This is a genomic window from Klebsiella sp. 2019SCSN059 (genome assembly GCF_021739525.1).
In the GTDB taxonomy this organism is placed as follows: Bacteria; Pseudomonadota; Gammaproteobacteria; order Enterobacterales; family Enterobacteriaceae; genus Klebsiella; species Klebsiella quasipneumoniae.
In genome coordinates, this window is sequence record NZ_JAKKOM010000021.1 from 1 (window position 1) to 57,029 (window position 57,029).

56 protein-coding genes (1 of these 56 running past the window's edge) are annotated in these 57,029 nt (G+C 57.0%); 30 read left to right on the forward strand and 26 right to left on the reverse strand.

What is annotated here, in order from left to right; all coding sequences use genetic code 11:
- Positions 1-230 precede the first annotated feature (230 nt).
- The gene (gene mobB, locus L2I46_RS19295) at positions 231-737 is read right to left on the reverse strand and encodes a molybdopterin-guanine dinucleotide biosynthesis protein MobB (RefSeq protein ID WP_236948150.1); all 507 of its coding nucleotides are present in this window, start codon (positions 735-737) and stop codon (positions 231-233) included.
- Positions 734-1,315, reverse strand: coding sequence for a molybdenum cofactor guanylyltransferase MobA (mobA, locus tag L2I46_RS19300; protein ID WP_236948151.1), 582 nt, complete (start codon positions 1,313-1,315; stop codon positions 734-736). Before mobA ends, mobB begins: the two co-directional genes overlap by 4 nt.
- A 71-nt stretch (positions 1,316-1,386) precedes the next feature.
- Between mobA and L2I46_RS19305 the strand changes: the two genes are divergently transcribed.
- The 3 genes from L2I46_RS19305 (at position 1,387) to dsbA (ending at position 3,369) form a co-directional block, all read left to right on the forward strand.
- Positions 1,387-1,656: a YihD family protein gene (locus tag L2I46_RS19305; RefSeq protein WP_002882612.1), complete on the forward strand. Its 270-nt coding sequence runs from the start codon at positions 1,387-1,389 to the stop codon at positions 1,654-1,656.
- 75 nt (positions 1,657-1,731) lie between these two features.
- Positions 1,732-2,718, forward strand: coding sequence for a serine/threonine protein kinase (locus tag L2I46_RS19310; RefSeq protein WP_236948152.1), 987 nt, complete (start codon positions 1,732-1,734; stop codon positions 2,716-2,718).
- 27 nt (positions 2,719-2,745) lie between these two features.
- Positions 2,746-3,369, forward strand: coding sequence for a thiol:disulfide interchange protein DsbA (gene dsbA / locus L2I46_RS19315; protein WP_004203613.1), 624 nt, complete (start codon positions 2,746-2,748; stop codon positions 3,367-3,369).
- Positions 3,370-3,408: 39 nt separating this feature from the next.
- On the opposite strand, the gene L2I46_RS19320 is transcribed toward dsbA, so the two are convergent.
- Complete coding sequence (locus L2I46_RS19320) at positions 3,409-4,317, reverse strand: acyltransferase (protein WP_032454450.1); 909 nt, start codon at positions 4,315-4,317, stop codon at positions 3,409-3,411.
- A gap of 396 nt (positions 4,318-4,713) precedes the next feature.
- Between L2I46_RS19320 and polA the strand changes: the two genes are divergently transcribed.
- Positions 4,714-7,506, forward strand: a complete 2,793-nt coding sequence (gene polA, locus L2I46_RS19325) for a DNA polymerase I (RefSeq protein ID WP_085551812.1) — start codon at positions 4,714-4,716, stop codon at positions 7,504-7,506.
- A 165-nt stretch (positions 7,507-7,671) separates the two neighbouring features.
- The gene (locus L2I46_RS29800; protein WP_071892919.1) at positions 7,672-7,719 is read left to right on the forward strand and encodes a spot 42 RNA, inhibition of DNA synthesis; all 48 of its coding nucleotides are present in this window, start codon (positions 7,672-7,674) and stop codon (positions 7,717-7,719) included.
- Between the two features lie 147 nt (positions 7,720-7,866).
- On the opposite strand, the gene yihA is transcribed toward L2I46_RS29800, so the two are convergent.
- The gene (gene yihA, locus L2I46_RS19330; RefSeq protein ID WP_048296381.1) at positions 7,867-8,502 is read right to left on the reverse strand and encodes a ribosome biogenesis GTP-binding protein YihA/YsxC; all 636 of its coding nucleotides are present in this window, start codon (positions 8,500-8,502) and stop codon (positions 7,867-7,869) included.
- A gap of 584 nt (positions 8,503-9,086) precedes the next feature.
- Between yihA and yihI the strand changes: the two genes are divergently transcribed.
- Entirely contained in the window at positions 9,087-9,593 is a 507-nt protein-coding gene (gene yihI / locus L2I46_RS19335; protein WP_085551814.1) for a Der GTPase-activating protein YihI, read from the forward strand.
- 188 nt (positions 9,594-9,781) lie between these two features.
- Positions 9,782-11,155, forward strand: coding sequence for an oxygen-independent coproporphyrinogen III oxidase (gene hemN, locus L2I46_RS19340; protein WP_050534191.1), 1,374 nt, complete (start codon positions 9,782-9,784; stop codon positions 11,153-11,155).
- Between the two features lie 35 nt (positions 11,156-11,190).
- Here hemN and L2I46_RS19345 read toward each other — a convergent pair whose 3' ends face one another.
- From L2I46_RS19345 to glnA, 4 genes are all read right to left on the reverse strand, one after another.
- Positions 11,191-11,301 carry a YshB family small membrane protein gene (locus L2I46_RS19345; RefSeq protein WP_004152951.1) on the reverse strand — a complete coding sequence of 37 codons (111 nt, stop codon included), beginning with the start codon at positions 11,299-11,301 and terminating at the stop codon, positions 11,191-11,193.
- A gap of 110 nt (positions 11,302-11,411) precedes the next feature.
- Positions 11,412-12,821: a nitrogen regulation protein NR(I) gene (gene glnG / locus L2I46_RS19350; protein WP_002882749.1), complete on the reverse strand. Its 1,410-nt coding sequence runs from the start codon at positions 12,819-12,821 to the stop codon at positions 11,412-11,414.
- A gap of 8 nt (positions 12,822-12,829) precedes the next feature.
- On the reverse strand, positions 12,830-13,879 hold the full coding sequence (gene glnL / locus L2I46_RS19355; RefSeq protein WP_004203621.1) for a nitrogen regulation protein NR(II): 1,050 nt from the start codon (positions 13,877-13,879) through the stop codon (positions 12,830-12,832).
- A 188-nt stretch (positions 13,880-14,067) separates the two neighbouring features.
- Positions 14,068-15,477, reverse strand: a complete 1,410-nt coding sequence (gene glnA / locus L2I46_RS19360; protein WP_004203622.1) for a glutamate--ammonia ligase — start codon at positions 15,475-15,477, stop codon at positions 14,068-14,070.
- A gap of 378 nt (positions 15,478-15,855) precedes the next feature.
- On the opposite strand from glnA, the gene typA reads away from it, so the two are divergent.
- The 5 genes from typA to fabY all read left to right on the forward strand — a co-directional run bounded on the left by typA (position 15,856) and on the right by fabY (position 20,688).
- Complete coding sequence (gene typA / locus L2I46_RS19365; protein WP_023291496.1) at positions 15,856-17,679, forward strand: ribosome-dependent GTPase TypA; 1,824 nt, start codon at positions 15,856-15,858, stop codon at positions 17,677-17,679.
- 135 nt (positions 17,680-17,814) lie between these two features.
- The gene (gene yihX / locus L2I46_RS19370) at positions 17,815-18,414 is read left to right on the forward strand and encodes a glucose-1-phosphatase (protein ID WP_017899838.1); all 600 of its coding nucleotides are present in this window, start codon (positions 17,815-17,817) and stop codon (positions 18,412-18,414) included.
- Positions 18,408-19,268: a virulence factor BrkB family protein gene (locus L2I46_RS19375; protein WP_004203625.1), complete on the forward strand. Its 861-nt coding sequence runs from the start codon at positions 18,408-18,410 to the stop codon at positions 19,266-19,268. Before yihX ends, L2I46_RS19375 begins: the two co-directional genes overlap by 7 nt.
- Complete coding sequence (gene dtd / locus L2I46_RS19380) at positions 19,265-19,702, forward strand: D-aminoacyl-tRNA deacylase (RefSeq protein WP_060657109.1); 438 nt, start codon at positions 19,265-19,267, stop codon at positions 19,700-19,702. The genes L2I46_RS19375 and dtd overlap by 4 nt, the downstream gene beginning before the upstream one ends.
- Positions 19,703-19,746: 44 nt before the next feature.
- Entirely contained in the window at positions 19,747-20,688 is a 942-nt protein-coding gene (gene fabY, locus L2I46_RS19385; protein ID WP_004178031.1) for a fatty acid biosynthesis protein FabY, read from the forward strand.
- A gap of 10 nt (positions 20,689-20,698) precedes the next feature.
- Here fabY and L2I46_RS19390 read toward each other — a convergent pair whose 3' ends face one another.
- From L2I46_RS19390 to fdnG, 5 genes are all read right to left on the reverse strand, one after another.
- Positions 20,699-21,616, reverse strand: a complete 918-nt coding sequence (locus tag L2I46_RS19390) for an alpha/beta hydrolase (protein ID WP_236948153.1) — start codon at positions 21,614-21,616, stop codon at positions 20,699-20,701.
- A 277-nt stretch (positions 21,617-21,893) separates the two neighbouring features.
- The gene (gene fdhE, locus L2I46_RS19395; protein WP_004203631.1) at positions 21,894-22,823 is read right to left on the reverse strand and encodes a formate dehydrogenase accessory protein FdhE; all 930 of its coding nucleotides are present in this window, start codon (positions 22,821-22,823) and stop codon (positions 21,894-21,896) included.
- Entirely contained in the window at positions 22,820-23,455 is a 636-nt protein-coding gene (fdoI, locus tag L2I46_RS19400) for a formate dehydrogenase cytochrome b556 subunit (RefSeq protein ID WP_004203632.1), read from the reverse strand. Before fdoI ends, fdhE begins: the two co-directional genes overlap by 4 nt.
- The gene (gene fdxH / locus L2I46_RS19405) at positions 23,452-24,354 is read right to left on the reverse strand and encodes a formate dehydrogenase subunit beta (RefSeq protein ID WP_002882822.1); all 903 of its coding nucleotides are present in this window, start codon (positions 24,352-24,354) and stop codon (positions 23,452-23,454) included. The genes fdoI and fdxH overlap by 4 nt, the downstream gene beginning before the upstream one ends.
- Before the next feature lie 12 nt (positions 24,355-24,366).
- Positions 24,367-27,417, reverse strand: a complete 3,051-nt coding sequence (gene fdnG / locus L2I46_RS19410; RefSeq protein ID WP_089849836.1) for a formate dehydrogenase-N subunit alpha — start codon at positions 27,415-27,417, stop codon at positions 24,367-24,369.
- A 156-nt stretch (positions 27,418-27,573) separates the two neighbouring features.
- Between fdnG and fdhD the strand changes: the two genes are divergently transcribed.
- The 9 genes from fdhD (at position 27,574) to L2I46_RS19455 (ending at position 34,002) form a co-directional block, all read left to right on the forward strand.
- On the forward strand, positions 27,574-28,410 hold the full coding sequence (gene fdhD / locus L2I46_RS19415) for a formate dehydrogenase accessory sulfurtransferase FdhD (RefSeq protein WP_121936489.1): 837 nt from the start codon (positions 27,574-27,576) through the stop codon (positions 28,408-28,410).
- A gap of 128 nt (positions 28,411-28,538) precedes the next feature.
- Positions 28,539-28,751, forward strand: a complete 213-nt coding sequence (locus L2I46_RS19420) for a YdgH/BhsA/McbA-like domain containing protein (RefSeq protein ID WP_023291501.1) — start codon at positions 28,539-28,541, stop codon at positions 28,749-28,751.
- A 389-nt stretch (positions 28,752-29,140) separates the two neighbouring features.
- Positions 29,141-30,121 carry a 6-phosphofructokinase gene (locus tag L2I46_RS19425; protein ID WP_032454459.1) on the forward strand — a complete coding sequence of 327 codons (981 nt, stop codon included), beginning with the start codon at positions 29,141-29,143 and terminating at the stop codon, positions 30,119-30,121.
- An 11-nt stretch (positions 30,122-30,132) separates the two neighbouring features.
- Entirely contained in the window at positions 30,133-30,447 is a 315-nt protein-coding gene (locus L2I46_RS19430; protein ID WP_004203640.1) for a PTS sugar transporter subunit IIB, read from the forward strand.
- Complete coding sequence (locus L2I46_RS19435; protein ID WP_004203642.1) at positions 30,440-31,807, forward strand: PTS sugar transporter subunit IIC; 1,368 nt, start codon at positions 30,440-30,442, stop codon at positions 31,805-31,807. Before L2I46_RS19430 ends, L2I46_RS19435 begins: the two co-directional genes overlap by 8 nt.
- Positions 31,794-32,636: a class II fructose-bisphosphate aldolase gene (locus tag L2I46_RS19440; RefSeq protein WP_032429032.1), complete on the forward strand. Its 843-nt coding sequence runs from the start codon at positions 31,794-31,796 to the stop codon at positions 32,634-32,636. Before L2I46_RS19435 ends, L2I46_RS19440 begins: the two co-directional genes overlap by 14 nt.
- Before the next feature lie 59 nt (positions 32,637-32,695).
- Positions 32,696-32,965: a hypothetical protein gene (locus tag L2I46_RS19445; protein ID WP_017899833.1), complete on the forward strand. Its 270-nt coding sequence runs from the start codon at positions 32,696-32,698 to the stop codon at positions 32,963-32,965.
- 9 nt (positions 32,966-32,974) lie between these two features.
- A complete protein-coding gene (locus tag L2I46_RS19450) occupies positions 32,975-33,412 on the forward strand; it encodes a PTS sugar transporter subunit IIA (protein ID WP_004203645.1) in 438 nt (145 codons plus the stop codon).
- Positions 33,409-34,002: an AAA family ATPase gene (locus L2I46_RS19455; RefSeq protein ID WP_032454460.1), complete on the forward strand. Its 594-nt coding sequence runs from the start codon at positions 33,409-33,411 to the stop codon at positions 34,000-34,002. The genes L2I46_RS19450 and L2I46_RS19455 overlap by 4 nt, the downstream gene beginning before the upstream one ends.
- On the opposite strand, the gene L2I46_RS19460 is transcribed toward L2I46_RS19455, so the two are convergent.
- A complete protein-coding gene (locus L2I46_RS19460; RefSeq protein ID WP_008807893.1) occupies positions 33,999-34,322 on the reverse strand; it encodes an AzlD domain-containing protein in 324 nt (107 codons plus the stop codon). The genes L2I46_RS19455 and L2I46_RS19460 overlap by 4 nt on opposite strands.
- Positions 34,322-34,981: an AzlC family ABC transporter permease gene (locus L2I46_RS19465; RefSeq protein ID WP_065806158.1), complete on the reverse strand. Its 660-nt coding sequence runs from the start codon at positions 34,979-34,981 to the stop codon at positions 34,322-34,324. Before L2I46_RS19465 ends, L2I46_RS19460 begins: the two co-directional genes overlap by 1 nt.
- A gap of 100 nt (positions 34,982-35,081) precedes the next feature.
- Here L2I46_RS19465 and L2I46_RS19470 point away from each other — a divergent pair, with 100 nt between their 5' ends.
- The 5 genes from L2I46_RS19470 (at position 35,082) to L2I46_RS19490 (ending at position 40,906) form a co-directional block, all read left to right on the forward strand.
- Positions 35,082-35,630: a helix-turn-helix domain-containing protein gene (locus L2I46_RS19470; protein WP_102003198.1), complete on the forward strand. Its 549-nt coding sequence runs from the start codon at positions 35,082-35,084 to the stop codon at positions 35,628-35,630.
- A gap of 90 nt (positions 35,631-35,720) precedes the next feature.
- A complete protein-coding gene (locus tag L2I46_RS19475; protein WP_032454463.1) occupies positions 35,721-36,716 on the forward strand; it encodes a substrate-binding domain-containing protein in 996 nt (331 codons plus the stop codon).
- Between the two features lie 114 nt (positions 36,717-36,830).
- The gene (locus tag L2I46_RS19480) at positions 36,831-38,954 is read left to right on the forward strand and encodes an alpha-galactosidase (RefSeq protein ID WP_105491364.1); all 2,124 of its coding nucleotides are present in this window, start codon (positions 36,831-36,833) and stop codon (positions 38,952-38,954) included.
- 41 nt (positions 38,955-38,995) lie between these two features.
- On the forward strand, positions 38,996-40,261 hold the full coding sequence (locus tag L2I46_RS19485) for an MFS transporter (protein WP_023291509.1): 1,266 nt from the start codon (positions 38,996-38,998) through the stop codon (positions 40,259-40,261).
- Positions 40,262-40,312: 51 nt separating this feature from the next.
- Positions 40,313-40,906: a maltose acetyltransferase domain-containing protein gene (locus L2I46_RS19490; RefSeq protein WP_236948154.1), complete on the forward strand. Its 594-nt coding sequence runs from the start codon at positions 40,313-40,315 to the stop codon at positions 40,904-40,906.
- Between the two features lie 122 nt (positions 40,907-41,028).
- On the opposite strand, the gene rhaM is transcribed toward L2I46_RS19490, so the two are convergent.
- The 9 genes from rhaM to rhaB form a co-directional block, all read right to left on the reverse strand.
- The gene (gene rhaM, locus L2I46_RS19495; protein WP_205425092.1) at positions 41,029-41,343 is read right to left on the reverse strand and encodes an L-rhamnose mutarotase; all 315 of its coding nucleotides are present in this window, start codon (positions 41,341-41,343) and stop codon (positions 41,029-41,031) included.
- Positions 41,340-42,488: a lactaldehyde reductase gene (gene fucO, locus L2I46_RS19500; RefSeq protein WP_102002000.1), complete on the reverse strand. Its 1,149-nt coding sequence runs from the start codon at positions 42,486-42,488 to the stop codon at positions 41,340-41,342. Before fucO ends, rhaM begins: the two co-directional genes overlap by 4 nt.
- Positions 42,489-42,648: 160 nt before the next feature.
- Positions 42,649-43,653, reverse strand: coding sequence for an ABC transporter permease (locus tag L2I46_RS19505; protein WP_032454468.1), 1,005 nt, complete (start codon positions 43,651-43,653; stop codon positions 42,649-42,651).
- Entirely contained in the window at positions 43,650-44,657 is a 1,008-nt protein-coding gene (locus tag L2I46_RS19510; RefSeq protein WP_236948155.1) for an ABC transporter permease, read from the reverse strand. The genes L2I46_RS19505 and L2I46_RS19510 overlap by 4 nt, the downstream gene beginning before the upstream one ends.
- Entirely contained in the window at positions 44,654-46,165 is a 1,512-nt protein-coding gene (locus L2I46_RS19515; RefSeq protein WP_236948156.1) for a sugar ABC transporter ATP-binding protein, read from the reverse strand. The genes L2I46_RS19510 and L2I46_RS19515 overlap by 4 nt, the downstream gene beginning before the upstream one ends.
- Positions 46,166-46,311: 146 nt before the next feature.
- Complete coding sequence (gene rhaS / locus L2I46_RS19520; protein WP_023291520.1) at positions 46,312-47,298, reverse strand: rhamnose ABC transporter substrate-binding protein; 987 nt, start codon at positions 47,296-47,298, stop codon at positions 46,312-46,314.
- A gap of 81 nt (positions 47,299-47,379) precedes the next feature.
- Complete coding sequence (rhaD, locus tag L2I46_RS19525; RefSeq protein ID WP_050534179.1) at positions 47,380-48,210, reverse strand: rhamnulose-1-phosphate aldolase; 831 nt, start codon at positions 48,208-48,210, stop codon at positions 47,380-47,382.
- 149 nt (positions 48,211-48,359) lie between these two features.
- Positions 48,360-49,619, reverse strand: coding sequence for an L-rhamnose isomerase (locus tag L2I46_RS19530; protein ID WP_032454470.1), 1,260 nt, complete (start codon positions 49,617-49,619; stop codon positions 48,360-48,362).
- Positions 49,616-51,082, reverse strand: coding sequence for a rhamnulokinase (gene rhaB / locus L2I46_RS19535; protein ID WP_117134273.1), 1,467 nt, complete (start codon positions 51,080-51,082; stop codon positions 49,616-49,618). The genes L2I46_RS19530 and rhaB overlap by 4 nt, the downstream gene beginning before the upstream one ends.
- 310 nt (positions 51,083-51,392) lie before the next feature.
- Between rhaB and rhaS (L2I46_RS19540) the strand changes: the two genes are divergently transcribed.
- On the forward strand, positions 51,393-52,229 hold the full coding sequence (gene rhaS / locus L2I46_RS19540) for an HTH-type transcriptional activator RhaS (RefSeq protein ID WP_004203665.1): 837 nt from the start codon (positions 51,393-51,395) through the stop codon (positions 52,227-52,229).
- Positions 52,230-52,302: 73 nt separating this feature from the next.
- On the forward strand, positions 52,303-53,148 hold the full coding sequence (gene rhaR / locus L2I46_RS19545) for an HTH-type transcriptional activator RhaR (protein WP_004203666.1): 846 nt from the start codon (positions 52,303-52,305) through the stop codon (positions 53,146-53,148).
- Between the two features lie 32 nt (positions 53,149-53,180).
- Here rhaR and rhaT read toward each other — a convergent pair whose 3' ends face one another.
- Positions 53,181-54,215, reverse strand: a complete 1,035-nt coding sequence (gene rhaT / locus L2I46_RS19550) for an L-rhamnose/proton symporter RhaT (protein ID WP_236948157.1) — start codon at positions 54,213-54,215, stop codon at positions 53,181-53,183.
- Between the two features lie 288 nt (positions 54,216-54,503).
- Between rhaT and sodA the strand changes: the two genes are divergently transcribed.
- Positions 54,504-55,124, forward strand: coding sequence for a superoxide dismutase [Mn] (gene sodA, locus L2I46_RS19555; RefSeq protein ID WP_004203668.1), 621 nt, complete (start codon positions 54,504-54,506; stop codon positions 55,122-55,124).
- A gap of 72 nt (positions 55,125-55,196) precedes the next feature.
- On the forward strand, positions 55,197-55,871 hold the full coding sequence (gene yiiM / locus L2I46_RS19560; protein WP_064158482.1) for a 6-hydroxyaminopurine reductase: 675 nt from the start codon (positions 55,197-55,199) through the stop codon (positions 55,869-55,871).
- Between the two features lie 113 nt (positions 55,872-55,984).
- Here the strand turns inward: yiiM and cpxA are convergent, their stop codons facing one another.
- Positions 55,985-57,029, reverse strand: the 3' portion of a protein-coding gene (gene cpxA, locus L2I46_RS19565; RefSeq protein WP_008807874.1) for an envelope stress sensor histidine kinase CpxA. 329 nt of this gene lie beyond the right edge of the window; 1,045 of the gene's 1,374 nt are visible here — the last part of the coding sequence; its start codon lies beyond the right edge, outside the window; its stop codon occupies positions 55,985-55,987.

Consider the following 57,029-nt stretch of genomic DNA (forward strand, 5'->3'; position numbering starts at 1 on the left):
GGGTCTCCCCATGTGAGAGTAGGGAACTGCCAGGCATCAAATAAAGCAGAAAGCTCAGTCGAAAGACTGAGCTTTTTTGCGTTTTTGTCCTCCGGCGAGGGTGCCGACATGCTTCCCCCGGTGGCGCTGCGCTTACCGGGGCTACGGATCCAACATGGAGCTACGCCCCTCCTGTGGCGCGGACAAGATATGCAGCACTGACTCAGGGAAAAATATCGCCTGAAGTCCTGCTACTGCTTCGCTAACCAGCCGACAATAAATGTCGCAATCTGCGGAATATTATTTAAATCCGACAGCGGAAGTGAGGTCGCGATCGATACATCGCTGGCCACGGCGATCGTATGATCATCCATCGTTAACTCTTCCACACGATGGCCGCTGTTTTGCCGAAAAAGCAGGATCTTAGGCACTGCTTCATGCTTGAAACCCTCGACCAAAACAAGGTCCAGTCTGCTGGCATCCATTCGACTGACCAGCCATGTGAGATCTAATTCCGGCTTCTCGGGTGTTTCGGTCATCAGCGCCCACCGCTGTTCGCTGGCGACAATGGTTTGCGCAGCGCCCGCCTTGCGCAATTCATAGCTATCTTTGCCCGGCTTATCCACGTCCATATCATGATGGGTATGCTTGATCAGACCAGGGCGTAATCCTTGAGCGCACAGCTCAGGAATGAGACGCTTTAATAATGTCGTTTTCCCTGTACCGCTCCAGGCGGCAATCGCTAATAGCGGGATCATGATGGCTCCTGCATACGTTGCAAATCCTCGAGCGTATTCACATTCATAAAAGCCGATTTTACCTCGCTGAAGCTAACCGGATGGCCGCCCATCTGGAGCATGAACACCATTACCCGGCGTTCGCCGCTGGCAAGATAGGCCTCCAGATGCGGAATAATTTGACGATGCGCCAGCGCAACGGCGGGATGATCCCGTTCGCCGTCATGGGCCCAAACCACCGGCGCAGCGCTTTTTTGCTGGATAAAGCGCTCAACTAAAAATGACGGAATGAAGGGCGTGTCGCAGGGGCAAAAAACAAACCATGGACTCGCGACCTGCTGCATCACGGCAAGCATACCGGCTAAAGGACCCGGGTACCCCGCCTGCGTATCACGAAACACCGGATATCCACTGGCTTGCCACTGCGTAAGGTGACGGTTGGCGCTAATCACTAACTCATCTACCTGCGGAGCTAATGCCTCCGCGACGTGTCGCCAGAGAGGACGTCCATTGAGCAACTGTAATCCTTTATCAATGCCGCCCATTCGCGTGGCCCTGCCGCCCGCCAGCACGACGCCGGTTATCGCCTCGCTTTGCATATGAATATCGCCTCTTTCATTGTGGGATTGACCCTGTTAACTTGTCCCTATCAAGAGTAAGGAGCATGACCATGAAATGTAAACGTCTGAATGAAGTAATTGAACTCCTCCAGCCCGCCTGGCAGAAAGAGCCTGAACTGAACCTGATGCAATTTTTGCAGAAGCTGGCGAAAGAGGCCGGCTATGATGGCGAACTGAGCGATCTTTCCGATGATATTCTGATTTATCACCTGAAGATGCGTGATTCTTCAAAAGATGCTGTCATCCCGGGTATTCAGAAGGATTATGAAGAGGACTTTAAAACCGCGCTGTTGCGCGCCCGCGGCGTAATAAAAGAGTAAAAGGTTGTAAGCGCTGCCGCGTAAAGCGCAATGAGATGATATCCTGAACTATTCGTACGATTATCGGATGTCAGGATGCACGATAAGGCTTTTACTTTTCAGACGCTTCGCCCGGATACCATTATCGATGGATTATTCGATCAGGGTATGCGGGTGGACTCCGGTCTTACCCCGCTGAACAGCTATGAGAACCGCGTTTATCAGTTCCAGGACGAAGAGCGTCATCGCTATGTGGTGAAGTTCTATCGTCCTGAGCGCTGGTCGGCAGCGCAGATCCTTGAAGAACACCAGTTTGCGCTTCAGCTTGTAGAAGATGAAGTGCCCGTTGCTGCGCCGCTGTTATTTAACGACAGTACGCTTCATCAGCATCAGGGATTTTATTTTGCCGTTTTCCCAAGCCTTGGCGGCCGACAGTTCGAGGCGGATAACCTTGATCAGATGGAGTGGGTTGGCCGTTATCTTGGGCGCCTGCACCAGACCGGGCGCAAACAGCGCTTTTCTGCGCGTCCGGAGATTGGCGTGCAGGAGTATCTGCTGGAACCGCGCCAGGTATTTGAACAGTCGACGCTTATCCCGTCAGGCCTGAAGGCCGATTTCCTGAAGGCGACCGATAAACTCATCGCTGCCGTCATGACCCAATGGCACGGCGGTGGGACTACTTTGCGCCTGCATGGTGACTGCCATGCAGGCAATATCCTCTGGCGCGATGGGCCGCTGTTTGTTGACTTAGACGATGCGCGAACCGGCCCGGCGATTCAGGATCTGTGGATGCTGCTCAACGGCGATAAGGCTGAACAGCGTATGCAGCTGGAGACCATCGTCGAGGCCTATGAGGAATTCAGCCCCTTTAACAGCGATGAAATCGCGCTTATTGAACCTTTACGCGCCATGCGACTGGTTTATTATCTGGCGTGGTTGCTCAGACGCTGGGACGATCCGGCTTTCCCGGTTAATTTCCCCTGGTTAACCGGGGAGGATTACTGGCGAGGGCAGACGTCTACTTTTCTCGAGCAGGTGAAGGTTCTACAGGAACCCCCGCTTCAGTTAACGCCAATGTATTAATGTGATATATCCAGGAGAGAGTAAATCATGAAAAAAGTTTGGCTGGCGCTGGCTGGTATGATTCTGGCTTTTAGTGCATCCGCTGCCCAGATCACCGACGGCAAGCAGTACATCACCCTTGATAAGCCGGTTGCTGGCGAGCCACAGGTGCTTGAGTTCTTTTCATTCTACTGCCCGCACTGCTATCAGTTTGAAGAAGTGCTGCATGTCTCTGACAGCGTGCGCCAGAAACTGCCAGAAGGCACCAAAATGACCAAATACCACGTCGAGTTCCTGGGGCCGCTGGGCAAGGAGCTGACGCAGGCATGGGCTGTTGCCATCGCGCTGGGCGTTGAAGATAAAATTACGGCGCCGATGTTCGAAGCGGTACAGAAAAACCAGACCGTGCAGAGCCTGGCTGACATTCGTAAAGTGTTCGTCGACGCTGGCGTGAAAGGGGAAGACTACGATGCCGCATGGAACAGCTTCGTGGTGAAATCTCTGGTCGCTCAGCAGGAGAAAGCGGCAGCCGATCTGCAGCTGCAGGGGGTACCGGCTATGTACGTCAATGGTAAGTACCAGCTGAACCCGCAGGGGATGGACACCAGCAATATGGATGTCTTCGTCGCTCAGTATGCGGATACCGTGAAGCAGCTGGTTGAGAAGAAATAAAAAAAACGCCGGTCACTGACCGGCGTTACTCTATCTGCTTTACCGTGGCGCCCCTTCTTTGTCCCGCATAATGTCAGTTAACTGACGGTCTTTCTCTTCCCACAGCCCATTCAGCCAGCGCTGGAAGCCACGCTTAAAGTTCTTATCGTTGACGTAATCGCCGTGTAGCTCTTCGCCAATCGGTACCAGATTGATACGAACCACAATGCGCGTCAGTCGGCCGCTTAACATGTCGTAAAACGGCCTTGCATTATTTTCCGGGTAGCACAGCGTAACGTTCAGCAGTTTATCGAACTGCGAACCGAGAACATTGAGCGCCATGGCAATACCTGCCGCTTTCGGTGGTAAAAGATTGTGGTAAGGGGAGCGCGTCTCGCGCTTTTTTGCGTCGGTAAAACGCGAGCCTTCCACGAAATTGACGATAGTCGTCGGATGTGAGCGGAATTTCTCACATGAACGGCGGGTGGTTTCGACATCTTTACCACGGCGTTCCGGGTGACGAATAAGATAGCTACGCGAATAGCGGCGCATAAAAGGCATATCCAGCGCCCAGCAGGCGAGACCGATGAACGGTACCCACGCCAGCTGCTGTTTAAGGAAGTACTTATTCATCGGAATATGCTTGCGGAACAGTACGCACAGCACCACGATATCTGCCCAGCTGTGGTGGTTGCTGATCAGCAGATACCAGTTCTTTTTGCTCAGGCCTTCCAGACCCTGGACGTCCCATTTTAGCCAGGGATTGAGATGCAACAGCAGCGCCAGCCCTTCGCACCAGCAGTACATCATAAAATTGCAAAAAACGGATATAGAGCGCCATACCGCTGGAATGGGGACCAGCAGTTTAATCAGCCCGGCGACGATGATCGGTACAGAGCAGATAACGGTGACTAAGATGGTTAAGGCGATACTCAGCGGAAGTGTTATCGCAGCGAGTAATCTCGACATAGTTAGTTTATTCAGAAAGTTAGGCTGACAAAGAGCGCCTTTAAGCTGCGCAAGGGGCTGATTTTACCAGAAAACGCGGCAAATGACGGGTCTTACCAGAACAGAAAAAAACAAGGATCTTCTATCCACATGGAAGATTAGGTCATCAAATTAATGCCAGGATCGTTGATCTGTTTTTAAGTGATTGATAAATAGTAATTAATACTATTTATTCATTTATTTCCCGGGGCGGATAAGCTGACGTTGTAAAACTATGCACAAAGTTATCCACAAGCTAAGTTGTCGCGCGATCGCGACGATCGTTGAATCTTTTCCGCGAAATGCGGGAAAAATTCAGGATTTCATGCCCGTCTGTGGCATCCTTTATCCATAATCTGATAAACAGGCACGGAAATTATGGTTCAGATCCCAGAAAACCCTCTCATCCTCGTTGACGGCTCCTCCTATCTTTATCGGGCGTATCATGCGTTTCCGCCGCTGACTAACAGCGCAGGGGAGCCCACCGGGGCTATGTACGGCGTACTGAATATGCTGCGCAGTTTGATTCTGCAGTATCAACCGACTCATGCCGTCGTGGTCTTTGATGCGAAAGGGAAAACCTTCCGTGATGAATTGTTCGAACATTACAAATCTCATCGCCCGCCGATGCCGGACGATCTGCGCGCGCAGATTGAGCCGTTGCATAAGATGGTGAAAGCGATGGGGCTGCCGCTGATGGCGGTCCCAGGCGTCGAAGCTGACGATGTGATTGGCACCCTGGCGCGGGAAGCGGAAAGGGCCGGACGTCCGGTGCTGATCAGTACCGGCGATAAAGACATGGCCCAGCTGGTGACGCCGGGGATCACCCTGATCAATACCATGACCAACACTATCCTCGGGCCGGATGAGGTGGTTACCAAATACGGCGTCCCGCCGGAGCTGATTATTGATTTCCTGGCGCTGATGGGCGACTCCTCGGATAACATTCCTGGCGTGCCGGGCGTGGGCGAAAAGACCGCCCAGGCGCTGCTGCAAGGCCTTGGCGGCCTCGATACGCTGTATGCGGAACCGGAGAAAATCGCTGAACTGAGCTTCCGCGGCGCGAAAACGATGGCGGCGAAGCTGGTGCAGAACAAGGAGGTGGCTTATCTCTCTTATCAGCTGGCGACCATCAAAACCGACGTCGAGCTGGAGCTCACGTGTGAAGAGCTTGAGGTGCAGCCGCCGGCTGCAGACGATCTGCTGGCGCTGTTCAGACAGTATGAGTTTAAGCGCTGGACCACCGACGTTGAAGCCGGGAAATGGCTGCAGGCGAAGGGGGGCAAACCGGCTGCGAAACCTGCAGTGCCTGCAGCAGCGGCAGAAGCCGAAGAAGAGGTTGAAGCCGCTACTGCACTTTCAGCAGAGCACTATGTCACTATCCTTGATGAGGCCACGCTGCTCACCTGGATCGATAAGCTGAAGCAGGCGCCGCTCTTTGCCTTTGATACGGAAACCGACAGCCTGGATAACATCTCCGCCAACATGGTCGGCCTTTCATTCGCTGTTGAGCCGGGCGTGGCCGCCTATGTCCCGGTAGCGCATGATTACCTTGATGCGCCGGACCAGATCCCGCGCGAGCGCGTGCTGGCGCTGCTTAAACCGCTGCTGGAGGATGAGAAGCTGCTCAAGGTTGGGCAAAATCTCAAATACGATCGCGGCATTTTGGCTAATTACGACATTGAGCTGCGCGGGATTGCGTTCGATACCATGCTGGAATCTTACATTCTCGACAGCGTGGCGGGCCGCCACGATATGGACAGTCTTTCCGACCGCTGGCTGAAGCATAAAACGATTACCTTCGAAGAGATCGCTGGCAAGGGTAAGAATCAGCTCACCTTTAACCAGATTGCGCTGGAAGAGGCTGGTCGCTACGCGGCGGAAGACGCCGACGTCACGCTTCAGTTGCATCTGAAAATGTGGCCGAAGCTGCAGCAGCATGAAGGTCCGCTGAATATCTTCCAGCACATTGAAATGCCGCTGGTGCCGGTGCTGTCTCGCGTTGAGCGCAATGGCGTTAAAATCGACCCCGCCGTGCTGCATGCGCACTCGCAGGAAATTGCCCAGCGCCTGGTTGAGCTGGAGCAGCGGGCGCATGAGATCGCCGGGGAAGCGTTTAATCTCTCCTCCACCAAACAGCTGCAAACGATCCTGTTTGAAAAACAGGGTATCAAACCGCTGAAGAAGACGCCGGGCGGCGCGCCGTCAACCTCTGAAGAGGTACTGGAAGAGCTGGCGCTCGATTACCCGTTGCCGAAGGTGATTCTGGAGTACCGTGGGCTGGCGAAGCTGAAGTCGACCTATACCGATAAGCTGCCGCTGATGATTAACCCCAAAACGGGCCGCGTGCATACCTCCTATCATCAGGCGGTTACCGCCACTGGCCGTTTGTCGTCTACCGATCCAAACCTGCAAAACATTCCGGTGCGTAACGAAGAAGGGCGCCGTATTCGCCAGGCGTTTATCGCGCCGGAAGATTACGTCATTGTCTCGGCGGACTACTCGCAAATCGAGCTGCGCATTATGGCGCACCTGTCGCGGGATAAAGGCCTGCTGACCGCCTTCGCGGAAGGGAAGGATATTCACCGGGCGACGGCGGCTGAAGTGTTTGGCTTACCGCTGGACAGCGTCAGCAGCGAACAGCGGCGCAGTGCGAAAGCTATCAACTTCGGTCTGATCTATGGCATGAGCGCCTTTGGCCTGGCCCGCCAGCTGAACATCCCGCGTAAAGAAGCGCAGAAGTACATGGATCTTTATTTCGAGCGTTATCCGGGCGTGCTGGAGTATATGGAGCGCACCCGCGCACAGGCGAAGGAGCAAGGTTATGTTGAAACGCTGGATGGCCGTCGACTCTATTTACCGGATATCAAGTCCAGCAATGGCGCTCGTCGCGCCGGTGCGGAACGTGCGGCGATTAACGCCCCGATGCAGGGGACGGCTGCGGATATCATCAAGCGGGCGATGATTGCCGTTGATGAATGGCTGCGCAGCGAGAAGCCTCGCGTGCGGATGATCATGCAGGTTCACGATGAACTGGTCTTTGAAGTGCATAAAGATGAGCTCGATGCCGTATCGAAAAAGATCCACGAACTGATGGAGAACAGCACTACGCTGGCGGTACCGTTGCTGGTGGAAGTGGGCAGCGGAGAGAACTGGGATCAAGCGCACTAAGTATACAAAGCGCAACGCGATTTTCTGTAAGTAAGCAACATAACTTATAGAGTTTTGTGAGGATCATTTGAATTTGCTATGTAAATAGTGAAAAAAAACTACAAAAAATGCTTTATCCGTGAGCGAAAGAAGAGTAGAGTTATTCGCGTAGGGTACAGAGGTAAGATGTTCTATCTTTCAGACCTTTTACTTCACGTAATCGGATTTGGCTGAATATTTTAGCCGCCCCGGTCATTTATGACCGGGGCGTTTTTTATTGCGCGAAAGAAAAGTGGCAAAGGGACAGGACACGCTTGTGCTTGATTCTGGAGAGGAACCCGGATAAGGCGCGGTACGCTCTTATCCGGCTGTTCGTGACGATTACTCGTCTACGGCGCGCTCTTCTTCCTGCGGCGGGATTTCGTTAAACCAGCTATCCAGCTTCTGTCGCAGCTTATCCACGCCAGATTTTTTCAGCGAGGAGAAGGGTTCAACCTGGACATCGCCATTGAAGGCCAGTACCGCTTCACGCACCATATTCACTTGCGCTTTACGCGCGCCGCTGGCGAGCTTGTCGGCTTTGGTCAGCAGCACCAGCACCTGAATATCGCTTTCTACCGCCCATTGGATCATCTGCTGATCGAGATCTTTAAGCGGGTGGCGAATGTCCATCAGAACCACCAGGCCCTTCAGGCACAGACGTTTTTCCAGGTATTCTCCCAGCGCGCGCTGCCACTTGATCTTCATCTCTTCCGGGACTTGCGCATAACCATAGCCGGGCAGGTCGACCAGGCGTTTGCCTTCGGCAACTTCGAACAGGTTAATCAGCTGTGTACGTCCGGGCGTTTTGGAGGTCCGCGCCAGGCTTTTCTGGTTGGTCAGCGTATTCAGTGCGCTGGATTTTCCCGCATTGGAGCGGCCGGCGAATGCCACTTCAATACCAGTATCGGCAGGAAGATGGCGGATATCTGGCGCGCTGGTGACAAAGTGCGTCAGTTGATAATTCCAGTTGGTCAAGACGGTCGTCTCCGTTAAAACAGGCTATGGCAGGGATTATACCTGAACAGCAGAAAAAGGCTGTTTTTACCGCACGCCGGTTCTGTAAGTAAAAACCCTGCACTTTGTGAGACATTGGCTATTCTTCGTATAGGACATGCCTGAGAAAAATAAGGCCAACAAATCATAACCATATGAAAGTAAATAAATTATAAAAATAGAGAAATCTGAAAGTAGATTTTTAACGGCCAGACTGGTTGTCGATTTTTGTCAACACGGTAAAGTAATACACAACGGCGAGGATGCTGAAAAGGATGAGGACTCAGGACGAGGGGTCAGGAAGCGCCAGGAGGCGAAGACCACAGGATTGTCAGGATGACACGCGTTTTGGAAACGTTTCAAAGGGAAAAGGAAGAAACAGGGACCGTTGGACGCTAAGGGAAAGACAGGGTAAGTCGTTAGCGAACAGGGAAAGAAGAGCCCGTTAAGGGTGGTCAGTGAGGAAAAAGGCGACAGAGTAATCTGTCGCCTTTTTTCTTTGCTTGCTTTCTGCTAGATTCCGCCTCAATTCTATACTGAATAATACTGTCTGAAGATTACACACCATGAAAAAACCGACATCCGCCACCCGTGGCAAATCCGGCCGCAAGTCGCGTGAAGAGTTAAATCAGGAAGCTCGCGATCGCAAACGGCAGAAGAAACATCGTGGCCACGCGGCAGGAAGTCGCGCGAACGGCGGCGATGCGGCTTCAGCGGGTAAAAAACAGCGCCAGGCGCAAGATCCGCGCGTGGGCAGCAAAAAACCAATCCCGCTGGGCGCGAGCGAAAGCAGCGCTCCAGCTCCCAAGCAGCATAAACCAAAGAGCGAGAAACCTATGCTTTCACCGCAGGCTGAGCTGGAGTTGCTGGAGAATGATGAGCGCCTGGACGCGCTGCTGGAACGTCTGGAAGAGGGCGGTACCCTGAATGCAGAAGAGCAGAGCTGGGTGGATGCCAAACTGGATCGTATTGATGAGCTGATGCAGCAGCTCGGCCTCTCTTACGATGACGAAGATGAAGAAGAGGAAGAGCGTCAGGAAGATATGATGCGTCTGCTGAAGGGTGGAAAATAACATTTGCATCCCATCGGATCCCCGGTACTGCTTATAACCCTTCTGGTTATATGTTATCTGCTGTGGTTATTCGTTAAACTACGACGGTTGTCGCGGCGTCAGAAATGGCTGCGCAACCGGCTCATGACCCGCGGTGCGGTGGGGCCGGGACGGCGTACCCGTCGGCGGCACCATCGGAAGGAGTGAGCATGTCTGAGCAGATAATCGACTGGGATCTGGCCCTGATCCAGAAATATAACTATTCCGGGCCGCGCTATACCTCGTATCCCACCGCGCTGGAGTTTTCACCACAATTCGGCGCGGCGGAATTCGATGCCGCTGTGGCCCGTTACCCACAGCGCCCCCTGTCGCTGTATGTGCATATCCCGTTTTGCCATAAGCTGTGTTATTTCTGCGGCTGCAATAAGATCGTCACCCGCCAGCAGCATAAGGCCGATCAGTATCTCGATCTCCTTGAACAGGAGATCATCCACCGCGCGCCGCTGTTTGCCAACCGTCAGGTTAAGCAACTGCACTGGGGAGGCGGCACGCCGACCTATCTCAATAAGGCGCAAATCAGTCGCCTGATGGATCTGTTGCGTACCCATTTTCATTTCAGCGCCGAAGCCGAGATCTCTATCGAGGTCGATCCGCGTGAAATCGAGCTGGATGTCCTCGATCATTTACGCGCTGAGGGTTTCAACCGCCTGAGTATGGGCGTGCAGGACTTCAATAAAGAGGTTCAGCGTCTGGTTAACCGCGAGCAGGACGAAGCGTTCATCTTTGACTTGCTTCGCCATGCGCGGGAGATTGGATTTACTTCGACCAATATCGACCTCATCTACGGCCTGCCGAAGCAAACGCCGGAGAGCTTTGCCTTCACCCTGCAAAAGGTCGCCGAGCTCAACCCTGACCGCCTGAGCGTGTTTAACTACGCGCATCTGCCCACGCTCTTTGCCGCACAGCGCAAAATTAAAGATGCCGATCTGCCCTCCGCTGAACAGAAGCTGGAGATCCTCCAGGAGACCATCGGCTCGCTGACGGCGGCGGGCTATCAGTTTATCGGCATGGACCACTTCGCGCGTCCTGATGATGAATTAGCGGTCGCGCAACGTCACGGCGTACTGCACCGCAATTTCCAGGGCTACACCACTCAGGGCGATACCGATTTGCTGGGGATGGGCGTGTCTGCGATCAGCATGATTGGCGACAGCTACGCTCAGAACCAAAAAGAGCTGAAGCAGTACTACCAGCAGGTGGCAGAGCAAGGGAACGCCCTGTGGCGCGGGATCGCGTTAACCCGTGACGACTGTTTGCGTCGCGACGTGATTAAGGCGTTGATCTGTAACTTCCGTCTGGATATTGATGCCGTCGAAGCGCAGTGGGCCGTGGATTTTCAGACTTATTTTGCCGAGGACCTGAAACTGCTGGCGCCGCTGGCGCATGACGGGCTGGTGGTGGTGGAGAGTAAGGCTATCCAGGTAACGGCGAAAGGCCGCCTGCTGATCCGCAACATCTGCATGTGCTTTGATGCCTATCTCCGGCAAAAGGCTCGGATGCAGCAGTTCTCACGGGTGATTTAATGTTTTCCCCCTCTCCCGCAGGAGAGGGGGAACAATTAGCTGAACAGCCCGACCAGCGCAGCGCACAGCACGGCAGCGACTGCCGTTTGCGGCGTGTGACTCGCAGCGGCGCCGCTCGATATCATACTCACCAGTGATTCAAACATGATGCTCTCCCCTAATGCCGGGCACGATCATACTCAACTCATCGGAACAGTAAAGTACAAAATAGCAGCACTTTGCGCTGATCGGCTATTTTTCATCACGCCGTTAAACCCTACTCCATACCCAACTCTTTTAGCTTACGCGTCAAGGTATTACGACCCCATCCCAGCAGGCGCGCAGCCTCCTGTTTATGTCCTTGAGTATGACGCAGGGCGGTTGTCAGCAGCGTGCGTTCCATTTCGGGTTGCGCTTCTGAGAGCAGGTTTTGATGACCGGAGCGCAGCGCCCGATCGGCCCACTGACCCAGCAGCGTCGCCCAGCTGTCTGGCTGCATCTGCGTCGGGCTATCAGGAATGGTGGTCTCAAACAGTTCGCTCGGCAGATCCTGCGTCAGCACCTCCTGGCCGGCGGCCATGACGGTGAGCCAGCGACAGGTGTTTTCCAGCTGGCGAACGTTGCCCGGCCACGCCAGGCGGGTCAGCGCTGTCTCCGTTTCCGGATGCAGCTGTTTGGCTTCAACACCTAGCTCGCGGGCGGCAATCTGCAGAAAATGGCGGGCCAGACGAGGAATATCTTCCCGACGCTCGCGCAGCGGCGGCAAATGCACCCGGATCACGTTCAGGCGGTGGAATAAATCTTCACGGAATTTCCCCTCCTGCACCCGCTGCTCCAGATTCTGGTGGGTGGCGGCGATGATCCGCACATCGACCTTCACCGGCGCGTAACCGCCCACGCGATAAAACTGGCCATCCGCCAGAACGCGCAGCAGGCGAGTCTGGACATCCAGCGGCATATCGCCAATTTCATCCAGGAACAGCGTACCGCCGTCAGCCTGTTCAAAGCGACCCTGACGGACGGTATTGGCGCCGGTAAAGGCCCCTTTTTCATGCCCAAACAGTTCCGATTCGATCAGGTCCTTGGGGATCGCCGCCATATTCAGCGCGATAAATGGCGCTTTTGAGCGCGGGCTATGACGATGCAGGGCATGAGCGACAAGCTCTTTACCGGTACCGGATTCGCCATTGATCAGCACGCTGATGGATGAGCGCGACAGACGGCCAATAATGCGAAAGACATCCTGCATGGCCGGCGCCTCGCCAATGATATCGGCGGTGGGGCTGCTTATCGGCGCATTTCGCGGCTGCTGCTGCTCCTGATAGTGGCTAATCGCCCGGTCGACGAGGGCGACGGCTTCATCGATATCAAAAGGTTTGGGCAGATAATCAAACGCGCCTTGTTGATAAGCGCTGACCGCGGCGTCCAGATCGGAATGCGCGGTCATTATGATGACCGGAAGCATTGGATGACGCTGCTTAATCTGTTTGAGCAGCGCCAGGCCATCCATTCCCGGCATACGGATATCTGACAGCAGTACATCCGGGGTTTTGGTGGTGAGGGCATCTAGCACCTCATTGCCGCTTTCGAACGTTGTGCAGCTCAAGCCGGCTCCGGTGAGCGCGCGTTCAAGCACCCAGCGGATGGAGCTATCGTCATCAACGATCCAGGCTATCCCTCGTTGCATAAACACCTCTACTTCCGAATAGGCAGGTATACCGAAAATTCGGTATGACCCGGCCAGCTGGTGAATTCAATTTTGCCGGAGTGCTGATCGATAAGGCTGCGGGCGATAGATAAGCCCAGGCCGGTACCGCCTTCGCGGCCGCTGACCATCGGATAAAACAACGTATCCTGGAGCTGGGGCGGAATACCCGGGCCATTATCTTCGACGTCAATACGGGCGGCGAGGCGATAACGCACCCCGTGCAGCGTCAGCTGGAAAGCGGTCCGGGTACGGAGAACAATTTCGCCCCCTTCCGGCCCCAGCGCCTGCAGCGCATTACGGACGATGTTCAGCAACACCTGTTCAATTTGATCCGGGTCGTGGGGGAGTTCCGGCAGGCTGGGGTCGTAATCACGGATCAACTTCACGTTGTCCGGCAACTCCATCGAGACCAGTTTCACTACCCGTTCGGCGACCTTGTGGATGCTTTCGGTAACGTGCATGCCCGGATGCTGTGGCCCGAGCAGGCGATCGACCAGATTTCTCAGCCGGTCGGCCTGCTCGATGATCACTTTGGTATATTCCGTTAGCGCCGGGTCGGGCAGGGCTTTGCTGAGCAGCTGTGCCGCGCCGCGCAGGCCGCCTAACGGGTTTTTAATCTCGTGCGCCAGGCCGCGGACCAGATCGCGGGCGGCGACCTGCTGCGCGTGCTGCAGCTGCTCCTGGCTCAGGCGGCGCTGGTTATCCATCGGCGCCATTTCCAGCAGAATAAAGCCTTCCGGCAGCCGCTGGGCGGTCAGCGACAGGATATGCGAGCGGCCATCGATAACCAGCGTCACTTCGTTATCGGTAAAACCCTGGCCCGCCTGCAGACTCTCCTGCATCAGCCCGATATTCAATGAGAAATAGCTCAACAGCTCAGGTAACGGGGTGCCAAACAGTTTGCGCGAACTCTGCGCCAGCAGCTGCTGGGCCGCAGGATTGGCAAAGTGCACCGCCAGGTCGTCATCGACCAGTAAGATACTGTTGATAAGAGAGTTAAGGATCTGCCCAGCATCGGGCAGTGTGCCTGTTGCCATTCGACAGTCTCCTGAAAAAGAGTGCACCAATTTAGTGCAGTATAGCTTTTTATCGGTAAAAAGCTCGCGAGATCAGCGTGTTGGTGGAGAAAAAAGCCCATCCTGAGATGGGCTGAAAGTTTCCACGGCAACAAAATATCCCGGGCATCCCGCGCCACAACACGACATACCCTGGATTTACAGCAAAATTAGACGCTGTAGTACAGTTCGAACTCAACCGGATGCGGAGTCATGCGTACGCGGTCGTTCTCTTCCAGACGCAGGGCGATGTAAGCATCGATAGCGTCATTAGTGAATACGCCGCCAGCTGTCAGGAACTCGCGGTCAGCATCCAGGGCCTGCAGGGCTTCTTCCAGAGAACCGGCAACCTGCGGGATCTCTTTCGCTTCTTCCGGCGGCAGGTCATACAGGTTTTTGTCCATTGCTTCGCCCGGATGGATTTTGTTCTTGATACCATCAAGGCCAGCCATCAGCAGCGCCGCAAAGCACAGGTACGGGTTGGCAGCCGGGTCCGGGAAGCGCACTTCGATACGACGCGCTTTCGGAGAGGTCACCACCGGAATACGGATGGAGGCAGAGCGGTTACGGGCAGAGTAAGCCAGCATAACCGGCGCTTCGTAACCCGGGACCAGACGCTTGTAGGAGTTGGTGGTCGGGTTCGCCAGGGCGTTGATGGCTTTAGCGTGTTTGATTACGCCGCCGATGTAGAACAGCGCCTGCTCAGACAGACCTGCGTATTTGTCGCCGGAGAACAGGTTGGTGCCGTTCTTCGCCAGAGACATATGGCAGTGCATGCCGGAGCCGTTATCGCCGAACATCGGTTTCGGCATAAAGGTCGCGGTTTTACCGAAGCGGTGAGCGACGTTGTGAACAACGTATTTGTAAATCTGAATTTCGTCCGCTTTTTTGGTCATGGTGTTGAAGCGAGTTGCCACTTCGTTCTGACCTGCGGTAGCCACTTCGTGGTGGTGAGCTTCAACAACCAGGCCCATCTCTTCCATGATCATACACATGGTGGAACGGATATCCTGAGAAGAGTCTACTGGCGGAACCGGGAAGTAACCCCCTTTCACGCCCGGACGGTGACCTTTGTTACCGCCTTCGTATTTGGTGGAGGAGTTCCACGCACCTTCGATGTCATCGATCGCGACATGGGAGCCGGAGATAGAGGCGCCGAAACGGATGTCGTCGAACAGGAAGAATTCTGGTTCTGGCCCAAACAGGACGGTGTCAGCGATGCCGGTGGCGCGCAGGTACTCTTCAGCGCGTTTCGCGATGGAGCGCGGGTCACGGTCATAGCCCTGCAGGGTGCCTGGCTCGAGGATATCGCAGCGGATGATCAGGGTCGGTTCTTCGTAGAACGGGTCAATGACCGCGGTGGAAGCGTCCGGCATCAGGACCATGTCAGATTCGTTGATACCTTTCCAGCCACCAATCGAGGAGCCATCAAACATTTTGCCTTCTTCGAAGAATTCGGCATTTACCTGATGAGACGGAATCGTGACGTGCTGTTCTTTACCTTTGGTATCGGTGAAGCGCAGATCGACAAACTTCACTTCGTGCTCGTTCAGCATCGTCAAAACGTGTTCAGCGGACATACTTAAACTCTCCCGGATTGGTCATTGTCGTCGTGGTAACGAAAACTTCATACTGCTTAAAAGTGGCGTTGTTGCCTTAAAAAATATAAAGCGAAATCTGTGCCAACTTTTAAATGCCCTATAAAACGCTGTATCATGCGCACCATAGTGCAAAAGGACTGCACCATGATGGAGATAATGCACCAAAATAGTGCCTCAGTGTGAACATTGAGCACCATTTTGGTGCAATTTTTGTTACGGTGCCCTTTTATCGCTCCGTGAAAGCGGTCACAAAGAAACTCTGCAATACTTGTTTGCGGAGGATGTTTGTGATCCTGTTCAGTCCTTCGCTTAATACGTGTACAATAACGCGCTATTTCTAATGCCTGAGGCAAAGTTGTGATCGAAAATCTGCGTAATATCGCCATCATCGCGCACGTTGACCATGGTAAAACTACCCTGGTTGACAAGCTGCTACAGCAATCCGGTACGTTCGACGCACGTACTGAAGCACAAGAACGTGTGATGGACTCCAACGATTTGGAGAAAGAGCGTGGGATTACCATCCTCGCGAAAAACACCGCAATCAAATGGAATGATTACCGTATCAACATCGTTGATACCCCAGGGCACGCCGACTTCGGAGGTGAAGTTGAGCGTGTTATGTCCATGGTTGACTCTGTGCTGCTGGTGGTAGATGCCTTTGATGGCCCGATGCCGCAAACGCGCTTCGTGACCAAAAAAGCTTTTGCCCACGGTCTGAAGCCGATCGTGGTCATCAACAAAGTTGACCGCCCGGGCGCGCGTCCGGACTGGGTTGTCGATCAGGTGTTCGACCTGTTCGTTAACCTCGACGCGACCGACGAACAGCTGGACTTCCCGATCGTTTACGCGTCCGCGCTGAACGGTATCGCGGGTCTGGACCACGAAGACATGGCTGAAGACATGACCCCGCTGTACCAGGCGATTGTCGATCGCGTGCCGGCGCCGGACGTTGACCTTGATGGTCCGCTGCAGATGCAGATCTCCCAGCTGGACTACAACAACTACGTTGGCGTCATCGGCATCGGCCGCATCAAACGCGGTAAAGTGAAGCCGAACCAGCAGGTCACTATCATCGATAGCGAAGGCAAAACCCGTAACGGTAAAGTCGGTAAAGTACTGACCCACCTGGGTCTTGAGCGTATCGAGAGCGACGTAGCTGAAGCTGGCGACATCATCGCGATCACCGGTCTGGGCGAGCTGAACATCTCCGACACCATCTGCGACCCGCAGAATGTCGAAGCGCTGCCGGCCCTGTCCGTCGATGAACCGACCGTTTCCATGTTCTTCAACGTCAACACCTCTCCGTTCTGCGGTAAAGAAGGTAAGTTCGTTACCTCTCGCCAGATTCTGGACCGCCTGAACAAAGAGCTGGTGCACAACGTGGCGCTGCGCGTTGAAGAAACCGAAGACGCTGATGCGTTCCGCGTTTCCGGCCGTGGTGAACTGCACCTGTCCGTTCTGATTGAAAACATGCGTCGTGAAGGTTTCGAGATGGCGGTTTCCCGTCCGAAAGTTATCTTCCGTGAAATCGACGGCCGTAAACAAGAGCCGTTCGAGAACGTGACGCTGGACGTCGAAGAGCAGCACCAGGGTTCTGTTATGCAGGCGCTGGGCGAGCGTAAAGGCGACCTGAAAAACATGAATCCGGACGGAAAAGGCCGCGTACGTCTCGACTACGTGATCCCAAGCCGCGGTCTGATCGGCTTCCGTTCAGAGTTCATGACCATGACCTCCGGTACCGGTCTGCTGTACTCCACCTTCAGCCACTACGACGACGTTCGTCCGGGCGAAGTGGGCCAGCGTAACAACGGCGTGCTGATCTCCAACGGTCAGGGTAAAGCGGTAGCGTTCGCCCTGTTCGGTCTGCAGGATCGCGGTAAGCTGTTCCTCGGTCACGGTGCGGAAGTTTACGAAGGCCAGATCATCGGTATTCACAGCCGTTCTAACGACCTGACGGTAAACTGCCTGACCGGTAAGAAACTGACCAACATGCGTGCGTCCGGTACTGACGAAGCCACGGTTCTGGTTCCGCCGGTTAAGATGACCCTGGAGCAGGCTCTGGAGTTCATCGATGACGACGAACTGGTAGAAGTCACTCCGACCTCTATCCGTATCCGTAAACGTCACCTGACTGAGAACGACCGTAAACGCGCAATGCGCGGTGCAAAAGAAGAGTAATTTATTCTTCTTGTTGTTCGTAAAACCCCGCCTCTCCGGCGGGGTTTCTTTTTTTGATTCCTGCATCACACGCCAATAGTCAAATCCTGCCTTTCCCGCTAAAGTTAATTTTCCACGGCGCGGAAGGAGACGAAAATGCTCTATATCTTTGATTTAGGTAATGTGATTGTCGACATTGACTTCAACCGGGTATTGGGGGCCTGGAGCGATTTAACCCGCATCCCGCTGGCGACGCTGAAGCAGCATTTCACCATGGGAGAGGCTTTCCATCAGCATGAGCGCGGCGAGCTCAGCGACGAAGATTTTGCCGCCGCCATGTGCCATGAAATGAATATGTCCCTCAGCTATGAGCAGTTTGCTCACGGCTGGCAGGCGGTGTTTGTCGCACTGCGTCCGGAAGTGATTGCGATCATGCAAAAACTGCGTGCCCAGGGCCATCGCGTGGTGGTGCTCTCCAATACCAATCGTCTTCACACCACGTTCTGGCCGGATGAATACCCGGAAGTGCGCGCTGCCGCCGATCGCATCTATCTGTCCCAGGAGATGGGAATGCGTAAGCCTGAAGCGCAAATTTATCAGCGAGTACTGGAAGAAGAGGGCTTTTCCGCCGCAGATACGGTCTTTTTTGATGATAACGTCGATAATATAGCAGGGGCTAACCGGTTGGGGATCACCAGTATTCTGGTGACCGGGAAGAAGACCATCCCTGACTATTTCGCGAAACAGCTATGCTAAGAACCGTTCATCAAAAATTACTCCACCATACCCGGCCGCTGCTGGCGTGGCTTAAGCTGCTGTGGCGGCGTATTGATGAAGACCATATGACCACCCTGGCGGGGAACCTCGCCTATGTGTCATTACTGTCCCTGGTGCCGCTGATTGCCGTCGTGTTCGCGCTGTTTGCGGCCTTCCCCATGTTCTCCGAAGTCAGCGTGCAGATCCGCCATTTTATCTTCGCCAATTTTATTCCGGCGACCGGGGATGTGATCCAGGGATATATCGAGCAGTTCGTCGCCAATTCCAGCCGCATGACCGCCGTAGGCGCCTTTGGCCTGATCGTGACCTCGCTGCTGCTGATGTACTCGATCGACAGCGCGCTAAACACCATCTGGCGCAGCACGCGCAGCCGGCCCAAAGTTTACTCCTTTGCCGTCTACTGGATGATCCTGACCCTTGGTCCGCTGCTGGCGGGCGCCAGCCTGGCGATCAGTTCCTATCTGCTGTCGCTGCGCTGGGCAAGCGACCTGGACGGCGTAATTGATAATCTGCTCCGCCTTTTCCCGCTGATCCTCTCCTGGGCAGCATTCTGGCTGCTCTACAGTATTGTACCCACCACCCAGGTGCGTAACCGCGACGCGGTGATCGGGGCGCTGGTGGCGGCGCTGCTGTTCGAGGCAGGTAAAAAAGCGTTTGCCCTCTATATCACCACCTTTCCGTCCTATCAGCTCATTTATGGCGTGATTTCGGTGGTGCCGATTTTGTTCGTCTGGGTGTACTGGACCTGGTGTATCGTCTTGCTTGGCGCTGAAATTACTGTCACTCTCGGTGAATACCGCAAACTTAAAACAGAAGAAACAGAACAACCATGATTGCATTAATTCAACGCGTATCCCGTGCAAGCGTTACCGTGGCGGACGAAGTGATGGGCGAAATTGGCCCAGGGCTTCTGGTGCTGCTGGGGGTCGAAAAAGACGATGATGAACAAAAAGCGAATCGCCTCTGCGAGCGCGTGCTGGGCTACCGCATCTTCAGCGATGCGGAGGGGAAAATGAACCTGAATGTTCAGCAGGCGGGCGGCAGCGTGCTGGTGGTTTCGCAATTTACGCTGGCGGCCGATACCGAGCGGGGGATGCGGCCGAGCTTCTCGAAAGGTGCTGCTCCGGACCGCGCTGAGGCGCTGTATGAGTATTTTGTCGCCCGCTGTCGCCAGCAGGAAATGAACACCCAGACCGGAAGATTCGCTGCGGATATGCAGGTTTCTTTGGTCAATGATGGTCCCGTGACCTTTTGGTTGCAGGTATGACCCAGCTTCCGGGCAGGCTGCGGGTAACAAAAGAGAGTACGACTATGTATCACCTTCGTGTACCGCAAACAGCAGAAGAGTTAGAGAGCTACTATCAGTTCCGTTGGGAAATGCTGCGTAAGCCGCTGCATCAGCCTAAGGGTTCGGAACGTGACGCCTGGGATGCGATGGCGCATCATCAGATGGTGGTGGATGAAGAGGGCAACCTGGTGGCCGTCGGCCGGCTATATATCAATGCGGAGAATGAAGCTTCCATTCGCTTTATGGCCGTTCATCCCTCGGTGCAGGATAAAGGGCTGGGTACGCTGATGGCGATGACCCTCGAGTCCGTCGCGCGTCAGGAAGGGGTTAAGCGGGTCACCTGTAGCGCTCGCGAAGATGCGGTGGAGTTTTTCGCCAAGCTCGGCTTTGTCAATCAGGGGGAGATTACTACCCCGACCACCACGCCGATCCGTCATTTCCTGATGATTAAACCGGTCGCGTCGCTGGACGATATTCTCCACCGCGGCGACTGGTGCGCGCAGCTACAGCAGGCGTGGTATCAGCATATCCCGCTGAGTGAAAAGATGGGCGTGCGCATTCAGCAGTACACCGGGCAGAAATTTATTACTACCATGCCGGAAGCGGGGAATCAGAATCCGCACCACACGCTGTTTGCCGGCAGCTTGTTCTCGCTCGCCACCTTAACCGGATGGGGGCTTATCTGGCTGATGCTGCGCGAGCGGCATCTGGGGGGTACCATCATTCTGGCGGATGCGCACATCCGCTACAGTCAGCCCATTAGCGGCCGCCCCAGCGCCATTGCCGACCTCGGTTCTCTGAGCGGCGATCTTGACCGTCTGGCGCGTGGGCGTAAAGCCCGCGTGCAAATGCAGGTGGAGCTTTTTGGCGACGATAAACAGGGCGCCGTATTCGAGGGGATCTACATCGTGCTGCCGGCGAAGCCCTTTGGTTCTTACGAAGAGGGCGGCAACGAGGAAGAGTAGCCCCGGGCGGTTATCGTCCTGGCGATGCTACGCGCCAGGCGATATCCCGCATGGCCTCTCGCGCGGCGCGGCTGATCCCCCCCAGCTGAAAGAAGCCGTGGATCACCCCCAGATAGCGCTGACAGGAACTCTCCGCCCCTTGCGCCATCAGCCTTCGATGCAGCGCTTCGCCCTCGTCGCGTAAAGGATCGAACTCCGCCGTCAGAATATGCACCGGCGGCAGACCGTGAAAATCGTCGCGCCAGAGCGGACTGGCATCCGGATGGTTCGCCGGCGTCGAGGCGAGGTACATTTCATAGCCGCTCAGCAGCGTGTCCCGGATAATCACATAGTCAGCGCCGTTGCTGACGTAGCTCGCCATGCTGGCGGTGGGGTCAAGCATGGGATAAATCAGAATCAGTTGCGCGGGTTGCCACGCCGTATTCGCTTTCAGGCGCAGGGCCGTTACCAGAGCGAGGTGCCCGCCGGCGCTGTCGCCAGCCAGGGTGATGCGTGATGCGTCAACGCCAAGCTGCTCCGCGTGTCGGTGGATAATCATGACACCTTGTTCTGCGTCATCGTGCGCTGCCGGAAAGGTATGCTCCGGCGCCAGGCGGTACTGCACGGCGATCACCCGGCAGCCGCTGAACCAGGCTAGCTGACGGAGCTGATTGTCGTGGGTGGCAAAGCCGCCGCTGACAAAACAGCCGCCGTGGTAGTAGATAAGTGTCGGCAACAAGCCGTTGGCGGTGGGCGGTGAAACGATGCGGAAGTTCATCCCCTCCAGCGTGATATCCTCCACCCGCACTCTCGTTTCCATCTCCCCGGCGAGCACCGCGCTGGCGATATAGCCGGCTCTCCGATCATCAATATGTTGATCGCGTGATGACGGACGCTCTGCCGCAATAAACGCCTCAACCAGCGAAGCAATTCCTTTTTCCAGCGCCATGTGAAGTTCCTTATACTGTTTTAATATCCAGTGTTATAGCCTGGATTGTGGCGAAAAGACAGACTTGATGAGATCGCCTTTACGTTCTGGAAAGCGGCTCGCAAAAATGCGTGTACGCCGGCCGAGGTGCTGGATACTGCGGTTTGGGACTTGTAATGTGTGACTGGTAGCTGTACGAGCCTGATTCGATTACTGTAAGCCAATGGCGTAGCAAGATGAGCTTTATAGAAACGCATTGAAAGACCGGGTCGCAAGTGCTTCCCGGTTTGATGAGAACTTACTCCCCTTCGCCGGGGAACATGAACGGGTTTATTGAGCTTCTGGCGAAGCCTTCCTGCTCCATGCGGGCGTCGAGCACCAGGGATGCCAAATCGTCGGCGACGGCTTCGACTTTCGGATCCTTCTCCTGATACATAATCTTCAGGTAGGTTCCGCAGTCGCCACAGCTTTCAGCTTTCACCGCAGCCTGCTCGTTGTCCAGTGACCAGTAGTGCAGATCGCGGCTCTGTTCGCAATTGCTACATTTGACGCGTACCACGTGCCACTCGGTTTCGCACAGATTGCAGTGCAGATAGCGCAGCCCCTGGGTGGTACCGATCTGCACGATGCTGGAGACCGGCATCGAGCCGCACACCGGGCAGAACTGGCGCTGTTCGCCGTATTCGGCGCGCGCTTTTCCGGGGATCAGGCTGGCCATCTGCGCCCAGTAGAGCGACAGCGCGGCCCAGATGAACGGCGCTTTATCGCTGCTGACCGAGGCGAAGTCGGAAGCAAACAGCGCGCTGGCCATCTGCTCCAGCTCCTGCTCAGAGGCTTTTTCCAGATTCTCAATCACCGCCAGCGCCGGGCCGCTCATCTCCGGCTTCAGCTCGGCAATCAGCGAGTGCAGCAGCTTATGCCAGTGTTTGTCGCGCGGCAGGACGTGGATATCCAGCGGCGGCTTGCCCTGTTCGCTGGCCGCTTTAATGCGGGCGGTGAGATCCATCTGCAGCGGATGGTCGTACAGCACCACTTCCTGGGCATGGGCGATCAGCGCGGCAAAGCGCAGATAATCGCCCAGCGGGTTGTTGGCGGCCAGCTCGCGCAGGCGTTCAGCGCGGCGGTTATACAAATTTTTCAGTCTGGGGAACAGTAGCGGCGGAATGGCTTCCGCCGTGCGTTTCTCGCTCGAACCCAGCTCGTCTTGCGGGATTATGCGAATACTCATTCAGATGACTTTTCCTGTTTCTGGCGGACCTCTCGGTACCAGCGCGGGTGATGTTTCTTCGCCCACGTACTGGTGACCCAGCCTTCCACCATCGCGGTAATGGTGCCTTTCACCCAGAGGGCGGCGTAGATATGCACCATGATAACCACAATTAACGCCACTGCGGCAAATGAATGCAGCATCAGCGCAAATCGGATCACCGGGATTGAGAAAGCCGGCGCAAAATACGGACGCCAGATGATCACACCGCTCACCAGCAGCAGTACCAGGAAGATAATCGCCGCCCAGAATACGCATTTCTGGCCGAAGTTATAGCGCCCGGTATCGCCTACCTCCTCGTTGACGACGATCTTACGAATATTCTTCGCCCAAAAGATATCATCCCGATTGATTAGGTTGTGGTGCCAGTAACGGAAAAACATGATGATGAACGACGCGAACATCACCACCCCGACGAATGGGTGGAGAATTCGCGCCAGCTGCGGCGTGCCGAGGATATGCATCAGCCAGTTAAAGGACGGGAAGAAAAAGCCTAACCCGCTTACCGCCGCCAGGATGAAGCAGAAGGCGGTGACCCAGTGGTTGATGCGTTCCGGCGCCGTGTAGCGCACGATGGTGTCACGTCGTTTCATTTGCGCACCTCGTCTTTCTCTTCATGCAGGTTGTCCTCTTCCTCTTCCGCGCGGTTCGGACCGACGCCGACGTAGTGGAAGATACTGGCTGCGAAGGTCGCGGCGAAGCCGACGGCCGCCAGCGGTTTCCAGATGCCTTTCCAGAACTTGACGGTCTGGCTGATCTCCGGGTTTTCCGGCAGGCCGTGGTACAGATTCGGCTTGTCGGCATGGTGCAGCACGTACATGACGTGGGTGCCGCCGACGCCGGCCGGATCGTACAGGCCCGCATTGTCGTAACCGCGGGTTTTCAGCTCAGCCACGCGCTCGCCGGCCAGCGTTTTCATATCCTCTTTGGAGCCAAAGTGGATGGCGCCGGTTGGGCAGGTTTTCACGCAGGCCGGTTCCTGGCCGACGGTGACGCGGTCTACGCACAGGGTACATTTGTAGACGCGGTTGTCTTCCGGGTTCAGACGCGGCACATCGAAAGGACAGCCGGCGATACAGTAACCGCAGCCGATGCACTGCTCGGACTGGAAATCGACGATGCCGTTGGCGTACTGAATGATCGCGCCTTCTGACGGGCAGGCCTTCAGGCAGCCCGGATCGGCGCAGTGCATGCAGCCATCTTTGCGGATGAGCCATTCCAGCTTGTCGTTTTGCTCCACTTCCGAGAAGCGCATTACCGTCCATGACTTGGCGGTCAGGTCCGCCGGGTTGTCATACACCCCGACGTTGTGACCGACTTCATCACGAATATCGTTCCATTCGGAGCAAGCCACCTGACAGGCTTTGCAGCCGATACAGGTGGTGACGTCGATAAGCTTCGCCACCTCCTGCTGGTGGTCCCGCGCCTGAGGCGCGGGGGTGAAACCGTTAGTCGCGGAACGACGAATAATATCTTGCGATTGATAAGCCATAAGTCGTCTCCGTTACACCTTTTCCACGTTCACGAGGAAAGCTTTGAACTCCGGCGTCTGCGTGTTCGCATCACCGACGAACGGCGTCAGGGTATTGGCAATAAAGCCTTTTTTCGCCACGCCCTCATAGCCCCAGTGAATAGGAATGCCGATGGTATCGATATCCTTACCGTCCACTTTCAGCGTGCGAATACGTTTGGTCACCACCGCCTTGGCCTTGATGTAGCCGCGGTTGGAGGAGACCTTGACGGTATCGCCATGGCTGATGCCAAGCTTATTCGCCAGTTTTTCACCGATCTCCACAAACTGCTCCGGCTGCGCGATGGCGTTAAGCAGCGCGTGCTTGGTCCAGTAGTGGAAGTGTTCGGTCAGGCGGTAAGTGGTGCCGACGTACGGGAATTTCTCCGCTTTGCCCATCTGCTCGAGATCGCCTTTGAAGACGCGAGCGGCCGGGTTAGAGACCACGTTCGGGTGCAGCGGGTTAGTCCCGAGCGGCGTTTCAAACGGCTCGTAGTGTTCCGGGAACGGTCCTTCCGCCATCTTATCGATAGCGAACAGACGGCCCATCCCTTCCGGCTGCATGATAAACGGACCGACGTCGCTGCCAGGCGCGGCGGCGCTGTAGTCCGGAATATCCACGCCGCCCCATTTCGCGCCGTCCCACTTCAGCAACTGACGTTTAGGATCCCACGGTTTACCCTGTGGGTCCGCGGAGGCGCGGTTATACAGGATGCGGCGGTTGAGCGGCCATGCCCAGGCCCAGCCCAGCGTATTGCCCAGACCGGACGGATCGGCGTTATCGCGGCGCGCCATCTGGTTGCCTTCCGGCGTCCAGCTTCCGGCGAAGATCCAGCAGCCGCTGGAGGTCGTGCCGTCGTCGCGTAGCTGTGCGAAGGAGCTCAGCTGCTGCCCTTTCTTGACGATCACCGCGCCGGTCGCCGGGTCGGTAATATCCGCCAGCGCTTTACCGTTGCTTTCCATCGCCACTTCTTCCGACGCCGGCTCATGCGGTGTGGAGTAATTCCACGTCATGTTGAGCACTGGCTCTGGCGCCGGGCCACCCTCTTCGGCATACATCTTACGCAGGCGAGTGAAGATACCGGCGAGGATTTCGCCATCGGTGACAGCGATCCCCGGGGCGTCCGCGCCTTTCCAGTGCCACTGCAGCCAGCGGCCGGAGTTGACGATAGACCCGTTCTCTTCGGCGAAGCAGGTGGACGGCAGACGAAACACTTCGGTCTGGATTTTCGACGGGTCAACATCGTTCGACTCACCGTGGTTTTGCCAGAAGGTGGACGTTTCGGTATTGAGCGGGTCGATGGTCACGAGGAACTTCAGCTTCGACAGGGAAGCGACGACCTTGTTTTTGTTCGGGAACGAGGCGACCGGGTTAAAGCCCTGGCAAATATAGCCATTCACTTTGCCCTGATTCATCATCTCGAAGTACTGCAGAACGTCGTAGCTCTTATCCCACTTCGGCAGCCAGTCAAAGCCCCAGCTGTTTTCTGCTGTCGCTTTATCGCCGAAGAAGGCTTTCATCATGGAGACGAAAAACTTCGGATAGTTGCCCCAGTAGTTGACCTGGTCTTTCAGCAGCGGCTTCGGCGTGTTAGCCGTCAGGTAGGTCTGCAGGTCGGCCTGTTTTTCGTTAGGCAGCGACATGTAGCCCGGCAGGCTGGTAGAGAGCAGGCCGAGGTCGGTCAGACCCTGGATATTGGAGTGGCCGCGCAGGGCGTTGACGCCGCCGCCTGCCATCCCCATGTTGCCGAGCAGCAGCTGGATCATCGCCATGGTGCGGATGTTCTGCGCGCCGATGGAGTGCTGGGTCCAGCCGAGAGCGTACAGGAACGACGCGGTTTTATCCGGCGCGCTGGTTTCGGCAATGTATTCACAGACTTTGAGGAAGTCGGCCTTCGGCGTACCGCAGATGTTTTCGACCACATCCGGGGTATAACGGGAAACGTGCTGCTTCAGCAGGTTCCAGACGCAGCGCGGATGTTGCAGCGTGGTATCGCGTTTGGCGAAGCCGTTTTCGTCCAGCTCATAGTTCCAGCTGGTTTTGTCGTACTGGCGTTTTTCTGCGTTATAGCCGCTGAACAGCCCGTCGTCGAAGCTGTAGTCCTCACGCACGATCAGGCTGGCGTTGGTGTAGGCTTCGGTGTATTCGCGGTTGAATTTTTCGTTATTCAGCAGGTACAGGATCACGCCCGACAGGAAGGTAATGTCGGTACCGGAACGAATCGGGGTATAGAAATCAGCCACCGACGCTGTACGCGTGAAGCGCGGATCGATAACGATGAGTTTGGCACCGTTATGGATTTTGGCTTCCATCGCCCAGCGGAATCCCACCGGATGCGCTTCAGCGGCGTTACCGCCCATCACCACGACCAGGTTGGCGTTCTTAATATCCACCCAGTGGTTGGTCATCGCACCGCGACCAAATGTTGGAGCAAGACTTGCTACCGTTGGTCCGTGTCAGACACGCGCCTGGTTATCCACCGCCAGCATCCCGAGGGCGCGGGTGAATTTTTGCGTTAAATAGCCGGTTTCGTTACTGGAAGCGGAGGCGCACAGCATCCCGGTGGTCAACCAGCGGTTGACGGTGGTGCCGGCGTCGTTTTGCGCGATAAAGTTGGCGTCGCGGTCCTCTTTCATCAGCTTCGCGATGCGATCGAACGCTTCGTCCCAGCTGATTTGCTGCCATTTATCGGAGCCTGGCGCGCGATATTCCGGGAATTTCAGGCGGCTTTCAGAATGGATAAAGTCCACCAGACCGGCCCCTTTCGGGCAGAGCGCACCACGGTTAACCGGATGATCCGGATCGCCTTCGATATGGAAAATGGATGCTTTGGCGTTTTTTGCGCCGTCGCCGAGGCTATACATCAACAGCCCACAGCCGACAGAACAGTATGTGCAGGTGTTACGGGTTTCGCGTGTGCGCAGCAATTTGTACTGCCGTGTCTCCGCGAGCGCAGTTGCCGGGGCAAAGCCCAGCGCTGCTGCCGTGGTTCCCGCCATACCGCCAGCGCAGATCTTAAAGAACTGCCTTCTGCTGACCTGCATGGTTCGCTCCTTGTTTCGACATTGTCACATGTAGTTATTTGCTTTGCGGTGAAGGCCGCAAAGGTTCAGAATTAGGGCATATTTCCCTCATTCCTGAAGGGATAAAAACAGAATACCACATTGTGTGTATGCCTGTTCCAATACGGTTAAAGCAAAGTGAACAAGAAGCCTCTCGAACAAATCGAAAATGTGACGAACATCACAGGATATCGCCAGGTCTCCCTCTGGAAGCGCGAGGAACTGCAACACCCTCAGCCAGATGACTTAGCGGAAGAGGTCCCCATCGCGCTGGTCTACAACGGTATCTCCCACGTAGTGATGATGGCCACGCCGAAAGACCTCGAGCAATTCGCCGTCGGCTTCTCCTTATCCGAAGGGATTATTGAGCATCGGCGGGAGATTTTCGGTATGGACGTGGTGTCGATGTGCAACGGCCTTGAAGTGCAGATTGAACTCTCCAGCCGGCGTTTTATGGGGCTCAAAGCCCGGCGTCGCGCGCTGGCCGGGCGCACCGGCTGCGGGGTATGCGGCGTAGAGCAGCTCAATGATATTGGTAAGCCGGTCCAGCCGCTGCCGTTCACCCAGACGTTCGATCTCGCCAACCTCGACCAGGCTCTGGCGCATCTTAACGACTTTCAACCGATCGGCCGACTCACCGGCTGCACCCACGCGGCCGCCTGGGTCCGGTCGACGGGCGAACTGGCGGGCGGTTTTGAAGACGTCGGCCGGCATGTGGCGCTGGATAAACTGCTCGGCCGGCGGGCGGAAATCGGCGAGGGCTGGCTGCCTGGCGCCGCGCTGGTATCCAGCCGCGCCAGCTATGAAATGGTGCAGAAAGCCGCGATGTGCGGCGTCGAGATCCTGTTCGCGGTATCAGCAGCTACCACCTTAGCGGTGGAAGTCGCCGAGCGCTGCAACCTGACGCTGGTGGGCTTTTGCAAGCCGGGCAGGGCGACGATCTACACCCACCCGCAGCGTTTGAATGCGGGTTAAAAGTTGATCAGTAAATTTGAACAATGACAGCAAATCCTTCCGCTTTTTGTTTGGTGATGTGCGGGCTACTATTTAATACATCAAGGCACAACGCCTTATCTAAACAACTAAATGAAAGGGTTTATATCATGAAAAGCATCAAAACTTTTGTCGCAGTAATCGCTATGGCCGCCTCTTTTGCTTCCTTCGCTGCTGAAACCGTCACCGCTACCGCGACAACGATGGACGGCGCGGAAGCGAAAATCGCCGCACAGGCCCAGGCAGCAGGCGCTTCGTCTTACAAAATTACCGAAGCGTTTACCGGCAACCGCGTGCATATGACTGCGGAACTGAACAAATAAGCGTAACGCTACTGTCGAAAGAGCGCCTCAGGGCGCTTTTTTTGTTTCCGCTTTGGCAAAAAACAGCCACTATTTCCCACCGCCGCGAAAAAAATGTGGCAGTACTCACGTTTCCGTTCTTTTCTTAAATCCCCATTATTACCGCAAAAGAAACATCTTCAATGCTGAATATCTCGATGTTTTAACGCTATGAAATATAAAGATATTAAAACCAGAAAGCGATGAAGATCACTCTCTTTTAATGAGATGTTTATCACAAAAATAAGCGTGATATCACTCCTGTCAACTATTCACGGACCTAATTTAATACGCATTATGTGATCTCCATTGCAAATAGAAGTCTTGCAGTCAGGGAAAAATGTCGTCAGGCAAATGAGCGAGGAAGCGTCATGAAAATTGGCATCGTTATTAGCGGCGGGGATGTTTCGGGAATGAATAATTTTATATTCCAGATTGCCAGGCAGGCTGATGCCGAGATCACCCTGTTTAATGGCGGTATTCCTGGTCTGCTGGAGAAAAATCATCAGGATATCGCGTGGCGCGATCTGGTTGATTTCTCTATTACCGCTGTGCCGATCATTACCTCCGGACGCACCAGTCGCAAACTGCAGCGCAGCGAATATGAAATGATTGCTAAAAAACTTAAATCGTTGCGTATTGATGTGCTTATTATGGCCGGGGGGGATGGCAGCCTGCAGTTTCTCAATACCCTAAGTGAATTTGATATTAATTGCTTTGGCGTGGGAATGACTATCGATAATGATGTGTATGGCAGTGATTATACGATTGGTTTTTCCACGGCCTGCGAGCAGATTATTAAAGAAGTCTCCCGTTTAAGAAATACCGGAAGAGCGCTGCCGGGGCGGGTTTTTATGGTTGAGATATTAGGAGGTTATTGTGGAGAACTAACGTTACAGTCCGCCATTAAATGCAATGCGGATATTGCCCTGATTCCGGAGGCGCAGATGCCGCTGGCCATGCTTGCGGAACGGATTACCCGGAAGCTGAGCATGCAGAACAGCGTCGTTATCCTCTGCTCAGAAGGCTACACCAAAGAGTACTCTCCCGGCTTTCAGGGTGCGATTGATACCATGATCAAACAGCTGGAACCGCAAATTGGCGTCCGTATCCGTAAAACGATTGTCGGCTATGGCTTACGCAGCGGTGAACCGACCTGTGAAGAGATTTATCAGGGCACCATTATGGCCAGTGAGGTGGTTCGCTGTATTCAGTCAGGTATGAAAAATAAAGCCATAATAATTAATTCCAGTAATAAACCTATTCCGATTGATTTAGTCAGTATGAAAAAACGTCTGGTCGATACTGAAGGACATCATTATAAACTTGCCAAGCAACTCAATATTATTTGAGGAGACCCTCCATGCTGAAAATTTTATGCGTATGTGGCTGCGGCCTCGGTTCAAGCTTTGCCATTGAAATGACGGCGAAGGCAGTTTTAAAAAAGCTGGAAATTCCCGCTCATATTGAACACACCACCGTATCCGAAGCCGGAGCCTTTAAATCGGATATGATTTTGACGCAAAAAACCTTTGCCGACATCTTAACTGCCGATGCCACTGAAGAGGAAATTAAACGCGTCGTGGTGCTCAATAAACTTACGGATAAAGAGGAAATTGAAACCAAAATCGTCGCATTCTTAAAAGAACGTCATCTGAAGGTGGCTGATTATGAATAGCTTCGTTGCGTTTATCGTTAAGGATTTACTTGGTCAGGCATCTATTCTTATTGCTTTTATTGCCATGCTTGGCCTGATCCTGCAAAAGAAATCCCCGGGCAAAACCGCGGAAGGGACGTTTAAAACGCTGCTCGGCTTCTTAATTATGATGGCCGGGATCAACATCATTGTCGCCACGCTAACCTTCCTCAACGATATCTTCACCCAGGGGTTTGGCATGAAGGGCTACATTACCGATGTGGCCGCCATCGCCGGGTTAGCGAATCGTGAATTAGGTTCGGAAGTGGCGCTGACGCTGCTGGTGATCTTTGCCGTCAATATTATTATCGCCCGTCTGACGCCGCTAAAATATATTTTCCTGACCGGTCAGGCGCTGCTGTGGATGGCGACGATCGGCGCCGTGATTGGCTATAAATCCGGGCTCACCGGCGTACCGCTGATTTTAACCGGGGGCATCTTCGGCGGCGTGATGGCGGTGTTAATGCCGGCCCTGGCGCAGCCGGTGGTCAGGCGCATAACCGGGTCTGACGACGTAGCCCTGGGGCACTTCTGTACCATCGGTTATCTGGTGCAGGCCGCCGTCGCGAAGGTCGTCGGCAAAGGTTCCCGCTCCACGGAAGATCTCGAGCTGCCTGATAACTTTAAGTTTCTGCAGGATACCTATCTGGCCATGGCGGTGGTGATGGTGCCGATGTATCTCATCCCGGCTATCGCGGCGGGCCCGCAGTACATCGCGCAGTTCTCCGGCGGGATTAACTACCTGATGTATGCCTTTATGCAGTCCATTCAGTTTGTCGCCGGGGTTTTTGTCCTCTATAGCGGCGTGCGTTTATTGCTCAATGAGCTGGTGCCGGCCTTTCGCGGTATCGCGATGCGTATTGTCCCGGATGCGAAGCCGGCTCTCGATTGCCCGGTACTGTTTCCTTATGCGCCGAATGCGGTGATTGTCGGATTTCTGGCGACGACCGTCGGCTCGATTATCGGCATGCTGGTCTTCCCTATGTTCGGTCTGGCGATGATCCTCCCCGGGCTGTTAACCAACTTTTTCGCCGGCGGCACGGCAGGGGTATTTGGCAACGCGCTGGGCGGACGCCGCGGGGCAATGATCGGCGGGGTTATTCACGGTCTGTTTATCACGTTTCTGCCGGCCATTCTGGTGCCCATGCTGGAGAGTTACGGCTTTACGGGCGTCACCTTCAGCGACTCTGACGTCATCAGCTCGGGTCTGGTATTAGGCCACGCCTTCCAGAATAACTGGCTCTTTGTCGCCTTATTTATTGTGTTTGTCGCCGCACTGGCATGGTTTGTCAACGGGAAATCCGCTAAGCCGAAAGGGGAAAATGTTCATGAGTCTGTATAATTTCAATGAGATTTTAAAAATCGCCCAAGAGAGAAATTTTAAAGCGATTGGCTCGTTTAACTTGCACTGTATTGAGATGCTACCGGCATTTTTCAAAGCCGCGCAAAACAGCCACAGCCCGTTAATGATCCAAATTTCAACCGGGACCGCGGAGTACCTCGGCTATCGTTTGCTGGTCGACGCCGTGCGTTCATTAGCGGACAGTGAAAATATTCCAACCTGTCTGCATCTTGACCACTGCTCAGATATTAAGGCCATCGAGACGGCAATGAACGCGGGCTTTTCGTCGGTGATGTACGACGGCTCACATTTAAGCCTTGAGGAAAATATCGGTAATACGCGAATAGTGGTGGAGATGGCCCGCCCGCGCAATATTACGGTAGAAGGCGAACTGGGGGCGATCGGCGGGTCAGAGGATGGAAAAGCGGTGGCGGCGGAAGATATCTGTTTTACCACCGTCGAAGACGCGAAACGCTTTGTGGAGGAGACCCAGGTCGATATGCTGGCCGTCTCGGTGGGCACTGTGCATGGCCTCTACACCGGTAAAGCGCAGATACAGCACCAGCGGCTGAAACAGATTAGCGCGGCGACCGGCGTGCCGCTGGTGCTGCACGGCGGTACCGGCGTCAGCGATGAGGATATGCGGCTGGCCGTCACCGAAGGGATTAATAAAGTGAACGTCGGGACGGAAATGAACGTGCAGTGGGTTGACCGCTGTAAAACGACGTTTGAGAAAGGGAAAGTGAATGACAGCGTACGGAAATTCTTAATTCCTGCCAACCAGGCTGTCACTGATGTCTTAATGGAAAAAATGGCGTTATTTAAATAACGTTTTCTCCGTCACTCTCTATTTCGTTGCCCTGTCTTCCGCCAGGGAGGGAACTTGCTATGTTTGAATCATTGAAAACGTTGTGGAAAAAAGAGCAAACCCCGCTGCAGGATTATGATCAACAGTCCCGTCAGTTGGCGGAGGAGATTGCCAGGCTGGAAGGCGAACTACAGCGCCAGCCTGGCAATAGCGAGGTGCAAAAAACATTGATGCTGACTTACAACCGGGCGCTATCCATATATGCCAAAAGCACCACCCACCGGCAGGATATTGATACGCTGTTTCTGCAGATTGATAATTTACGCAATATTATTCGCCGCAATATTTAGGAATACAGAATGACCATAAAAGAACTGCTTATTGAGGCCGATGCCATTCAGGTTGGCGTTGTGGAGTCCGACTGGCAGCGGGTAATAAAGCTGGCTGCCCGCCCGCTGGAGGCAAAAGGCTTTATTTCGACCGAATATAGCCAGGCGGTGATCGACAATACCCTGAACCATGGCGCCTATTACGTTTTCGATGAAGGTATTGCTATCCCCCATGCCCGACCCGAGTGCGGCGTCAGACGCAACTGCTTTAGCCTGGTGCTGTTGGAAAAGCCGATTCCCTTTGCAGACAGTGAAAAGGCCGACATCGTCATTATGTTTGGCGCCCGGGATAGCAATGCGCATATCGAGGAGGGGATCCGCTCCATCGTCGCGCTGCTGGATAACAATGACACGATGGCCAAACTGCGGATGGCCCGCAGCCGGGAGGAGGTTGTCGCATTACTATGAACAGACATCTGACCCCAGTCTGCAAAACGGCTATTTTAATCAACGGCATTCCGGCTTCGGGGAAGAGTACCATCACCCGTTTGCTGGCGGAGACCTTCAGCCTGCCGGTATTGACGATCGACGGCATCAAAGAGCCTTTTATGGCGCGTCTGGCCCCGGTCGACCGGCCAATGAATCGCCAACTGGGCTGTGCGGCGTATGAGGTGATCTGGTCGATTGTCGGCGCATCGCCTGCCAGCATGGTCTGGTTGATCGACGCCTGGTTCGGCTTCCAGCCCCGGGAGACCTTGCAAAAATTGCTGCAGCAGGCGGGCGTGGAGCAGGTGATTGAGATCTGGAACCATATCTCCCCCGAGCTGGCGGTCGCGCGCTATGCCTCGCGGCTGGCGACGCGGTCGCCGGGCCACCCCGGCGAAGAGTATCTGCCGGAGCTGGCCCAGCTGGCCGGGCGTGCGCAGCCCATGTCTTTAGGGCCCCTTCTGACGATAGACCAGCGGCGCCCGCTGGAGATAACGCCGGTTATTCACTGGCTTGAAGGCACAATTAGCGGACAACGCACCGCCCTGGCGAATTTCGCATACCCGTCCTAGGGCATACCCGCCAGCCGCAGCAGCGCCGTCACCACCGCCGCGGCGATAATTACGCCGATCAGCGGCACCTTGCGCCAGGCGAGGAACACGGCGACTGCAACGCCCAGAACGCGCGCCATGCCGGCGAAATGCGCGCCTTCATAGAAAGTGGTGGCCAGGGCGACGGAAAAAAGCAGCACCGTCGCCGCATCGGAAAGCAGCGCCTGCGAGCGCTCGGAAAAGGCCAGCCGATTACCAAGCTTCGCGCCGCCAAGACGCATCAGATAGGTTCCCAGCGACAGGATGGCGATACCGGCGATAAACAGCGTCATATTGCCCATTATTTTTTCCTCGACAGTAAACCAAACAGCGAGAGCAGCACCGGCAGCCCGGTAGGCGCAAACGGCACGGCGGCAAGCGCCAGCGCGGCGCCGCTGGCGGCGCGGATCAGCGTGGTACGGTTTTTAAAGGCCGGGATCACCAGCGCCAGCAGGATTGCCGGGAAGACCGCATCGAGCCCGATGGTCTCCGGCGCCGGCAGCAGTTTGCCGACGGCCGCGCCGGTGAGCGTACCCAAAGGCCAGATCAGCGCCACGCCGGCGCCGCACAGCCAGTAGGCCGCTTTGCGCTGCGCGGGGGTGGGCTGCGACAAGCCAAAGACCACGCTCTCGTCGTTCATAATGTGGCACCCGATAAAGCTTAAGGCGCGCCGACCCACCAGTTCGCGCACGGTCACCCCGAAAGGGATATGACGCGCGTTGACTAACAGGCCAGCGGCGGCGGCGGCAAGTGGGCTACCGCCGCTGGCGACAATGCCGATAAACATAAATTCAGAGGCGCCCGCCAGCACGGACACCGAAAGCACGAGCGGCACCCATAAGGGGAAGCCGTAAGCCACCGCCAGCGACCCATAGGACATGCCCACCACCCCGACGGCGAGGCAAACTAAAGCAATCGCTTTTATCGTGTCTCCGCTGAGACTGGAGAGAGTTTGTTTCATATCACTTAGCCATATCGAACGTATTTCCATTATAATGAACACATAATAATCGTTTTTCAAGGCGAACGAATCGTTCGATATAAAAAACAAAGGGGCGGGTATGACACAGCCAATCAGCGTTATCGCCAAAAGCCTGGTGCGGGAGCGGGCGCGGACCGGGCTTTCGCTGGCGGAAGTCGCGCGTCGGGCGGGTATCGCCAAATCCACGCTATCGCAACTGGAGTCCGGCAACGGTAATCCTAGTCTGGAAACGCTGTGGTCGCTCTGCGTGGCGCTGGATATTCCATTTGCCCGGCTGCTTGAGCCGCAGGTGAACAAAACGCAGGTGATCCGCCGCGGCGAGGGGACAAAAGTGGTGGCGGAGCAGGCGAACTATCAGGCTATTTTGCTGGCCGCCTGCCCGCCCGGCGCACGTCGGGACATCTATTTGCTGCTCACCCAGCCCGGCGCCGACCGCATTTCGCATCCGCATCCGCCAGGGTCAGTGGAACATATTATCGTCACTCAGGGGCGCGCGCGGGCAGGATTGACGTCGGCGCCGGAAGAGCTCGGCGAGGGCGACTATATCTGCTACCCGGCGGATCAGGAGCATGTGTTTCAGGCCCTGGAGCCGGATACGCAGGCGCTGCTGATCGCTGAGCAAAACTGATATCGCACCGGCGGGCGTCGCGCTCTCGCTGGACGCCATAGCCGTATTGCGGGACACTAGCCGCATTCTTCCGCGAAGACAGGCATACCTATGTCGCTGAAAGCCATTGCTAAAGAACTTGGGATCTCGGTTACGACCGTCAGCCGCGCGTTAAACGGCTATGATGATGTGTCGCAGGAGACCCGTGCTCGCGTCGAGGCTGAAGCGCAGCGTCGCGGATATCGGCCAAACACGTTCGCGCGTCGCCTGAAAATGGGCAAAATCGACGCCGTTGGCCTCGTGTTCCCGGTGCGCCCCGCGCCGCTGAATAACAACGTCTTTCTCGAAATGGTGGGAGAAATCAGCCACGAACTGGCGCGCTATGAGATTGATTTACTGCTGATCGCCGATGATGAACAGGCCGATAAGCACGGGTATATGCGCATGGTGCAGAGCCGTCGCGTCGATGCGCTGATCGTCGCGCATACCCTGGACGACGACCCGCGCCTGATTCAGCTGCTCTCTTCCGGCTTTCCTTTCCTCGCGCTGGGCCGTAGCCGCCTGCCGCAGCCCTACGCCTGGTTTGATTTCGATAACCAGGCGGGCACCTACCGCGCCACCCGCCATCTGATTAGCCAGGGGCATCGGCGCATCGCGCTGCTGAGTGAAAATAATAATCAGGCGTTTATTACCCAACGGCGCAACGGTTACCTGGAAGCCCTGCGCGAAGCGGGCCTGGCGGAAACCTGGCTGCGCAGCGTGCCGCCCACCCGCCGCGGCGGGTTTCAGGCAACGATGGAGCTGCTGCGCTTGCCTGAACCGCCAACGGCGATTGTCACCGACTGCAACACCCATGGCGACGGCGCGGCGATGGCCCTGGCTCAGCTCGGGCGTCTTACCGGCGCCGATCGCGTCTCACTGGTGGTCTACGACGGTTTGCCGCAGGACAGCATCATCGACACCCCGGTAGGCGCAGTGGTTCAGTCCACCCGACAGGGGGTGGGACGCCAGATAGCCACGATGGTCCGCCGCTTAATCGCCGGCGAGGATCTGGCCTCGCTCCAGGTGCTCTGGCAGCCCGAATTCATCCCCGGCGAAACCGCCTGATACCGCTCTCCACAGATTAATTTCCTGAACTCGATCACGGATCCGAAACGTTTTGGTTGGTCTCCGAAACGTTTCGGATCAACAGTAAGGCATTCCTTGAAGTGGAGATGTCTAATGTCTGATTCGATTATACGCCTGCAAAGCGCAACGGCTGACGTGGTGATCAAAACCCACCCTTTCGCCGAAATTATCTACTGGGGGCCGCATTTAAGCCACTTTTCGCCGCAGGATGCCGACAGCCTGACGCGGCCGGTCGCCAATGGCCGCCTCGACGTCGATTCCCCGGTCACCTTAATGGCGGAGCTGGGCCATGGTCTGTTTGGCGCTCCGGGCATTGAAGGCCATCGCCAGGGGCTGGATGCCTCGCCGATTTTCGCCACCAGCGAAGTGCGGCACGAGGGCCAGACGCTGACCCTGGTCAGCGAAGACCCGCAGGCCGGCCTGCGGTTGTGCAGTGAAATCCAGCTTGATAGCAGCGGCGTGCTGAGCGTGCGCCATGGCGTGACCAATTTGCGCGCCAGCCCATGGCAGGTGGATCGCCTGGCGGTCACGCTGCCGGTCGCCGAACGCGCTCGCGAGGTAATGGCTTTTCACGGCCGCTGGATCCGCGAATTCCAGCCCCATCGTCTGCTCCTTGAACACGACAGCTTTGTGCTGGAGAACCGCCGCGGGCGTACCTCTCACGAACATTTCCCGGCCTTGATCACCGGCAGCCACGCCTTTAGCGAGATGCAGGGTGAAGTCTGGGGCGTGCATCTGGGCTGGAGCGGCAACCATCGCCTGCGGGCGGAGGTGAAAACCGATGGCCGCCGCTATCTGCAGGCCGAGGCGCTCTATCTGCCTGGCGAAATGGCGCTGGCGGAAGGGGAAACCTTATGGACGCCGTACCTGTATGCCAGCTACTCGGCGCACGGGCTGAACGGTATGAGCCAGCAGTTCCATCGTTATCTGCGCGAACGGATTATTCGCTTCCCGGGCAACAAGCCGCGCCCGGTGCATCTCAACACCTGGGAGGGGATCTATTTCGACCACGATCCGGACTACATCATGCGCATGGCGGATGAAGCAGCGGCGCTGGGCGTGGAGCGTTTTATCATTGACGACGGCTGGTTTAAAGGTCGCAACGACGACTGGGCGGCGCTCGGCGACTGGTATCTCGATGAGGACAAATATCCCCACGGCCTGACGCCGGTTATCGACCACGTGAAGTCGCTGGGGATGGAGTTCGGCATCTGGGTGGAGCCTGAGATGATTAACCCGAACTCCGATCTCTACCGCGCCCATCCCGACTGGCTGCTGGCGCTGCCGGGCTATACGCCGCTTCCCGGGCGTCATCAGTTTGTCCTGAACCTGAATATTCCGGAAGCTTTTGATTATCTGCTGGAGCGGATGAGCTGGCTGCTGGGCGAGCACGCGGTGGATTATGTGAAGTGGGATATGAACCGCGAGCTGGTACAGCCCGGGCATAACGGTAAAGCTGCCGCCGATGCGCAAACCCGCCAGTTCTATCGCCTGCTCGATACGCTGGTGGCCCGCTTCCCGCATATTGAATTTGAATCCTGCTCCTCCGGCGGCGGTCGTATCGATTATGAAGTCCTCAAGCGCAGCCATCGCTTCTGGGCTTCTGACAACAATGACGCCCTTGAACGCAATACCATCCAGCGCGGCATGAGCTACTTCTTCCCGCCGGAGGTGATGGGCGCGCACATCGGTAATCGCCACTGTCATGCCACCTTCCGCCAGCACAGTATCGCCTTCCGCGGCCTGACGGCGCTGTTCGGTCATATGGGGCTTGAGCTGGATCCGGTGAGCGCCGATGAAGAAGAACGCGCCGGTTACCGGAAATACGCGGCCCTGCATAAGCAGTGGCGCGACGTGATCCATCACGGCGTGCAGTGGCGGATGGATATGCCGGATGCCACCACCCTTGCCCATGGCGTCGTCAGCCCGGATAAAGCGCAGGCGATTTTCCTCGTCAGTCAGCTGGCGATGCCGGACTACACCCTGATGGCGCCGCTGCGCCTGGCAGGGCTGGAGGCGAGCGCCCGCTATCAGGTGACGCTCCTCGATCATCCGAACATACAGATTACCGGCGAGGGCGGCCACACCATGCGGAAGCTGCCGGCATGGATGACGATGCCGCAGACCGTAAGCGGTGAGTGGCTACAGCAGGCGGGGTTGGCGCTGCCCATCCTCGACCCGGAAAGCGCCATTCTGATTGGCCTGCAACGCGTGTGATGGTACCGGGCCGCGCCGCGGCCCTTCTTGAGGAAAATATAATGAACCCGACCGTCTGTACCCACAAAAACAACCCCAACTTCTGGATTTTCGGGCTGTTCTTCTTTCTCTACTTCTTCATCATGGCCACCTGCTTTCCGTTTCTGCCGATCTGGCTGTCGGACGTCATCGGCCTGAATAAAACCGAAACCGGCCTCGTTTTCTCCAGCCTGTCGCTGTTCGCCATCTGTTTCCAGCCGATCCTCGGGGTGATCTCTGACAAGCTGGGGCTGAAAAAACACCTGATGTGGATCGTGACCGTTTTGCTGGTGCTGATTGCTCCCTTCTTCCTTTATGTTTTCGCTCCGCTGCTGAAAACCAATATCTGGCTCGGGGCGTTGAGCGGCGGCGCTTACATTGGCTTTGTGTTCTCCGCCGGCGCCGGCGCGATGGAGGCCTATATCGAACGGGTAAGCCGCAACAGCGGGTTTGAATACGGCAAGGCGCGCACCTTTGGTTGCCTGGGCTGGGCGCTGTGCGCCACCACGGCGGGGATGCTGTTCAGCGTTAACCCGGAGTGGGTGTTCTGGATGGGCTCGGCCGCCGCGCTGCTGCTGGTGGTGCTGGTGGCTATCGCCAAACCGCAGGCCAGTCAGTCCGCGCAGGTAATGGACTCGCTCGGCGCCAATCGCCCGGCGATCGATTTAAAAACGGCGGTGCGCATGTTCCGCCAGCGGAAGATGTGGATGTTTATTCTGTACGTCATCGGCGTAGCCTGCGTGTATGACGTTTTCGATCAGCAGTTCGCCACCTTCTTCAAATCGTTCTTCGCGACCCCGGAAGCAGGCACCCGTGCCTTTGGTTTCGCCACCACCGCGGGAGAAATTTGTAACGCCATCATTATGTTCAGCTCGCCGTGGATTATTAACCGCATCGGGGCGAAGAATACCTTGCTGATTGCCGGGATGGTGATGGCGGCAAGAATGATTGGCTCTTCCTTCGCCACCACCGCCGCGGAAGTGGTGGCGCTGAAAATGCTCCATGCTCTGGAGGTGCCGTTCCTGCTGGTGGGCGCCTTTAAATATATTACCGGCGTGTTTGACGTCCGGCTGTCGGCGACCATTTACCTGGTGGGCTTCCAGTTCGCCAAGCAGGTGGCGGCGATCTTCCTCTCCGCCTTCGCCGGCAATATGTATGATCGGATCGGTTTCCAGGAGACCTATATGATCCTCGGCGGTATTGCCCTCACCGTCACTTTAATATCGGCGTTTACGTTAGCGGGTAAGACGAAAACTGAGCCGCTGCGCGATAATGCGATGACCGTTTAATTATCAACATTCCGTGGCACAGGGTGGTGCCTGACAGAGAAGGAAGAGGTCATGATGGATATGAAAAAACGTATGAACAGCGGTGAGCTTTACCTGGATGCAGGATATGGCTTGCCGGAGCAGCGGCTGATGGGTAAAGCGCGGGCCTATGAATATAATCATTCGCATCCGTTTAATCAGGAATTGCGCAACGATATTATTCAGCGCATGTTCGCGAAAGTCGGCGAACAATGCTGGATAGAGCCGCCGATCAATATTGCCTATGGGATCCATACGACGATTGGTGATAATTTTTATGCCAATTTTAACCTCACGCTGGTCGACGATGCGGACATTATCATCGGCAATAACGTCATGTTTGCGCCAAATGTCACTATCTCCACCGCCGGGCATCCCATCCACCCCGCGCTGCGCCATACGCATCAACAGTTTTCATTACCGGTGGTGATTGAAGATGGGGTTTGGTTAGGCACGGGGGTGATTATTAATCCCGGGGTAACGATTGGCCAGAATTCAGTCATAGGCGCGGGCAGTGTGGTCAATCGCTCCATACCGGCGAATGTGGTTGCCGCAGGCGTACCTTGCCGGGTATTAAGAGAAATTACCGATGCGGATAAAGACAAATACGTACTTTTTCACGGATGATGGGCGAGAGAAACAGGGGAGCGCAAAGGGTCGTGTCCCCTGTTTTGCATTACCGCCGTTGAAACGGCCTCCAGCACGCATGGCGGGAGGCCGGGGAAGGTACTCTCCGGCGTCGTGGGGGTTCACGCCAGATAAAACACCTCTTTAAGCTCCGCGCTCACCGGACTGTTGTCCGGATTGGCAGGCATCACATCACGCATATGCTGCCACCAGCGCTGGCATACCTCGGTCCCGGCGACGGCGTTCCAGCGCGCTTCGGATTCAATCTCCACCGTGGCGAACAGCAGGTGGCGTTCTTTATCGAGATAGATGGCGTAGTGGTGCGCGCCGTGGGCTTTCAGCGTAGCCTCCAGCTCCGGCCAGATGGGGTTATGACGGCGCTGGTACTCCTCGTGCGCGTCGGGGTTCACCTGCATGACAAAGGCTTTACGGATCATAATGCCTCCAGATAGAGCTCGCGGACCTCATCGCGGCTGGCGGGGCGCGGGTTACATGGCGCGCACGGGTCGGCCAGCGCTTTGTCCAGCCAGCCTTCGATATCGGCTTTGCTGACGCCAAGCTGGCTGAAGCCCTGGGGGATCCCCACGCGTTTGCTCAGCGCGCGAATGGCGTTGATGGCCTCCATGCTGGCGGCTTCATCGCTCATGCCGCGGGTATCGACACCCATCGCCTGCGCCACGCGGGCGAAGCGCGCCACGGCGTTCGGGCGGTTAAAGTTTTCGATGATCGGCAGCAGGATGGCGTTGCACACCCCGTGCGGCAGGTTGTGGGTGGCGCCAGGCTGATGGGCCAGGGCGTGTACCAGCCCGAGGCCGGCGCTGTTGAACGCCATGCCCGCCAGATACTGGCCAAACGCCATCTGCTCGCGGGCCTGCAGATCGTGTCCATCGTCTACCGCTTTCGGCAGCCACAGGTTGATCAGGCGGATGGCCTCGAGGGCGTTGGCGTCGGTCAGGGGATGGGCGCCAACGGAGACAAAGGCCTCGATGGCGTGGGTCAGGGCGTCCATGCCGGTGGCGGCGGTAACGGCTGGCGGGATGTCGAGCATCACGCTGGCGTCGTCGACGGCGATATCCGGGATCAGGTTCGGGTCGATAATCACCTCTTTTACCTGACGCTCGCTATCGATAATCACTGCGTTGCTGGTCATCTCCGCCGCCGTGCCGGCAGTGGTGTTGATGGCCACCAGCGGCACGCCAGCGTTTTTCACTTTGCCGACGCCGGAATAGGCTATGGAGGGGCCAGGGTTGGCGGTGAGGATTTTTATCGCCTTGGCGGTATCAATCGGGCTGCCGCCGCCGAAGGCGATCAGGTAATCGCAGCGGGCCGCCTGGTACGCCGCATAGCCTTGCTGCACCAACGCTTCGGTAGGGTTGGGGAACACGTCGTCAAACAGCTGATATGCCATCTGCTGTTCATCCAGCGCGGAAAACAGACTGTCCAGCAGGCCCAGCTTCACCAGCTGCCCGTCGGTGACGATCAGCGCCTTGCCCCACTGTTTACCCGCTACCAGCTTGACCATATCGCCGATAGCGCCTGCGCCGTGGAGGCTGATTTTAGGTAGTGCCAACATAAAACTCATGATAATTCTCCTTAATGTTGATTTGGGAAATCCGTTTCCCTTCACCCGCTCCCGAGTCGCGGCTGGCGCCTTACCCGGGCTACAGGTTCACTGGCGTCTGCAGGCCGGTAGCCAGGACAGGTGCGTAGCACCGCCTCCGGGATTTAGGGTGAAGGGGAAATTAACATCGTCTTCGCTGCAGCATCCGCCGGGTCATAATCGGCAGGGAGATAACCACGATCAGCATCGCGCCGATAATCACCGACATCACGATGCCGGGGACGTTGAGCAGGCTCAGGCCGAAGGTCACCAGCCCCATCAGAAAGGCGGCGATGATCACCCCGGGCATGCTGCCGGAGCCGCCGAGAATATTGACGCCGCCGAGCACCGCCATGGTGACAACCGCCAGCTCCCAGCCCATCGCCAGGGTAGGGCGGGTACTGCCGAGCCGTGAGGTCAGCAGGACCGCCGCCAGTCCGGCCATCAGCCCGACCAGCGCGAACAGCGCCAGGTTATGGCGCTTCACGTTGATCCCGGAGTACCAGGCGCCGGTCGGGTTATTGCCGATGGCGTAGGTCCGGCGACCAAAGTTGGTTTTATGCAGCAGGAAGGTGAAGGCGGCCGCGAGGAGGATAAACAACGCAAATTCAAAAGAGAGCGCGCCCCACACGTACCCCTGGCCGAACCAGGCAAAGCTCTCCGGGTAGTGGTTGAGCGCCTGATCGCCCAGCAGGATATAGGTGATGCCGCGATACAGGCTCATGGTGCCGATGGTGATCACGATCGACGACAGGTTAAAACGCGTCACCAGGATACCGTTGAACAGGCCGCACAGCAGACCCACCCCCAACCCGACCAATACCAGCAGCGGCGTATCCATCCCCGCCGCCGCGCAGAAGCCCATCACCGTTGAGCTGAGCGCCATCGTCGAGGCTACCGACAGATCGATTTCCCGGGCGATAATCAGCATCGCCATCGGCAGGACGACGATCGCCTTCTCGGTAAAGGTGAAGGTGGCGTCCGACAGGTTCCAGATATTAAGGAAATAAGGGGAAGCCAGGGCGTTGCCGATAAATACCGCCAGGGTGACCGCCAGTAAAAACCCTTCCCAGCACAGCAGGCGGCGCAGCGGCGACGGCGCGGCCGGGGCGTTTTTCATCTCTTCAGATACCATCATCTTGCTCATGATTTCACCCCCTGTTTCTGCCGGGCTAGCGCCGCGTTACGCAGGATTAACCGCCCGTGACCGCGATTGCCGCGCTCGTTAAGCAGCACCGCCATGACGATCACCGCCCCGGAAATCGCCATTTGCCAGAACGGCGAGATGCCGATCACCGGCAGGGCATTATTGATGACGCCGAGGAACAGCGCGCCGCACAGGCAGCCCAGCACCCGTCCGCTTCCGCCCATGGTGCTGATACCGCCGATCACGCAGGCGGCGACCACCTGCAGTTCAAAGCCGTTCGCTACGTCGACATAGGCGACGGCGAAGCGCGAGATCCACAGATAGCCGCAGAAGCCGGCCAGCGCGCCGGAGAGACAGAAGCTGACGAACTGCATTTTCCCGGCGTTAATACCGGTGTAGTACGCCGCCGTCGCGTTGCCGCCTGCGGTGTATAAAGCCCGGCCGGTGCGGCTGTAGCGCAGGAAATAACCCACCAGCAGCAGCGCGGCGATGGCGCACCAGCTCAGCAGCGGCAATCCCAGGAGGGCGCTGCGCGGCAGACTGAGGAAATCAGCGCTCATCTGATGTGAGTTAACCCAGCCGCCGTCGGTCAGCAGAAAGATAATGCCGCGATAGATACTCATGGTGCCCAGGGTCACCACGATGGCGGGAATGCCGAGGCGCCAGACCAGCAGGCCGTTAATCATCCCCATCAGCAGGCCCAGCAGGGTTGCCAGCGCCAGCAGCGCCACCACCGGAATACCCGGATAGTGGGCGTTAAGCAGGGCGACGATCATCCCGGTCAGCGCCAGGTTGGCGGCCATCGACAGATCGATGCCTTTGGTGAGCAGCACCATCATCTGCCCGAGGGCGAGGATGATAAGGATGGCGGTATCGTTAAACATCTCCACCAGATTGCCCGGTGAAACGAACGATGGCACCCGGCTGCCAATGGCGCCGATCATCAAAATGATGACCACCGCCAGCAGCGCTTCGCGATGCTTCAGCCATGCGTGTCCCATCATGCTGCCTCCTGGCCAATGCCGCTGGCGGCGCTGACGATGGTTTCCGCCGTCGCTTCTCCGGCCCGGTACTCGGCGACCATCAGCCCTTCGTGCATCACGATAATCCGGTCGGCCATGCCCATCACTTCCGGCAACTCTGACGAGACCATCATCACCGCCAGCCCCTGGCTGACCAGCTCGGACATAAACTGATGCACGGCGGCTTTTGAGCCGATATCGATGCCTTTGGTCGGCTCGTCGAGGATAATCACCTCGGGATGGGTCGCCAGCCATTTGCCGATCACCACTTTCTGCTGGTTGCCGCCGGAGAGGGTCTCCACCGGCTGCCGCCAGCTGAAGGCTTTAACCTGCAGGCGCGAGGCGTACTCGTCCGCCAGCCGCCATTCCCGGGCGTCGTTCAGGACGCCGTTAGGGTTGAGCTTACTGAGCTGCGGCAGACTGATGTTTTGGGCGATGGGCAGGGCGATGATCGCCCCCTGTTTCTGCCGCTCTTCCGGTACGCAGACGATGCCCGCGCGGATGGCGTCGGCGGGCTGGCGAAAGCGCATGGGGCTGCCGTTCAGCCGGATCTCGCCGGAGGAGGGATGCGTTACGCCGGAGAGCGCCTGCATCAGCTCGGTGCGTCCGGCGCCCACCAGGCCGTAAAAGCCGAGAATTTCTCCCTTGCGCAGGCTGAAGCTGATATGGGCAAACTCGGTGGGGTGACAGAGGTCTTGCACCTCCAGCACCGTTTCCCCTGGGGTACAGTCAACTTTCGGGTAGGTTTGGGTAATCGCCCGGCCCACCATCATCGCCACCATCCGCTCTTCGGTGATATCGCTCATTGCCCCGGAGCTCACGTACACGCCATCGCGCAGGATGGTGTAATAGTCGGCCAGCTCGAAAATTTCATCGAACTTATGCGAGATAAACAGGATCGCTTTGCCGTCCTGCTTCAGACGCTCAACGATCTGATAAAACTCCAGAATTTCATGTTGCGAGAGCGCGGCGGTCGGCTCATCCAGGATCACCACCTGGGCGTCGAAAGCCAGCGCCCGGGCAATCGCCACCATGTGTCGTTGGGCGATGCTGAGCGTTTTCAGCGTGGCGCGCGGGTCGATCAGAACTTCAAGCCGGGCGAGGATCTCGCCAGCCCGGCGATGCATCGCGGGCCAGTCGAGCGTTTTGAACAGCCCCTTATACAGATACTGGCCGACGAAAATGTTTTCGCTGACCGAGAGTTCGTCAAACAGCACGGTTTCCTGGTGAATGGCGGTGATCCCCACCTTGTGCGCCGATTCCGGCGTCGGCAGATGAATGGGGATCGCTTTATAGAGGATCTCACCCTCTTCGGGCTGATAAATACCGGTCATCACTTTGACCAGCGTAGATTTCCCCGCGCCGTTTTCGCCGATTAAGGTGGTCACTTTGCCGGGCCAGAGATCAAGCTGTACGTTCTCAAGGGCACGCACACCGGGAAAAATCTTGGTGATGCCCTTCAGCGACAGCAGTGGCGTTGATGCTGACATGATAGTTCTCCACAAAATTCACCCCTCACCCTAACCCTCTCCCCAAAGGGGCGTGGGAACGGTCCGGCGTCCGCTGGCCACATCGTGCAGAGGACCAGCCTTTCCCCCTCTCCCTCCGGGAGAGGGCCGGGGTGAGGGAACAAGGGTTAGAAAATTTTCGAGAACTTATCGATGTTGCTCGCATCGTAGACGAACGGCTCGGCCATCGCGCCATTCCCCTCAGCATCCAACTTCACTTTGCCCAGCTTGCCCATACTGGCTTCGGTTTTGGTCGCGGTGCCTTTGACTAAATCGTCGGCCAGATAGGTGGCGGCGTAGCCCAGGTCAATCGGGTTCCAGATGGCGAAACTTTTGCTGGCGCCAGACTTGATCGCGCCGGCCATTTCCGACGGCAGCCCCAGCCCGGTGACATACACTTTGCCGATTTTGCCCTGGTCCTTCACCGCCTGCGCGGCGGCAACGATCCCCACCGATGACGGCGAAACAATGACTTTCAGGTCCGGATATGATTTCAGCAGGCCCACCGCTTCGCGGTAGCTTTTATCCGACAGATCGTCACCGTAGGCGACCGTGACAAGGTGCACGGACGGATACTGCGGCAGCACCTTTTTCATCTCCTCAATCCAGATATTCTGGTTAGTGGAGGTCGGAGTGGCGCTTAACACTGCCACATCCCCCTTCTCCACGTTCAGCGCCTTCAGCGCATCGGCGGCGAGCTTGACGTTGGTCTCGCCAATTAAGGCGTTATTGGAGGGATTAAGATGGATTTGGCGGCCTGCCGGCGCCACGCCGGAGTCCCACGAGACCACCTTGATGCCGCGCTGCATCGCTTTTTTCAGCACCGGCACCACCGCGTCCGGATCGTTAGCGGAAATAGCGATCGCATCCACCCCCTGGGCGATCAACCCGTTCAGCACGTCGATCTGCGCTTCGGCGGTAGTGGTGGTCGGGCCGGTGTAGATCACTTTGACATCACCTAACTCTTTGGCTGCCTGTTGGGCGCCAACGTTGGCGGCTTCGAAGAAGCCATTTCCCAGCGATTTCGCCACGAGGGCGATTTTGACTTCTGCTAAGGCGGAACCGGACAACGCCAGGGCGGCAACGGTGAGGATCAAGCTTGTCTTTGTTTTCATTGCTTTTACTCCACATGAGTCAGTTTTGTAGGGTTTGCAGGTGAGGCTTCGCCCCGTCTCGGTGAGCGGGGCGCGATGTTGTTATGGATAAAGATCTAACGCGGACTGCAGCGGCTGCACGTTGAATCGTTTGCCAAGGGCGATAAGCTCTTCGCGAGTGATGGTCTGCTTCATACCGCCCATGGACAAGACTTTCACCAGCACTTCGGCGGACTTCTCGGCGGTGTCGATCAGACCGAAGGTCTCATCCAGGGTTGGGCCGCTGCCGAAGACGCCGTGGAACGGCCACAGCACCAGCGAGTGTTTTTGCATGGTTTCCGCAGTCGCCTGGCCGATTTCATCGGTGCCTGGCACCATCCACGGCAGAATGCCGACGCCGTCCGGGAAGACTACCAGACATTCGGTGCTGCCTTCCCACAGCTTGCGAGTGAACAGATCGCTGTGGTTCTCCAGGACGTAGGTCAGGGCGATCAGGTTGGTGGCGTGGCAGTGCATGATCACCCGGTCCTTGCCGTCGGTCAGTTTGATGCGCTCGCTGTGCGACAGGAAGTGTGCCGGCAGCTCGGAGGTCGGCACTGCATCCTCCGTCAGACCCCACAGGATATGGTATCCCGCGCCGTCGCTGTCGACTTTCACCACGCCAAGGTTAGCGGCCGGGTCGAGCTGGACATTACGGAAGAATTTGCCGGAGCCGGTGACGATAAACGGCTGGTTAGCCAGGGTTGGCATCGGCTGGCTGAGGGCGATATAGCGCGGTTTAGCGTGGAAATCCGCCACGTAAGGTTCGATATCCGCCTCATCCAGACGCAGCGTCAGGTTGCCGCCGTTGCGCTCGTCCCAGCCTTTCAGCCAGGCGTCGGAGGTGGCTTTGATCATGCCCTGGACGAACCAGGCGTCGATAATGGTCTGCATAGTCTTGTCTTTCCTGTTGATTCGGTGAGGGGTTGACCCCCTCACCCTAAATATGTGCGTGCCCCCGGATTGCGCCGTAAACGGCTTATCCGGGCTACCGGTTCGTAGCCCGGGTAAGGCGTCAGCCGCGACCCGGGGAAGCCCGTGCATTACCCGCGCTGGCTCAGAACCGCATTCTCATAAGCCCGCACGTTGTCCAGCCACTGGCTGCCCGCCGGCGTGTCGTGACGCTGGCAGTACATCTCCCAGATGGCCTGCCACGGCAGGGATTTTTGCTCTTCGAGCAGCGCCAGGCGGGCGGTGTAATCGCCGTCGTTCTCCAGCTGGCGCAGCTGGTCGGTCGGTTCCAGCAGGGCGCGCAGCAGCGCTTTTTTCATATTGCGGGTACCAATCACCCAGGCCGCGATGCGGTTGATGGAGGCATCGAAGAAGTCGAGGCCGATGTGCACGCGGTCAAACAGGTTATGGCGAATGATTTCGCTGGCGATGGCCTGGGTCTCATCATCCAGCAGCACCACGTGGTCGCTGTCCCAGCGCACCGGGCGGCTGACGTGCAGTAGCAGACGCGGGATGTAGAGCATGGCGGCGGAGATCTTGTCGGAGATGACCTCCGTCGGGTGGAAGTGGCCGGCATCCAGGCACAGCGCTGTCTGGCGGCTGGTGGCGTAGCCCATATAGAACTCGTTGGAGCCGACGGTGTAGCTTTCGGCGCCGATACCGAACAGCTTGCTCTCCACAGCGTCAATGTGATGCGCCGGGTCGAATTTTTCGCTGATGACTTCATCCAGCGCGTTCAGCAGCCGCTGGCGCGGCGCGAAGCGGTCAACGGTAATGTCCTTCATGCCGTCCGGCACCCAGATATTCATCACCGACGGGGTGCCCAGCTGTTCGCCAAAATAAGCGGATACGCGGCGGCTGGCTTTGCAGTGGTCGATCCAGAACTGGCGGATCTCATCGTTGGCATGCGACAAGGTAAAGCCGTCGGCGCTCAGCGGATGCGAGAAGCAGGAGGGGTTGAAATCCAGCCCCAGTTTGTTGGCTTTCGCCCACTCAACCCAGTTTTTAAAGTGCTCCGGCTTAATCTCATTGCGCGCCACCGGCGCGTCGGATTCCAGATAAATAGCGTGCAGGTTGAGACGCTTTGGCCCCGGGATCAGGCTCAGCGCCTGCTCAAGGTCGGCGCGCAGCTCCTGAGCATTGCGCGCTTTGCCCGGGTAGTTGCCGGTGGCCTGGATGCCGCCGGTCAGGCTTCCCGCCGGATTTTCGAACCCGGCGACGTCGTCACCCTGCCAGCAGTGCATGGATACGGGCAGACGGTCCAGCTGGCGCAGGGCCTCCTCGACATCCACGCCGACGGCGGCGTAGCGCTGCTTAGCAATTTCCCAGGCTTGTTCAAGTTGAGTGGTCATGCGCAAAGCTCCTTGGTCTGTTGTGGCTGAAACTGCGCCACGAAACGGGCAATTTCACTATCAGGATTGGGGGTAAAGGTGGTGAGGGACGCGTTGCCGCGCACCACCTGACGAAACTCATCGACGCTGGCCAGCTCGTCGAGGGTCATTAGCTGGATGCCGATATTGCCGAGGGTGGAGGCCTCTGTCGGGCCGGCCACGACGACGATCCCGCAGGCGTCGGCGCACAGCTGGTTGAGCAGTTCGTTCTGGCAGCCGCCGCCGACGATATGCAGCTGGCTGAAGGGCTGGCCGCGCAGCGCCGCCAGCTCGTTAAGCACCCGGGCGTAGAGCAGCGCCAGGCTGTCGAAAATGCAGCGCGCCAGTTCGGCGTCGCTGTCAGGAACCGGCTGACCGGATCCGCGGCAGGCGGCCTGGATCTCGGCGCTCATACTGGCCGGGTTGATAAAGCGGTCGTCATTGCAGTCAATGATGAAGCGGCACGCCGGCAGCGCGGCGGTGCGGGCGATTAGCCCCTGCAGGTCGCTGACGTTTTGCTCTTTCAGCACCCGCTGCAGCAGCCACAGCCCCATAATATTTTTCAGCACCCGATAGCGGCCTTCGGCCCCGCCTTCGTTGGTGATATTGGCCTGCAGCGCCGCGTCGCAGGTGTACGGGGTCAGGCTTTCAAACCCCATCAGCGACCAGGTCCCGGAGGAGAGATAGGCGGCGTGGCGGTCGGCCAGCGGGGAGGCGATCACCGCGCTGGCGGTGTCGTGGCTGGCGACGGCGACCACCGGGATGTTATTGCCCTGCGGACAAATCCAGTGGCCGATAACGTTGCCGGGATGCGTCGGCGCACCGAACCATTCGCGCGGCGCGCCGGTCCAGTTCAGCAGCGTCTCATCCCAGCTATCGCTGTGGATGTTGACCAGCTGGGTGGTGGTGGCGTTGGTATATTCCCAGTTCAGATTGCCGGTCAGGCGGAAGCTGAAATAGTCGGGGATCAGCACGGCATGGGCGGCCTGACTGACCAGCTCCGGCTGCTGCTCCACCAGGGCGCGCAGCTGATAAAGGGTGTTAAACGGCAGAAACTGAATGCCGCTGCGGCGATAGATCTCCGCCCGGCCCAGCTGTTCTTCAGCGTGACGTAGCAGGCCCTGGGTGCGGTCGTCACGATAGGAGACCGGCAGCCCGACGCGCTGACCCTGCTTATCCAGCAGGACATAATCCACGCCCCAGGTATCGATGCCGATGCTGTCGATCAGGATGCCCTGCTCACACACTTTCTCCAGCCCGCGGCGGATCTCGCCTTCGAGGCTATCGAGATCCCAGCAGTCGAAGCCATCCACCTTCTGCAGGCTGTTGGTGAAGCGATGAATTTCACGCAGCGTCAGGGCGCGCGACCCGGACTGATAGCTGGCGAGCATGACCCGCCCGCTGGAGGCGCCTAAATCGACGGCGACACAATGACGAATACTCATGGAACGACCCTTCTTAAAATCATTGTCCGCAGTCTAAAAAAGGGCGCTGACTAACACCTTCTCGCTACTGACAGCCGAAACTGGCCGCTGGCAAGAAAGCAAAGGTGACCGTGAGGAAAATCACAAATTGCGGTTTTGGGCGGTGGTGAGGAGGATGTGATGGGGTCCGCAGTTCCGCATCTTTCCGGCTGATTCTTGAAAAAGCGGCAGGATTTACGAATTTCGCGGTCAAAAATTGAAGGCCGGATAGCCAACCCTTCATTACTATCAGCCGGTGACTGATAATTTTTCTCATTACGAGGGTGGCATCATGACCATATTGCACAGTACGGATTTCTTTAAGGCCGGGATCTCGACGGTGGCTATTGAACCCCGCCTCCCTCAGTCGGCCTTTCCGGAGCATCACCATGATTTCCATGAAATTGTCATCGTGGAGCAGGGCACGGGCATTCACGTCTTCAATGGCCAGCCTTATACCATCGGCGGCGGCTCGGTCTGCTTTATTCGCGATCACGACCGGCATCTTTACGAGCACACGGACAATCTGTGTCTGACCAACGTGCTCTATCGCGCGCCGGATGCGTTTCGTTTTCTCGCCGGGGTCAGCCAGCTGCTGCCTCAGGAGCAGGAGGGCAACTACCCGTCGCACTGGCGGGTGAACCAGACGGTCCTGCAGCAGGTGCGGCATATCGTGGCGCAGATGGAGGCCATGGGGAGCGAAACGGATACCCATGCCGTCGCCAGCCGTGAGATCCTGTTTATGCAGCTGCTGGTGCTGCTGCGGAAAAGCAGCCTTGCGGAAGAGGCCACCAACAACGATGCGCGGCTGAATCAGCTGCTGGCCTGGCTGGAAGACCATTTTGCGCAGGAGATCTGCTGGGAGGAGGTGGCGGCGCAGTTTTCGCTGTCGCTGCGTACTCTACACCGCCAGCTGAAGCAGCAGACCGGCCTGACGCCGCAGCGCTATCTCAATCGGGTGCGCCTGATGAAAGCCCGCCACCTGCTGCGCCACAGCGATGAAAGCGTGACTGATATCGCCTATCGCTGCGGATTCGGCGACAGTAACCACTTTTCGACGCTTTTTCGCCGCGAGTTTTCCTGGTCGCCGCGCGATATCCGCCAGGGGCGGGACGCTATTCTTCAGTAACGCGAGAGGAGTCAACGTATTGCGGACCAAAAACGCGAATAATGCGCCGTTATCCGCGTTGGGAGTGTGAGCCGTGGCCGGTCTGATTCTACGTAAAGAGGAGTTTTTCCCTTCCGCCACGCAGGCGGTGGCGGTGGCCGACCGCTACCCGCAAAACGTCTTCGCTGAACACACCCATGAGTTCTGCGAGCTGGTGCTGGTGTGGCGGGGCAACGGGCTGCACGTTCTCAACGACCGTCCCTGGCGCATTACCCGCGGCGATCTGTTCTATATTCGCGCCGAAGATAAACACTCCTATGCTTCCGTTAACGATCTGGTTCTGCAGAACATCATCTATTGCCCGGAGCGGCTGCAGCTCAATTTCGACTGGGCGGGGGCGATCCCTGGCCTCTTCGGCACGCCGTGGAAGCCCCACTGGCGCATGGGCAGCACCGGTATGGCGCAGGCGCGCCAGGTAATTAGCCAGCTTGAGCATGAGTGTTCCCGGCACGATGCGCAGGGGAATGCGATGGCCGAGCTGCTGTTTGCTCAGCTGGCGCTGACCCTCCAGCGCCATCGCTACGCGACGGATAATCTGGCGGCGACGCAGCGCGAAGCGCTGTTGGACAAACTGCTGGCCGCGCTGGCGGCCAGCCTGAGCCGACCCTTTGTCCTGGAGCGTTTCTGCGAGCAGGAGGGCGGCAGCGAGCGGGCGCTACGGCAGCAATTTCGCCAGCAAACCGGCATGACCATCAATCACTATTTACGCCAGCTACGGATCTGCCATGCGCAGTATCTGTTGCAGCATACCGAGCGCTTAATCGGCGATATCGCCATGCAGTGCGGCTTTGAGGACAGTAACTACTTTTCGGTGGTGTTCAGCCGGGAAATCGGCATGTCGCCGGGGCAGTGGCGGCAGCGCAGTCGCGCCGCCGCCTGAAGAGCGTCTTTGTCAGGCAGATGATCCGGTGCTTAACTGGCCATTCCCAGACCGACGATGTTGGCGGCGATGATGATCACCACGCAGCCGAGGCTCAGGACGCTCACCGGACGACGACCGGCGTTGTTCCACTCTTTCAGCACCAGACCCACCAGACCGCCGCACAGTACGTAGAAACTCATGTGCAGCATCCAGCTCATATAGTCATACTGCGCCGGAATGCTGGCGTGGCCCCAGGCATAGAAGAAGAACTGGAGATACCACATCAGGCCGCCGAGGGCGGAAAGCAGCAGGTTGCTGATGATGAGCGGTTTGGTCAGTGAGAAATCGGCTTTGACTGACAGGGTCTTCACTTTCGCCAGACGAATAAAGCAGAAGCCAAGGTTGACCAGCGCCCCGCCGCCCATAATCACCACGTAGCTTGGCAGCGCCGCATATAACGGGTCGACGCCGAGCGCCGCGGCGGCATCATGCATCGGTTTGGCGGCGTTCATCGCGAACGACATCCCTGCCGAGAAGATACCGCACATCACCGCCAGCAGAAGCCCTTTCTTCAGATTGAACTCTTCGGCTTTGATGCCCATTTTGCGCTCTTTCAGCTGGCCCGCGCGGGTGACGATGCCAACGCCAACCACCGCCACCAGCACGCCGAGCAGCGTCATTTGACCGCCCTGGGTGTGCATCAGCACCGAAAACTGACCGTTAATAATCGGCGTCATCAGCGTACCGACAATCAGCGTGATGCCAATGGCGATGCCAATCCCCATCGACATGCCGAGATAGCGCATGGTCAGGCCATAGTTGATATTACCGATGCCCCACATGGCGCCGAACAGAAAGACCGGCAGCAGCGTGGAGGCGTTAAAGGAGCGGTAGTAGGCCCAGAAATCGGGTAACAGGGTGGCGCTGATGGCCCAGGGCAGGATCAGCCAGGAGACGATCCCCCCGACCGACCACATGGTTTCCCACGACCAGTGTTTTACTTTCTTGAACGGGGCATAGAAACAGGCGGCACTGGCGGCCCCTATCAAATGCCAAAAAATACCCATCGTAATCGCGTGGTTCATTGATTTTATCCTCATCTTTTTTATCGGAGACGGCGGCTTCCGATGCGATGAGTGTAAAAATTAGCCGCTTTGGCCGCCTTCAGGACGTTGCCACAGGATGGCGAACTCTGGCAACCATGGGCTTAATTAGTTGTTCTACATCACAAAACGACGGGTATTTCTTCTGGTTATATCCATATGAAAAATACGGCATTGATAAGCATTTTCAATACCATTTAATTAACTATAATGGACAAACTGCTTACGCGGCGTTAACACTTGAGCCGCTCGACAATAATGGAGATGATTATGAGCTATACCCTGCCATCCCTGCCGTACGCTTACGATGCTCTGGAACCGCACTTCGACAAGCAGACGATGGAGATCCATCACACCAAACACCACCAGACCTACGTGAACAATGCCAACGCCGCGCTGGAAAGCCTGCCGGAGTTCGCTAACCTGTCCGCTGAAGAGCTGATCACCAAGCTGGATCAGCTGCCGGCTGACAAAAAAACCGTACTGCGTAACAACGCCGGCGGCCACGCGAACCACAGCCTGTTCTGGAAAGGCCTGAAAACCGGTACCACCCTGCAGGGCGACCTGAAAGCGGCTATCGAGCGCGATTTCGGCTCTGTGGACAACTTCAAAGCGGAATTCGAAAAAGCCGCTGCGACCCGTTTCGGTTCCGGCTGGGCGTGGCTGGTCCTGAAAGGTGACAAACTGGCCGTTGTCTCCACCGCAAACCAGGATTCCCCGCTGATGGGCGAAGCCATTTCCGGCGCTTCCGGCTTCCCGATCCTGGGTCTGGACGTGTGGGAACACGCTTACTACCTGAAATTCCAGAACCGTCGCCCGGACTACATCAAAGCCTTCTGGGACGTGGTGAACTGGGACGAAGCTGCAGCGCGTTTTGCCGCCAAAAAATAAGGTTGCAATGTGCTAAGAGAGAAGCGAGTCTGATGGCTCGCTTTTTTTATATCGGTAGCAAGGAGAGCAGACATGCATTATCCGGTGAATGTCTTTGTCGGCAAAATCAGGGACTACACGGGCAGTCGTCCCAGCGCGATCGGCAAAATCCAGGTTGACGGCGAGTTGCAGCTCGGCGATCTCGGTCTCGAAGGGGATGAGCAGGCAGAGAAGAAAATACACGGCGGGCCGGACCGCGCGCTGTGTCACTATCCGCGCGAACACTATGCCGACTGGATCCGTGAATTTCCCCAGCAGGCCGATCGGTTCTGCGCCCCGGCGTTCGGCGAAAACCTCTCCACCACTGGCCTCACCGAACAAAACGTCTACATTGGCGACATCTTTCGCTGGGGCGAGGCGCTGATCCAGGTCACCCAGCCGCGCTCTCCGTGCTTCAAGCTCAACTTTCATTTTGCGATCGGTGATATGGCGCAGCTGATGCAAAACAGCGGGAAGACCGGCTGGTTGTACCGGGTGATCGCCGGGGGGCAAGTCTCCAGCGATGCGCCGCTCGAACTGGTCTCTCGCCTGAGCGATGTCAGCGTCCATGAGGCCGGGGCGATTGCCTGGCATATGCCGTTTGATGACGATCAGTACCACCGCTTATTGTCGGCTGCGGGCCTGTCGGTAAGCTGGAGTCGAACCATGCAGAAGCGCCGTTTAAGCGGCAAGATCGAGGATAATTCACGGCGATTGTGGGGGAAATAATTCCCCCATATTGGCGCTTTCCGCAGAGTCTCCCGGGTAGCGGCGCAAGCGCCTTACCCGGGCGACCTGACCGTTCCTGGCGGTAACCCGGCGCAGCGCAGGCCGGGTCAGCGTCAGGTCCGCTTATACAGCGGTAGCCAGAGGGTTAAGCGCAGACCGCCCAGCGGGCTGTCGTCGGCCTTCACCCAGCCACGGTGCTGCTGAATAGCGGTTTCGACAATCGCCAGCCCCAGGCCGGTGCCGCCGGACTCGCGGTCGCGCGCCTCGTCGGTCCGGTAGAATGGCCGGAAAATCTGCTCGCGATCCTCCGGGCTGACTCCCGGGCCGTCGTCATCGACGTTAACCGTAATCCCGTCTTTATCCACTGAGAAGCTGACGGAAATCTTCGTGTGCGAGTAGCGCAGGGCGTTGCGGACGATATTCTCCAGCGCGCTTTCCAGCGCATTGGGGTTACCGTACAGCGGCCACGGACCCGGCGGATACTCAACGGTGAACGATTTACCCATCTGCTCGGCTTCAAACGCCGCGTTGTCCAGCACTTCGCCCCACAGCTGATTGGCTTTGACCGTCTCGCTCACCAGGGCGTTTTTCGCCTGATTGCGCGACATCACCAGCAGGTCGTTGATCATGCTGTCCAGTCGGTGCGCTTCAGTTTCGATACGCTCCAGCTCTTTGCTCTCACCGCTGCGGCGGCGCAGCAGGGCGGTGCCCAGCTGCAGGCGCGTGAGCGGCGTGCGCAGCTCGTGCGAGATATCGGACAGCAGCCGTTGCTGGCTGGTCATCATCCGCTCCAGGGCCGTCACCATCTGGTTAAAGCTGGCGCCGGCGGCTAAAAACTCCTGCGGTCCGGCTTCCAGCTCCGGATGCTGCCGCAGGTTGCCCTGGGCGACCTCGTCAGCGGCATTTTTCAGCTTACGCGCCGGTTTCGCCAGGCTCCACGCCAGCCACAGCAGCAGCGGGGCGCTAACCAGCATTGTGACGATCAGCAGCAGCAGCGGCCGGTCAAACAGCAGGTTGATAAAGTCGGATTGTGAGGTGCTGGCGGGACGGATCAGATACAGCTGATAGTTATCCTCCCCATCCCTGACGGAGAACGGGCCCACCATTTCCAGGCGGCCATAGCGTTTTTTCTGCGGATGATCGGCGTTATCGGCCTGG

Excerpts from the sequence above, each read along its gene's own strand:
- mobA (WP_236948151.1), bottom strand. The coding sequence starts at position 1,315 with ATGCAAAGCGAGGCGATAACCGGCGTCGTGCTGGCGGGCGGCAGGGCC.
- fdxH (WP_002882822.1), bottom strand. The coding sequence starts at position 24,354 with ATGGCTTATCAATCGCAAGATATTATTCGTCGTTCCGCGACTAACGGT.
- sodA (WP_004203668.1), top strand. The coding sequence starts at position 54,504 with ATGAGCTATACCCTGCCATCCCTGCCGTACGCTTACGATGCTCTGGAA.
- yihI (WP_085551814.1), top strand. The coding sequence starts at position 9,087 with ATGAAAAAACCGACATCCGCCACCCGTGGCAAATCCGGCCGCAAGTCG.
- L2I46_RS19305 (WP_002882612.1), top strand. The coding sequence starts at position 1,387 with ATGAAATGTAAACGTCTGAATGAAGTAATTGAACTCCTCCAGCCCGCC.
- hemN (WP_050534191.1), top strand. The coding sequence starts at position 9,782 with ATGTCTGAGCAGATAATCGACTGGGATCTGGCCCTGATCCAGAAATAT.
- L2I46_RS19450 (WP_004203645.1), top strand. The coding sequence starts at position 32,975 with ATGACCATAAAAGAACTGCTTATTGAGGCCGATGCCATTCAGGTTGGC.
- mobB (WP_236948150.1), bottom strand. The coding sequence starts at position 737 with ATGATCCCGCTATTAGCGATTGCCGCCTGGAGCGGTACAGGGAAAACG.
- glnA (WP_004203622.1), bottom strand. The coding sequence starts at position 15,477 with ATGTCCGCTGAACACGTTTTGACGATGCTGAACGAGCACGAAGTGAAG.
- dsbA (WP_004203613.1), top strand. The coding sequence starts at position 2,746 with ATGAAAAAAGTTTGGCTGGCGCTGGCTGGTATGATTCTGGCTTTTAGT.
- rhaS (WP_004203665.1), top strand. The coding sequence starts at position 51,393 with ATGACCATATTGCACAGTACGGATTTCTTTAAGGCCGGGATCTCGACG.
- L2I46_RS19490 (WP_236948154.1), top strand. The coding sequence starts at position 40,313 with ATGATGGATATGAAAAAACGTATGAACAGCGGTGAGCTTTACCTGGAT.
- L2I46_RS19515 (WP_236948156.1), bottom strand. The coding sequence starts at position 46,165 with ATGTCAGCATCAACGCCACTGCTGTCGCTGAAGGGCATCACCAAGATT.
- fucO (WP_102002000.1), bottom strand. The coding sequence starts at position 42,488 with ATGAGTTTTATGTTGGCACTACCTAAAATCAGCCTCCACGGCGCAGGC.
- L2I46_RS19440 (WP_032429032.1), top strand. The coding sequence starts at position 31,794 with ATGAGTCTGTATAATTTCAATGAGATTTTAAAAATCGCCCAAGAGAGA.
- L2I46_RS19345 (WP_004152951.1), bottom strand. The coding sequence starts at position 11,301 with ATGTTTGAATCACTGGTGAGTATGATATCGAGCGGCGCCGCTGCGAGT.
- L2I46_RS19460 (WP_008807893.1), bottom strand. The coding sequence starts at position 34,322 with ATGGGCAATATGACGCTGTTTATCGCCGGTATCGCCATCCTGTCGCTG.
- glnG (WP_002882749.1), bottom strand. The coding sequence starts at position 12,821 with ATGCAACGAGGGATAGCCTGGATCGTTGATGACGATAGCTCCATCCGC.
- fdoI (WP_004203632.1), bottom strand. The coding sequence starts at position 23,455 with ATGAAACGACGTGACACCATCGTGCGCTACACGGCGCCGGAACGCATC.
- L2I46_RS19320 (WP_032454450.1), bottom strand. The coding sequence starts at position 4,317 with ATGTCGAGATTACTCGCTGCGATAACACTTCCGCTGAGTATCGCCTTA.
- glnL (WP_004203621.1), bottom strand. The coding sequence starts at position 13,879 with ATGGCAACAGGCACACTGCCCGATGCTGGGCAGATCCTTAACTCTCTT.
- L2I46_RS19425 (WP_032454459.1), top strand. The coding sequence starts at position 29,141 with ATGAAAATTGGCATCGTTATTAGCGGCGGGGATGTTTCGGGAATGAAT.
- L2I46_RS19445 (WP_017899833.1), top strand. The coding sequence starts at position 32,696 with ATGTTTGAATCATTGAAAACGTTGTGGAAAAAAGAGCAAACCCCGCTG.
- L2I46_RS19475 (WP_032454463.1), top strand. The coding sequence starts at position 35,721 with ATGTCGCTGAAAGCCATTGCTAAAGAACTTGGGATCTCGGTTACGACC.
- L2I46_RS19375 (WP_004203625.1), top strand. The coding sequence starts at position 18,408 with ATGCTAAGAACCGTTCATCAAAAATTACTCCACCATACCCGGCCGCTG.
- rhaD (WP_050534179.1), bottom strand. The coding sequence starts at position 48,210 with ATGCAGACCATTATCGACGCCTGGTTCGTCCAGGGCATGATCAAAGCC.
- rhaT (WP_236948157.1), bottom strand. The coding sequence starts at position 54,215 with ATGAACCACGCGATTACGATGGGTATTTTTTGGCATTTGATAGGGGCC.
- L2I46_RS19530 (WP_032454470.1), bottom strand. The coding sequence starts at position 49,619 with ATGACCACTCAACTTGAACAAGCCTGGGAAATTGCTAAGCAGCGCTAC.
- L2I46_RS19455 (WP_032454460.1), top strand. The coding sequence starts at position 33,409 with ATGAACAGACATCTGACCCCAGTCTGCAAAACGGCTATTTTAATCAAC.
- L2I46_RS19470 (WP_102003198.1), top strand. The coding sequence starts at position 35,082 with ATGACACAGCCAATCAGCGTTATCGCCAAAAGCCTGGTGCGGGAGCGG.
- L2I46_RS19435 (WP_004203642.1), top strand. The coding sequence starts at position 30,440 with ATGAATAGCTTCGTTGCGTTTATCGTTAAGGATTTACTTGGTCAGGCA.
- fabY (WP_004178031.1), top strand. The coding sequence starts at position 19,747 with ATGTATCACCTTCGTGTACCGCAAACAGCAGAAGAGTTAGAGAGCTAC.
- L2I46_RS19510 (WP_236948155.1), bottom strand. The coding sequence starts at position 44,657 with ATGATGGGACACGCATGGCTGAAGCATCGCGAAGCGCTGCTGGCGGTG.
- rhaB (WP_117134273.1), bottom strand. The coding sequence starts at position 51,082 with ATGAGTATTCGTCATTGTGTCGCCGTCGATTTAGGCGCCTCCAGCGGG.
- polA (WP_085551812.1), top strand. The coding sequence starts at position 4,714 with ATGGTTCAGATCCCAGAAAACCCTCTCATCCTCGTTGACGGCTCCTCC.
- L2I46_RS19430 (WP_004203640.1), top strand. The coding sequence starts at position 30,133 with ATGCTGAAAATTTTATGCGTATGTGGCTGCGGCCTCGGTTCAAGCTTT.
- dtd (WP_060657109.1), top strand. The coding sequence starts at position 19,265 with ATGATTGCATTAATTCAACGCGTATCCCGTGCAAGCGTTACCGTGGCG.
- L2I46_RS19390 (WP_236948153.1), bottom strand. The coding sequence starts at position 21,616 with ATGGCGCTGGAAAAAGGAATTGCTTCGCTGGTTGAGGCGTTTATTGCG.
- L2I46_RS19420 (WP_023291501.1), top strand. The coding sequence starts at position 28,539 with ATGAAAAGCATCAAAACTTTTGTCGCAGTAATCGCTATGGCCGCCTCT.
- rhaS (WP_023291520.1), bottom strand. The coding sequence starts at position 47,298 with ATGAAAACAAAGACAAGCTTGATCCTCACCGTTGCCGCCCTGGCGTTG.
- L2I46_RS19505 (WP_032454468.1), bottom strand. The coding sequence starts at position 43,653 with ATGAGCAAGATGATGGTATCTGAAGAGATGAAAAACGCCCCGGCCGCG.
- L2I46_RS19310 (WP_236948152.1), top strand. The coding sequence starts at position 1,732 with ATGCACGATAAGGCTTTTACTTTTCAGACGCTTCGCCCGGATACCATT.
- rhaM (WP_205425092.1), bottom strand. The coding sequence starts at position 41,343 with ATGATCCGTAAAGCCTTTGTCATGCAGGTGAACCCCGACGCGCACGAG.
- yihX (WP_017899838.1), top strand. The coding sequence starts at position 17,815 with ATGCTCTATATCTTTGATTTAGGTAATGTGATTGTCGACATTGACTTC.
- yiiM (WP_064158482.1), top strand. The coding sequence starts at position 55,197 with ATGCATTATCCGGTGAATGTCTTTGTCGGCAAAATCAGGGACTACACG.
- L2I46_RS19480 (WP_105491364.1), top strand. The coding sequence starts at position 36,831 with ATGTCTGATTCGATTATACGCCTGCAAAGCGCAACGGCTGACGTGGTG.
- L2I46_RS19485 (WP_023291509.1), top strand. The coding sequence starts at position 38,996 with ATGAACCCGACCGTCTGTACCCACAAAAACAACCCCAACTTCTGGATT.
- fdhE (WP_004203631.1), bottom strand. The coding sequence starts at position 22,823 with ATGAGTATTCGCATAATCCCGCAAGACGAGCTGGGTTCGAGCGAGAAA.
- L2I46_RS19465 (WP_065806158.1), bottom strand. The coding sequence starts at position 34,981 with ATGAAACAAACTCTCTCCAGTCTCAGCGGAGACACGATAAAAGCGATT.